Genomic DNA, 55912 nt, shown 5'->3' with positions numbered 1-55912 from the left:
TCGTCCAGGCGGCCGTCGACGCGCTCGCCGAGGACGCCGAGCTCGACGCGGCCGACGACTGACCGCGTTCGCCACCGACCACTCCCGAACCCGACACAGCCCCCGGAGGCAGCCATGATGCGTCGTCCCGTCGTCCGCCGCGGACGGCCCGGACTGGTGGGGACGGTGGCCCGTACCGCCGTCATCGCCGGTACCGCGACCGCGACCAGCAACGCCATGAACAAGCGCGCGGCCTCGAAGGCCGAGCAGCAGGCGCAGGCCGAGGCCTACCAGGCCCAGCAGCAGCAGGCCGCCATGCAGGCCGCCGCCCAGCAGGCGGTCGCTGACGCCCAGGCGCAGCAGGCCGCTGCGGCCCCCGCCCCTGCGCCCGCACCCGAGGCACCGGCGGCACCGGCGGGTGGCGACGACGTGATCGCCAAGCTCCAGCAGCTCGCCGACCTGAAGGCCCAGGGCATCCTCAGCGACGAGGAGTTCGCGGCCGCCAAGGCCAAGCTGCTCGCCGGCTGACGGGCGCGCGCCGTGGCGCGCCTCCTGGTCGTCCAGCACACGCCCTCACCCGCCGTCCAGGCCATGCTGGAGGCGGTGCTGCGCGGCGCCAGGAACCCGGAGGTCGGCAACGTCACCGTGGAGGTCCGCGCAGCCCTGTCGTCGGGGGCGGCCGACGTCCTCGCGGCAGACGCCGTCATCCTGGGGACCCCGGCCAACATCGGCTACATGAGCGGCGCCCTGAAGCACTGGCTGGACGGTGTCTACTACCCCTGCCTCGAGGTCACCGTGGGGCTGCCCTATGGCCTTTTCGTGCACGGCAACGACGACACGACCGGTGCGGTGCGCTCGGTGGAGAAGATCACGTCAGCCCTGCGCTGGCGCCCGGTCGCTGCTCCCGTGACCGTGGTCGGGGCACCGGGCAGAGCCGATCTCGACGCCTGCGAGGACCTCGGTGCCGTGGTCGCCGCCTCGATCGGGCTCTGACGCTGGTCAGTCACGCACCGCCGCTGTACGTTCCCCGACGTGGAGTGGGCCGAGCATCCCAACGCCGTCACCTACCGCCGCACGGCGGACGCGTTCCGGTCCGGGGACACCGAGCTGCTCGCGTCGCTCATCGACCCTGACGTCGTGTGGCATGTTCCCGGCACGCACGCGATGGCGGGCGAGATCCAGGGCCGGGACCGGGTCCTCGCCTGGCTCTCCCGGTTGCGGCCGCTGGGCTTCCGGCTCACCGAGCACGACGTCTTCGGCAACGACGAGCACGTCTGCGCCCTCAGCATCATGGGTGCTCGCCGCGACGGCGTGGACGTGCAGACGCGGGTCGTCAGCGTCTTCCACTACCGGTCCGGCAAGCAGGCCGAGCGATGGATGTACCCGGAGGACCCCGCCGCCTGGAACTTGATCTTCGGCGACTGACGAGACGGCGTCGGGTGCCGCCTGCCACAGGCTGGCAGGATGCCGGGCGTGGCTGACACCGACGAGGTCCTGTACGAGGTCGCCGACGGCGTCGCGACCATCACCCTGAACCGGCCGGACAAGCTCAACGCGCTGACCCCGGGGATGGGTCGGCGCTACGCCGACCTGCTGCACCGGGCGGATGCGGACCCGCAGGTGCGGGCTGTCGTCGTCACCGGCGCCGGCCGCGGCTTCTGCTCCGGCGCCGACCTCGGCGTCCTCGCCCAGGGGCCGGACGCGCTCGAGGGCTTCCTCGCCGACCAGCGCCTCGACGACCTGCCCACGACCGCGCTGACGCTCGGCGTGCCGGTCATCGGGGCCGTCAACGGACCCTGCGCCGGCATCGGCTTCGTGCTGGCCCTGTGCACCGACGTGCGCTTCGCCGGCCCGGGCGCGCGGATGTCGTCGTCGTTCGCGCGGCTCGGCCTGACCGCCGAGTACGGGATCGCCTGGCTGCTGCCCCGGATCGTGGGGCTCCCCCGCGCGACCGAGATCCTGCTCAGCGGGCGCACCGTCGACGCCGAGGAGGCGCTGCGGATCGGGATGGTGCACGACCTGGTCGACGATCCCCTGGCCGCCGCGCAGGCGTACGCCGCCACGCTCGCCCGCGAGTGCTCGCCCGCGTCGATGGCCACGATCAAGGGCCAGCTGCTGGCCGCCGGTGACGAGGGGCTGGAGACGACGGTCACGACGTCCCTGGACCTGATGCGGGCGTCGTTCCGGTGGCCGGACCTCGCCGAGGCGCTGGTGTCCCGCCTGGAGAAGCGGCCGGTGCGGTTCCCCGACCGCTGACGTCGCGGCCGGCAGCGTCCGGGCGCTACGCCACGCCGGAGTGCGCGAGCGCCGCCCGCAGCAGCCGGTCCTGGCCGCCGGTCATCTCCCCCGCCACCAGCGGCGACAGCGCCTCCTGCGGCGACATCCAGGTCAGGTCGAGCGCGTCCTGGGAGGGCACGCAGTCCCCGTCGCAGGGGACAACGTAGGCCAGGCTGACCGCGTGCTGGCGCGGGTCGTGGAAGCCGGTCACCGACGGGTCGGGGAAGTACTCCACGACGGTGAACGGCTGCGGGCTGGTCGGCACCCGGGGCAGCGCCATCGGCCCGAGGTCCTTCTCCAGGTGCCGCAGCAGGGCGTCGCGCACGCGCTCCCCGTACAGGACGCGACCGGACACGACGGCCCTGCTGATGCTGCCGTCCGGCATGGCGCGCAGGAGCAGTCCCACCCGGGTCACGGCGCCGGTGGGGTCGACGCGCACGGGGACGGCGTCCACGTAGACGATCGGCAGCCGCTCCCGCGACTGCTCCAGCTCCTCGCGCGACAGCCAGCCCACCCTGCTGTCGGTCATCTCGCTCACGGTGACTCCTCGGCTCGGCCCGAGGTGATGCTGCCACGCCGAGGCCGCATCGCCGATGCCACCACCCGGACCCAGCGGCTCGGACTCGACGGCTCCGGCCCTGACCCGGGCGTCAGCGCCGGGCCCGGTGGCGTCGCAGCACGGCGGCGGGGAGGGCCTGCAGCTGGCAGCCCCCGCAGAACACCGGCTCGGGGACCGGTGTCACCACGGCGACGTCGCCGAGGGTGACGACCACGACGACGCTGCCCGCGGGGTCCACGCGCCAGTCGACGGCGGCTCCCCGCGGTACGTCGATCCGGTGCGCGCTGTAGAAGTCGCGGGCACCGCAGCCGGCGCAGCTCAGCGGCACGAGCTCCTCGGCCACGCCACCCCTCTCGCGCCTGCCTTCCCCGCAGCGGCAGGCTAGGGCGGGCGCGTGAGCGCCGGATCACCCGATCGGCCCGATCCGGGGGTCGTCCGGCCTACGGTTGCGGGCCCGATCTGCCGATAACGTGACCACCAGCCCGCCGTCTCGGGGGTGATCTCACCGTGGCAGCGCACGACGCGTACGCGATCGGGGCCCCGGACGCCCTGGTGGCCCTGGCCGAGGACCTCACGGTCTCGTGGGTGAACCGAGCGGCCGAGCGACTCTTCGGCTGGCGCGGATCGGACTGGTACGGCGCCCACGGCCTGCAGCTGGTGCACCCCGACGACCTGGAGTTCGTGGCGGTGTCCCTGGTGAGCGTCGCGGAGAAGGAGGTCGGCAGCCCGATCGAGGTCCGGATCGCCAGCGCCACGGGCTGGCGGCTGGTGGAGCTCATCGGGTCCTGGGTCGACGCCCCCGAGGAGGCTGAGCGCCAGGACGGGACGGACCAGCCCCCCGGGCGGGTCCTGCTGCTGAGCATGCGCGACCTGACCGAGCGGCGGCGCTGGGAGGTCGCCGCCTCCGACGTCGACACGTTCCGCGCCCTGGTGCACAACTCGTCCGCGGTGCTGCTGCTGGTGCACCCGGACGGAACCGTCGACTCCGCCTCCGGGGCCCTGACCCGCGTACTCGGTCACGACCCGGAGGTCGTGCAGGGCATGACGTTCGCCGACCTGGTGCATCCGGACGACCGGCACGTTGTCTCCGACGCGATGGGGCGGCTGCGAGCCGGTCGCGCGGCCGCGGGAACCCGCGAGTCGGTCGAGGTACGGCTGCTGCGCCGTGCCGGCGGGGACGTCCCCTTCGAGCTCACCCTCGCCGACCTCGTCGACGACCCGACGGTCGGCGGTGTCGTGGTCAGCGGGCACGACATCACCCGGTTGCGCGCCGCCCAGGACGCACTGCAGCACCTGGCGCTGCACGACCAGTTGACCGGACTGCCCAACCGCTGGGCGCTCACGCGCCGCCTGGCGGACGCCCTGCGCCAGCCCCGGCCGCCGGGGCGGGAGCTCGCCGTCGTCTTCGTCGACCTGGAGCGGTTCAAGCCCGTCAACGACCTGTTCGGCCACGACGCCGGGGACCAGGTGCTGGTCGAGGTGGCCCGGCGACTGGCCCTGCTCGCCCACGCCAACGCGTTCGTCGCTCGGCACGGCGGAGACGAGTTCGTCCTCGTCACCGAGGTCGAGGCTGACGAGGTGGCCCTGCTGCGCGGCCGGGTCGAAGACGCGGTGGACCAGCCGCTGCACCTGACCGCGGGGCCCGCCCAGGTGCACGCCAGCGTCGGTGTCGTGCTCGCCGGACCCGCCAGCACGCCGGACCGGCTGCTGGCCGAGGCGGACGCGGACATGTTCGTGCAGAAGCGGTCCCGCCGTGGTGGGCCGGTGTCGTCGGTACCCGTCGCGCGCCGACGTGCGCTGGCGGAGGACCTCGGCTCGGCCCTGGAGAGCGACGAGCTGGTGGTCCACTACCAGCCGATCGCCGCCTTGGACGACGGTCAGGTCGTCGCGGTGGAGGCGCTGGTGCGCTGGCAGCACCCGGAGCTCGGTCTGCTGCCGCCGGCCTCCTTCTTGCCGATCGTGGAGGACCTCGGCCGATCCCGGGAGGTGGACGCGCTGGTCCTGCGGACGGCCTGCGCCGCCGTCCAGGCCCACCACGACCGGGACCTGACGCTGACCGTCAACGCGTCACCGAGCCACCTCACCCGGCCGGGCTTCCCCGACCTGGTCGACGAGGTCCTGGACGAGACCGGACTGGCACCGGAACGGCTATGGATCGAGGTGACCGAGCACGCGGTGATGGAGCGGGCGGCGGCCGGTCCGGCGTCGTCGCTGGTCGCCGTCTTCGACCGACTTGCCGCTCTCGGCGTCGGCGTCGCGATCGACGACTTCGGCACCGGCTACTCGTCGCTGAGCCACCTGATGGCGCTGCCGGTGCGGGGCCTGAAGATCGACCGCTCCTTCGTGGAGGGGATCGACCACGACCGTCGCAGCCGGGCGATGGTCGAGGCGCTGGTGACGCTCAGCACCGCGATGGACCTCGAGGTGGTCGCCGAGGGCGTCGAGCGCGCGCCTCAGGTCGCGGCGTTGCGAGACATCGGCTGCCGACTCGGCCAGGGATACCTGCTCGGCCGACCGGCTCCCCGCCTGCCGCGTCCGGGCCTGCGAGTGGTGCCGCGTCCGGACCAGGCGCGGGACGCGCGCCCCGCCGGGTAGCTCCCTGGGCGCTCAGACTGCGCGGGCGACCGCCGCGTCCGTCGTGCTGAGGTCCGCGTGCACGGGGGCGGCCTCGGTCAGGTCGATCACCCGACGCGCCACCGCGGGCCCGGCGACGTACGCGTGGCACAGCGAGCAGAACAGGTCGCCGGTGACCCGGCGCAGTTCGAGCACCTCGCCGTCAAGGTCCTCGCGGCGCTGCATCACGTAGTCGTGCTCGTCGCGGTACCAGGTCACCCGGGCGTCACCGGCGTCCGGCTCGGAGTCCACGGTGTAGAAGCTGGACGCCCCGCAGGAGGGGCACGTCACGGGAGTCGCACTTCCGGACATGTCTGCCTCCTACGAACGGATGACCCGGCACCGTCATGGTAGCGCCGCGTAATGGGAGTGTCACGCTCTCTCTCCGGAGCCAGCAGCCAGCGTGTCGGGGGTCGCCCCTGGTCACGGCCGGGGGCGCACCCCCGACTGCGGCACCCACGCGACCACCAGCGCCGACCACCCGTCCGGGGCCCCGTCGTCGGCGCGACGCCAGGCCAGCACGTGTCCGGGACCGTCCCCGTCGGCCAGTCGGACCCAGCACGCCCGAAGCTCGTCCGATCCGTCCGCCGGCCGCTCCGCCGGTCCTGGGGCGGACGCCGCGTCGGCCGGCCCGGTGGCGGGGGTCCCCGCCACGGCGGCTCGCTGGGCCAGCGTCGACCCCCGCCTGCCCCGCGTCATCCCGCCCGCCACCGCGCCAGTATGTCGTACAGGTGTACGAGCGTCTAGCGCTCGCGGCCGGTGCCGCCGTCCGGAGGGTCAGGCCAGGGCGACCTCCTTGGCGGCCCGCTCCCCGGACTCCACGGCGCCGTTGAGGAAGCCGTAGTAGTCGCTCGACGTGTGCTCCCCGGCGAAGTGGAAGGGGCCCTCCGGCCGCTCGGGGATCCCGAACAGGCCGGTGTACTGCCCCGGTCGGGGGCAGGTGTAGGCCCCGCGGGACCACGGGTGGAGGTGCCAGGCCGACCGGTGGGCGCGCCCGTTGAACGCGGCCTCGGTCCCGGGGAACACCGGGTCGACCCAGCGCAGCACCTGGCGGACCTCCCGCGCCGACGCGTCGCCGAACGGCGCGCCGGTCCAGCCGCCCAGGGTGGCCGAGCCGCCGGGGAACTGGCACAGGATCCCCGGCGAGTCGGCGGTGACGACGGTGGACCCGGTGCCGGGCTGGCCGACCGAGTCGTCCCACAGGCACTGGAACTGGTCGACCGGCGAGTACGAGACTCCGCCGTAGCCCTGCGCCAGCCACGGGCGCCGGTCGGTCTGGAGCTGGATCTTTCCGTTGGCGCCCAGCCCGAGCTCCCCGATGGCGCGCAGCTTGTCCGGCGCGAAGCCCGAGGCCGACAGATCGACGTCGCGCAGCAGGGTGAACGGCAGCGCGAGGATCACGCGGTCGGCGACGACCTCGACGGTCCGCGCACCGTCCTTCAGGGTGAGGCCGGCGGTCCCGTCCGCGCGCCGGCGCAGCGCCACCAGTTCGTGGCCGGTCCGGATCGTGCCCTTCGGGAGGCCGTCGACCATCCGGCTGATGATCTGGTCGTTGCCTCCGTCGACCGTGAACCGCTCGTCGGACCCATTGATCGGGTCCAGCGAGTTCTGCGAGTTCCACCCGAGCAGGTAGACCAGGTTCAGCGCGGACTGGTCCCCCGGGTCCAGGCCGTATTCGGCGATCGCGTTGCTCTGCATGATGCGGCCGAAGCGGCTGGCCAGGCCGCCGGGGACGTTCTGCTCGATCCACTCGTCCACCGTCATCCGGTCCAGGGCGATGCTGGCCGGCGTCGCCGTCGTGACCGTCTGCGGGTACGGGGCCACCGCCAGGGCGTCCTTCGCGGCGCGCCACACCTCGCCCCAGTCGGCGTTGGCCTCGTCGTAGGAGTACCGCGCCCCGTCCACCCAGTACACGTCACCGTACGGGGGCTGGTTGCCGCCGCCCACCTCCCGCAGCGTCAGCCCGAGACTGTTCACCAGGTTGCGGATGGTGTTGTGGTCGGTGTTGATGAAAGCACCGCCGCGCTCGACGGTCTGGCCGTGGTCGAAGTAGCCGCGCAGGGTCCAGCAACGGCCCCCGACCCGGTCCGAGGCCTCGTACACGGTCGCCCTGATGCCCTTGACCTTCCACAGCCAGTGCGCGGCGCGGATGCCGGCGAGACCGGCGCCGACGATCGCCACACTGGGGCCGCCCTTGCTCGGCGCGGCACCCGCGGGTGCGGCGGAAGCCACCACCCCGGCCGCCGCCAGGCCCGCGGTCCCCGCAAGGAGTCGACGGCGGCTCAGCGCCGGCCGCGCCGCGCCCGCCAGGACCTCGTCGACGGGAATGCCCGTCCGCTGTGACTCCGCATGCGCCGCCAAGACCCGGCGGACCCGTCCCGTCCCGTGCGTGAACCCCCGCATGTCCCCCTCCTCCGGTCGTGCGTGGACCCGACCCTAGGAGGCGCAGCGCCGTCGACGCGGTGTTTCGCGCGATCCGCTCAGGCCGCGATGGTCCGTTCCGCCCGATCCCGCAGGCCCAGCAGCATCCTGCGCTCCATGACGAAGGCCACCGGTTCGACCATGTGCCACAACAGGTTCTGGCCGTCCGGGTAGGTCAGTCGTTGGCGCACGACCAGCCGGGTGGCCGTGCCGCCCGCGATCGGTCGGAGCACCCACTGCCAGGTTGCCGTCCCGGCCGGGTCGTCGGGTCCGGGCACGTCGTGCGGGGGCTTCGGGTCGGCCCCGACGAGCACGAGAGCCGTCGGCGGCTCGACCCGCTGCACCCGGAAGCACGGGTATCCCTCGGGTCCCAACCGGATGAGGTCGCCGTCGGCGACCTCCTGGTGCTGCGGCAGCAGCACGTCGGCGCTGTGGATGTCGCAGCGGACCAGGTTCTCCAGGCCGTCGTAGCTGTAGAGGCCTCCCCTGCCCTGCCCGATCTGCGCGAGCCAGGGCCAGACCGCCGCGACCGGCGCCCGGACCGTGACGGCCCGGGTGTACGTCAGTCGTGGCCGCTCCACCAGCTCGTCCCCGGGCATGGACGCCAGCGACTCCGCCGCGGTCGCGCCCCAGCGGTTGTACCGGCGCCGCACCAGGGGGGCTGCCAGCAGCGTGGCCACCACCTGGGGCCCGCCGACGGCGATGTCGCACACCGCCGACCCGGTGCGACCCTGCCGGCCCATCGCCGCCTCCTTGCGCTCGGCGCTACTAGTCCGTCCCGGTGGGATGCTGCCCCACGGCAGGTCCGCTGGTCAGGGACCGAGGGCCCGTGACCGCAGGGCGAAGGCGAGGACGCGATGGACCCCACCGGGGGCGTGCTGCGGCTGGGACGACCCGGTTCGCGCCGGCTGCTGTTCGTCCCCGGGTTCCTCGGTTCCCCCGCCGGGTACCGGTCGCTGCTGGCTCCGCTGGCGGTGGCGGGCCTGGAGGTCGTAGTCGTGGGGCTGTACCGAAGGGGGCCGCGGGCGCTGCTCGGCCACCCGTCGCCGGCGGAGGAGGCGATGCTGCTCGAGTCGCTGTGCCGTCGGACCCGCGACGAGGGCCGTGAGCTGTGGCTGGCCGGTCACTCCCGTGGCGGCCAGGTCGCGTGGCGCGCGGCAGGAGCGGTGCCACCGGACGGCCTGGCGCTGGTCGATCCTGTGGACGGCGCCGGCCCACGGACCCGGCCGGACGCCAGTCGGACGGCGCCGCACGGCCTGCGCCGGACCCTGGTGGTGGGCGCGGCACGAGGCGGTCGCTGCGCACCTGAACGCCTGGGCCACCGGGCATTTGCCGCCGCCGACCCGCGCGCATGGCACGCCGCCGTCGACGACTGCGGCCACGCCGACGTCCTCGACGGCTGGGAGCGCGCGCTCGGGCGGCGGCTGTGCGGCGGCGGGCGCGAACCCGACGCGGCACGCACCACCGTCACCGCGCTGCTGCGCGCCTACCTCGACGACGCGCTCCCGGCCGACCCCGCCGCCACGGGCTTCCAGCCGGCCGGGGCCACGGTGCCGGTGGCCTGGGACTGAGCCGCGGGGTCTTCCAGGCCGAGCCACCCGAGCACGAGCGGGGCGGCGACCGCCTGCTCGTACAGGCTCTGGTGGGTCGCCTCGGGCACGATCCGCACGGTGACGTCGACGCCGCGACGGTCGAGGGCGTCGCCGAGCATCGACGTCTGGGTCACGGGCACCAGGGTGTCCGCGTCGCCGTGCAGGAGTAGCACCCGCAATCCCGGCCAGGGGCCACCGTGGTCCGCCCACCAGGTCGGGTCGCCACGCTGCCACCGCTCGGGATCCTCCCCCGGCGCGACGCCGAACAGTGAGACGGCGACCTCCGCCGCCGCGCCGACGCGGTAGACGCCGGCCAGGCCGACCAGGGCGTCGATGTCGACCGCTGGGTCGGGGCAGTCCGCACCGAACTCGTTGCCCGCCAGGGTCACCAGCGCGGCCAGGTGGCCCCCGGCGGAGTGGCCGAGCAGCACGACCTGCTCGGGCGCGACGCCACGCCGGGTCGCGGTGGCCGCGGCCCAGCGGACGGCGCAGGCCACGTCATCGGCCGGCTCGGGGAAGACCGCACCGGTCGACGCGGTGCCATACGTGATCGTGGCGGTCGCCGCGCCCGCCGAGGTCAGGGTCTGCGCCAGCGGGACCAGGCCGGCGGGGTCGGCGGTCTGCCATCCGCCGCCGGGGACCAGGACCACCAGCGTCGCGGGGCCGGTGGCCACGGGCAGGCGGAGCGTCGCGGACAGCCCCGGGCGGTAGTCCGCGGTGACGACCCGCGCGGCCGGGTCCTCGGACCCGGCCGAGGATGGGGCTGCGCGGGTGTCGCCTGTCGTCGCACAGCCACCCACGAGGGTCAGCAGGGCGGCGGCGAGGGCCGCCACCGTCGCCCCTCGGCCACTCCACCGGAGCTCGCGGCGCACCTCACCACGGTGACGCGACAGCGGACCGGACGCCAGAGCCGTCCGCCCGAACCTGTTGCCAGGGGCCCCCACACCTGTTGGGGTGTGCGTGTGTCCCAGGACGACGTCGACCTGCTCGTCATCGGCTCCGGCCCGGGCGGGCAGAAGGCGGCCATCGCGGCCGCCAAGCTCGGCCGCCGGGCGGCCGTCATCGAGCGACGGCACATGGTGGGCGGCGTCTGCATCAACACCGGGACCATCCCGTCCAAGACCCTGCGCGAGGCCGTGCTCTACCTGACCGGCCTCAACATGCGCGACCTGTACGGCCAGAACTACCGGGTGAAGGAGGACATCACCGTCCAGGACCTGCTCGCGCGCACCCAGCACGTCATCGGCCGCGAGATCGAGATCGTGCGCAGCCAGCTGTTCCGCAACCGCGTCACGCTCATCAACGGGACCGGCCGCTTCCTGGACCAGCACACCGTCGCGGTGCGGCCGCACGACTCCGAGCACGACCGGGTCGTCTCCGCGGAGAAGATCGTGATCGCCGTGGGCACGCGCCCGGCCCGGCCGGAGCAGGTCCAGTTCGACGGCCGCCGCATCGTCGACTCCGACGGGATCCTCGAGCTCGACACGGTGCCGCAGACCATGGTCGTGGTCGGCGCAGGCGTCATCGGGATCGAGTACGCGTCCATGTTCGCCGCGCTCGGGACGCGGGTGACCGTCGTCGAGCAGCGCGACCGGATGCTCGACTTCTGTGACGCGGAGATCGTGGAGGCGCTGAAGTTCCACCTGCGCGACCTGTCGGTGACGTTCCGCTTCGGGGAGACGGTCGCCTCCGTGGAGAGCGACGACAACGGGACGGTCACCACGCTGGCCAGCGGCAAGCGCATCCCGGCGGACACGGTGATGTACTCCGCCGGCCGCCAGGGAGCCACCGACGACCTCGACCTGGAGGCGGCGGGCCTGACCGCGGATCGTCGCGGGCGGATCGCGGTCGACGAGTGGTTCCGCACCGACGTGCCGAGCATCTATGCGGTCGGCGACGTCATCGGGTTCCCGGCGTTGGCCGCGACGTCCATGGAGCAGGGCCGGCTCGCCGCGTACCACGCCTGCGGCGAGCCCGTGCACTCGCTGCTGTCGCTGCAGCCGATCGGGATCTACACGGTGCCCGAGATCAGCTACTGCGGGCGCACCGAGGACGAGCTGACCGAGTCGTCCGTGCCGTACGAGGTCGGGATCTCGCGCTACCGGGAGCTCGCTCGGGGCCAGATCATCGGGGACTCGTACGGGATGCTCAAGCTGCTGGTCTCGACCCAGACCCGGCACCTGCTCGGAGTGCACGTGTTCGGGACCAACGCCACGGAACTGGTCCACATCGGGCAGGCGATCATGACCTGTGGCGGCACGATCGACCACCTCGTCGACACGGTGTTCAACTACCCCACGCTGTCCGAGGCCTACAAGGTGGCCGCGCTCGACGCGATGAACAAGATGCGCGCGGTGGAGCGATTCTCCGCCTCCTGATTCTCCAGTCAGGAGTGCCGGGTCAGCGGGTGCCGACCAGGTGGGCGGGCAGGACGCCGGCGTCGTCCAGGGCCGCATCCAGGAGCGGGCCGTACCGCCCCGTGACCAGGTCGCCGAACGGGTCGGTGGTGTAGCGAGCCAGCTCCCGGTAGGGCAGCGTGAGAGCCGCGCGCATCGCCAGCAGCCGCACGTGCTCCTCGTCGCGGACACCGGCGAGCAGCAGACTCGCGGCACCGAGCTCCCGCATCCGTCTCAGCCGGATGGGTACGTAGACCACGAGGATCGCCAGGGGCGGGACCAGGCCGATCAGCCAGCCGAGGACCACGGCGAGCCGGTGCACGGTCTCCTGCCCGGTGACGCCGAAGGACACCAGCTCGCCTCCGGTGGCGTTCCCGGCGGACGCGAGCCCGTCGCGCAGCGACTCCCCCACGATCGGGAGGCCGCCCACGGCGTCGGCGGCGCGGTCGAAGCCGCCCTCGATGCTCGTGCCGGTCTCGATCAGGCCGTCCGCCAGCACCTGCAGCCCGTCGACCAGCCGGTAGACCGCCACCCCGGCGACGACGAAGAAGACCAGGCTCACGACGACGATCGCGTCCCGCAGGAACGTCCAGCGACGGGAGCGAGGGACGTCGGGGTAGGGCTTGTAGCGCGTGGCCATGGCGTCTCCCGGGACTCCGGACGCTCGTCGGCGTCGGTGCCCCGTCAAGCCGACGAATCCCAGGTCGTTGGTCCACGTGAGCGTGGGAGCGGCCGTCCCGGTCGCCGTGGCCGACCAGGCCTGGCCCCGCGGGACGACCCGGACCGTCGAGTCGAGCTCCACGGCGAAGTCCAGCGTGCGGGCGCTGACCTGGCCGCCGGTCCAGCGCACGAGTCTGAGGTCGGTGCACACGGATGCCTCCCGGCGTCGACGGGAACCCGTCCGCAACGGCGGGCCGGGCCCTCTCGGACGCTAGCCGGGACGCGCCGGGGAGGCGCGGCGCACGCGTGGGCCCTCGCACCAGGTGTGTGACGCTCGCCACGGGCCGTCGCCACCCGATCCGTGGTCGATCCTGCTGCTCACGACCGAATCCGTTGCGACGCTGCGGTCCTCCCGAGGGATGCTCCCTCGAGGTGAATGGAAGGTGAACGACACACGAACGCAGGGCCACGGCCAGACGTCCTGCTCGTTGCATACTGAGGACCCGACACCCGCGTGACCAAAGCCCTGGCACGCGTCCCGGAGGCGGTGATACCCGCCGTCCCCGGACCGCCCCCGGTGGCCGGCACCGCCCGCCGCCCCGACCGCATGGAGGCGTCCATGACCGCGACCACCCTGGTCACCGGCGTCGGCGACGCGCTCGGCCGCCTGCTGCGGCCCGACCTCAACGAGCTGCTCCTCACCCTCGACGGGCTCGACCTCACGGTGGACGACCTGCTCGCCATCGCGCGGGCGGCCGACGTCCCGGACGAGCCCACCGAGTGGCCGCTGGCCGGCTGACCGCCCGACCGACCGTTCGGGTCCGGCAGCCCGTCGGCATCCGGCACGATGGCGCGATGACGACGCTCGCCGACTTCCCGCGCCACCCCCTGCTGTTCGGGCCGTCCCCGGTCCACCCGCTCCCCCGCCTGACCGAGCATCTCGGCGGTGCGTCGGTGTGGGCCAAGCGGGAGGACTGCAACAGCGGGATCGCGTTCGGCGGCAACAAGACCCGCAAACTGGAGTACCTCGTCGCCGACGCCCTGGCGCAGGGCTGCGACACCCTCGTCTCGATCGGCGGCGTCCAGTCCAACCACACCCGGCAGGTCGCGGCCGTGGCGGCCCACGTCGGGCTGAGGTGCGTCCTGCTGCAGGAGTCATGGGTCGACTGGCCGGACGCGGTCTACGACAAGGTCGGCAACATCCTGCTCAGCCGGCTGGCGGGCGCCGACGTCCGGCTCGTCAACGCCGACTTCGGGATCGGCTTCAAGCAGTCCTGGGAGAACGCCCTGCAGGAGGTCCGTGACAACGGCGGATCTCCGTACGCCATCCCCGCAGGCGCCTCCGCCCACCCGCTCGGCGGCCTGGGCTTCGCCGGCTGGGCGTACGAGGTCGCCCAGCAGGAGCAGGAGCTCGGCGTCTTCTTCGACACCGTCATCGTCAACTCCGTCACCGGCAGCACGCAGGCCGGGATGGTCGCCGGGTTCCGCGCGCTGGAGCAGGCGGGCGGGCGACCCCGACGTGTGCTCGGCATCGACGGGTCCGCGAAGCCGGCGGAGACGCACGCGCAGATCACCCGGATCGCCGCCGACACCGCAGCGAAGATCGGCGTCGAGGCACCGGTCACCGCGGCGGACGTGGAGCTGGACGAGCGCTACCACGCCGGCATCTACGGGATCCCGGACGGGCAGACGCTGGACGCCATGCGCACCGCCGCCCGGCTCGAGGGCATGATCACCGACCCGGTGTACGAGGGGAAGTCGATGGCGGGGTTGATCGACCTGGTGTCCCGCAAGGAGATCGACCCGGGATCGACCGTCCTGTTCGCCCACCTGGGCGGGCAGCCCGCGATCAACGGCTACAGCGCGCTCTTCGGCTGACCGCCGAGGACGACCGGTGACCGACGACCTCGGCCGCGCGGCGGTCGACCTGACCCGGGACCTGGTGGCCGTGGACTCGGTCAACCCCGGGCTGGTGCCCGGCGCACCCGGTGAGCGGGCCGCGGCGCTGCTGGTCGCCGACCGGCTGGACGCCGCCGGCTACGAGGTGGCGCTGGTGGTGCCGCCAGAATCGCCGGATCGGGTGAGCCTGCTCGCCGTGCGGACCGCCGGACCAGGACCCGCGGTGGTGCTCAACGGGCACCTGGACACCGTCGGCGTCGACGGCATGGACGACCCGTTCACGGCGCGCATCGAGGGCCAGCGCATGTACGGGCGCGGCACGTGCGACATGAAGGCAGGTGTTGCCGGGCAGGTGGTGGCCGCGGAAGCGCTTGCGGCCCAGGGTGTTGCCGGCACCGTCGTCTGCGCGTTCGTGGCGGACGAGGAGGACGCCTCGCTCGGCACGGAGACGGTCATCGAGACGATGGCCGGACGCGGGCTGCGCGCCGACGTGTGCCTCGTCGGGGAGCCGACCTGGCTGGACCTGGCCGTGGCGCACCGCGGCTACGCCCTCGTGCGCGCGACGATCCGGGGCCGAGGCGCCCACACCTCCCGCCCCGAGGAGGGCGTGGACGCGATCGCCCACCTCGGCCGGCTGCTCGCCGCCGTACGGGAGCACGACGATGCGCTGCACAAGGTGCCGCCCTACCCGCTGCTCGGTCACGGGTCGCTGCTCGTCTCGGTGGCCCGCGGCGGATCTGCGCCCTTCACGATCGCGGCCGAGGCCGAGGCCCTCGTCGAGCGGCGGACCCTGCCCGGCGAGCCTGTCGACGTCGCCGTGCGCGAGGTCCGCCAGCTGCTCCGGGACATCAACGACGCCGAACCGCTCGCCCGGGCAGAGGCGCAGGAGGTTCTCGCCCGCGACGCCTGGGAGGCGGACTCCACCGGCGCGGCGGAGGAGCTCATGGGACTGCTGCGGAGCGCGCTGCCGCGCGCGGGCGCCGGCGCCCCGTCGCACGTCGGCGCCCCCTACTGGATGGAGTCGGCGCTGTGGCAGCGCGCCGGCATCCCGGCCGTCGTCTGCGGACCGGCGGGCGGGGGCCTGCATGCCGTGGACGAGTGGGTGGACCTGCGCCAGGTCGCCGCGTACCCGGTGGCGCTGGTGGACGCGGTGGGTGCCTACCTGACCGGGACGTAGCCCGGACGACGCACTGCGGCAGGCCCTGCCACCGGTGGCCGCGGTCGGCGATGACCGCTGGTTGAGTAGCCGGTCGGGGCCCGGTAGCCCTGCCGGACCTGCCTGACCCCCACCGCGACCCCCCAGAGAAGCAGGACGGTGTAGGCCGCGGTGCCTCCGGCAGCCGGCGCGGGCAACCAATCCCGCCGCGATCTTCCGCGGAAGATCGACTGCGGCTAGCGTCGTGCCCCATGTCGGCCGCACGGCGCACGGTCCTGACCCTGCTGGCGTTGGCGGTCGTGGCCGTCCCCACCGTGTCGGGTCCGCTCGGGGCTCAGGCGGACACCACCTCCCGGACCGCGACGTCCCGGACGACGACCACGCCCGCCGCCATGGCCCCCGGGACGTCCGCCGGGACCCCGCAGCAAGTCGCCGCCTCGGCGCGGACGCGAGTGACCACGCAGCTGACCGCGGCGGACCACCGACGGGTGGAGCGGACCCTGGCCCGCATGACGCTGGCGGAGCGGATCGGCCAGCTGTTCGTCGTGAGCTTCGCCGGGACGGCGTCGAAGTCGACCAACGCCACCAACGCCAAAGCCAATCGGCAGGCCCTCGGGGTCGACACCGCGGCGCAGGCGGTGCGCCGGTACCACGTCGGCGGGGTCATCTACTTCAGCGCGAACATCACCTCACCCCAGCAGCTCGCGGCCCTGTCTGGCAGCCTGCAGCGCACGGCGGTCGACAGCGGCGCGAACGTCCCGCTGTCGATCTCGATCGACCAGGAGGGCGGCACGGTCTGGCGGCTGGGTACGCCCGCCAGCATGTCGCCGGGGAACATGGCCGTGGGCGCGACCGGTGACCCGCGCAACGCGTACCTCGTCGGCTCGGTCATGGCCCAGGAGATGCGCGCGCTGGGCGTCACCTGGAACCTCGCGCCGGTCGCCGACGTGAACACCCAGCAGTACAACCAGGTCGACGGCGCGCGCAGCTTCGGCGACGACCCGCAGCGGGTGCCCGCGTACGTGCGTGCGGCCGTTCAGGGCCAGCGGGCCGGCGGCGTCGCGTCCGCGGTCAAGCACTTCCCCGGCCTGGGCAGCTCCAAGCAGAACAGCGACGTGGCGATCGCGCTGTCCAGCCAGACAGCGGCTCAGTTCCGATCGCGGGACCTGCCCGCGTTCGCCGCCGCCATCGACGCCGACGTCGAGTCGGTGCTGACCGCGCACCTGGTCGCGCCCAAGCTCGTGGGCTCGACCACGCCGACCAGCCTGTCCCGCCGGGTGATCACCGGGATCCTGCGCGACGAGCTGGGCTTCGACGGCGCCGTCATCACCGACACGCTGCAAGCCGCTGCGCTGCAGGCCATCCCGCCCAAGCGTGTTGTGGTCCAGGCGATCCTCGCGGGCAACGACATGCTGCTCATGCCAGTCAACCTCCCGGCCGCGGTGCAGGCCATCCGCTCGGCGGTGCGCGACGGGACGATCACCCGGCAGCGGCTGGACGACTCCGTGCGCCGCATCCTGGAGATGAAGCTGAAGGCCGGCATGCTCGACCCGCCGTGGCGCGGTTCGCTGGCCGAGATCGGTGCCACCGTCGGGACGCCCGACCACCTGGCCACGATGGGGCGGGTCGCGCTCGACTCGGTGACGCTCATCGGCCCGAAGGGCGCACGCGTGCCCCTCGGTCCGTGGGTCGACGATGTCCTGGTCGCCGGCACGGGGACCACCGCGGTGCCGCAGATGGCGTCGACGCTGTCCGCCATGGGGTTCCGTACGACGTCGATGGTCACCGGCTTCGGCGCCACCGCCCAGACCATCGCCGGCGCGGTGGCCGCCGCGCGCAAGGCCGATGCGGTGGTGCTGCTGACCTACGACGTCTTCGGTGACGGCGGGCAGAAGCGGCTGATACCCGCGCTCATCGGCACCGGGGTTCCCGTGGTGGTCGTGCCCGTCGATGGCCCGTACGACGCGGCCTGGGCCTCCGGCGCCGCCGCCGTCGTCACGTCGTACGGCTACACGCCGACCAACCTGCAGGCCGTCGCCAGCGTGCTGGTCGGCCGCACGCCCACAGGAAGGCTCCCGGTGGCGATCCGCACCAAGGGGCTGCCCCCGCACCGGATCCAGTTCCCCCGCGGCTGGGGTCTGGCCTGGAGCAGCTGACCCCGTAAGCCCGGATGCGCGCACGGCGGGCCTCTGCCTGCCGGCCGTCGTTCGGCAGTTCCGAACGGGACGCCCCCGCCGGTCGGGCCTTCGCCACCCTGGTGCCGGGTCAGGAGATCGTCCAGCGCCACCGGGAGGAGCGCCCGTGTTCGACGTCGCGATCGTCGGCTCCGGCAACATCGGGACCGACCTGCTCTACAAGCTGCTGCGGTCGCGGACCGTCCGGCCCCGCTGGATGGTCGGCGTGGACCCGCAGTCCGAGGGCCTGGCCCGGGCGCGCAGCCTCGGGCTGGAGACGTCCGCGGAGGGCGTGGACTGGCTGCTGGCCCAGGACGAGTTGCCCACGTTCCTGTTCGAGGCGACCTCGGCCAAGGTGCACACCGCCGCAGCACCCCGCTACCTGGAGGCCGGGATCACGGCCATCGACCTCACGCCCGCGTCGGTAGGGCCGTACGTGGTCCCCGCCGTGAACCTCACCGACCACGTCGGCGCGGTCAACGTGAACATGGTCTCGTGCGCCGGCCAGGCGACGATCCCGATCATGCACGCCATCGACCGAGTCGCGGACGTCGAGTACGGGGAGATCGTGGCGGCGCTGTCGTCGAAGTCCGCCGGGCCCGGCACGCGCCTGAACCTGTCGGAGTTCAACGAGAAGACGGCCCGGGCGCTGCAGCAGGTCGGCGGTGCCGACCGGGCCAAGGCGATCGCGATCATCAACCCGGCCGAGCCACCGATGATCATGCGGGACACGGTCTACGCGGAGGTTCGCCGGCCGGACGCACCTGCGATCGAGGCGTCCGTGCGCCAGATGATCGCCGATGTCCAGCAGTACGTCCCCGGCTACCGGCTGCGCCTCTTCGACGTCGAGGGCAGCCGGGTGACCGTGATGCTCGAGGTCGAGGGCGCCGGGGACTTCCTCCCCACGTACGCAGGCAACCTGGACATCATCACCGCCGCGGCCGCCCGAGTGGTCGACGTGATGGCGTCGGCCAGACAGCGGTCGGCACGCAGCGTGGAGGTCCCGGCATGAGCGACCTGATCCACCTCGTCGACACCAGCCTGCGGGACGGGTCCAACACGGTCGGGCACCAGTTCACCACCGAGCAGGTGGCGGCCGTCGCCGGCGGCCTGGACCGGGCCGGCGTCGGGACCATCGAAGTCGCGCACGGCGACGGGATCGGTGGCTCGTCGATCCAGTTCGGCCGGGCGGCCGCCACGGACCCCGAGTACGTCGCCGCCGCGGTGGGCGCCTCGACGCGGGCCAGCATCGCGGTGCTGTACGTCCCGGGGATCGCGACCCTCACCGACCTGCAGGGCTGCATCGACGCCGGTGCCACGACGGTGCGCGTCGCCGTCCACTGCACGGAGGCCGATTGCGCGCAGCAGCCGATCACCTGGGCCAAGGACAAGGGCCTCACGGTGATGTCGTTCCTGATGATGAGCCACATGCTGCCGCCGGACCGGCTGGCCGACCAGGCCGCGCTGCTGGACTCGTACGGCGCCGACGTCGTCTACGTGGTCGACTCCGCGGGGGCCCTGGTCCCCAACACCGCCGCCGAGCGGGTTGACGCGCTGCGCCAGCGGATCAGGGCTGACGTCGGTTTCCACGCGCACAACAACCTGGGGGTCGGGGTCGGCAACGCGCTGGCCGCCGCGGAGCGCGGCGCGACGTACATCGACGGGTCGCTGCGCGGGCTGGGGGCCGGCGCCGGCAACGCCGCCACCGAGGTCCTCGCCGCGGCGTTCACCCGGGCCGGCTACCCCATCGACGCCGACGTGTTCACCCTGCTGGAGACCGCCGAGCAGGTGGTGGCTCCGATCATGCAGCGACCGCAGGTCATCGACGAGACCGCGGTGATGATCGGCTATGCGGGCGTCTACTCGACGTTCTTCCACTTCGCCAAGCGCGCGTCGCAGAAGTACGGCGTGCCGACCAAGGACATCATCTTGGAACTCGGGCGACGGGGGGTCATCGGCGGGCAGGAGGACATGATCGTCGACGTCGCCGCCGAGATGGCCGGCCTGCTGGAGCCGTCCGGCAGTTGAGCGCCTGCGGATCAGGAGTCTGCCGGGAGGAGCCCCGCGGCGTACGCCCCGGCGTACGCTGAGCCGGTCCCCCGGCGGTGAGAGGCGCATGCTCCAGACGATCCAGAAGATCGGTCCGTTGCTGGACCTCTTCACCATCGAGCACCCCGAGTGGGGCGTGAGCGAGGCGGCGGAGGCACTGGGCGTACCCCGCTCCAGCGCGCACGCGCTCATGACCAGCCTGGTGGACACCGGCCTGCTCACCACGTCGGGACGCGGGCGCTACCGGCTCGGCTGGAGGATCGTCGAGCTGTACGAGACCATGCGCGCCGGCACCAACCTGCGCTCGCTCGCGGCGCCCGTGCTGCGCGCCCTGAACGAGGAGACCGGGGAGACGACGAACCTCGCCGTGCTCGTCCGCGGCGAGGTGCTGTACCTGGACAAGTTCGCCGCCCGCCACCAGGTGTCGGTCGCCGGGCTGCGGGTCGGTTCGCGGCTCGCTCCGCACTGCTGTGCCCTGGGCAAGGCCCTGCTCGCCCACGCCAGCGACCGGCAGCTCGCCCAGGCGCTGGACTCCGCGCCCCTGCGGCGCTTCACCGAGCACACCATCACCGACCGGGACGTCCTCCTCGCGGAGCTCGCCGAGGTGCGCGCCACCGGCGTGGCCCACGAGACCGGCGAGGTCGTGCCGGCCGTGGCCTGCGTGGCGGCGCCGGTCCGGGACGCATACGGCGTCGTCGTCGGCGCCATCAGCCTGTCCGGGCCGGAGTTCCGCGTCCTGCCCAAGCGCGAGGAGCTCGACCGGGCGGTGAAGGGCGCCGCCGCGCAGATCGGCCGCCGGATCTCCGAGGCCGAGGGGCTGCCCGTCGTGACGCCGTTCGACGACCCGACCCGGTTGGGGACGGACTGAGCCAGGACGCGGTCGCGGCTCGTTCCTAGAGGATCCCGCGGCGGATGCCGCCGTCGGCCGACAGCGTCGCACCGTGCAGTGCAGCTGCCCCCGGCTCCAGCAGCATGGTGATGACCCCGGCCACCTCCTCCGCGCGCGGCAGGCGACCGCTGGGGTATTGCGCGAGCAGGACCCGACGGGCCTCCTCCTCGGTGACGCCGTCCCCGACGGCGCGCGCGGCGACCAGCCCGTCCACGCGGGGGCTGTCGAACGGCCCCGGTGCCACCAGGTGGACGGTGGCACCTCGGCGTCCCAGCGGACCGGCGAGCTGACGCACCAGGTTGGCCAGCGCCGCGTTCGCGACCCCGGCCAGCGGTGAGTGCTCGGACGGTTCCGCGCCCAGGTGACCGCCGACGGCCACGATGCGGCTCCCCGCGACCAGCCGGTCCCCCACCGCGTCGAGAAGCCGGAGCAGGCCGCCGGCCTTGAGGTCCACGGCCCGGCCGAGCTCGGCGGGGTCGACGTCCAGCACCCCCGGGGAGCCCGGCAGCCCGACGGCATGGACGGCCATGGCGAGGTCACCGGGCGGCAGCGCCGCGCGGATCGTCATGACCGCTCCCGCGGACGCGAGGTCGGCCGCGACGGACCACGACTCGCCGACCCCGATTCCGGCGCCCGACCGGCTCACCGCGAGCACCCGCATGCCACGCCCGGCGAGGTCCGCCACCAGCAGGCGGCCGAGAGTGCCGGTAGCCCCGGTGACCACGGCGACGGGGGGTGCGGCCACGTCGGCGACCCTAGTGCGCCGGGCCGCTGCGGGACCTAGGTCCCGGGTGCTCCGGACGGGCGCGGGGAACGGGCGCCCGGCGTTCGGGAATCCCGAACGGTCCTGTGTGACCCAGGTCGCACTGCGCTTCCCTGAGGGTGCAGCAGCACCCGATCCGACCCCGGTCTGACCAGCCCCGGGACAGGCCGCCGAACAAGGGAGCACGCGAATGGGCGTCATGCGCCTCGGGTACGTCCACGTCCGTGTCACGGACCTGGACGAGGCCCGGAAGCACTACGGCGAGACGGTCGGCCTCAACGAGGTCGCGGCCGACGGGAACACCGTCTGGTACAAGGGCTGGGACGAGTGGGACCACCACTCCGTCGTGCTGGAGGAGGGTGGCGTCGGTCTGGTCAAACTGGGCTTCAAGGTCCGCTTCTCCGAGGACCTCGACCGCTTCGAGTCCGCCGCCCAGCGGTTCGGCCTGCCCACGACCCGCTTCGCCAAGGGCGACAACCGCGAGGTCGGTGACGGGTTCAGCGTCTCGCTGCTGGGCCACCAGGTCGACTTCTACCACGACATGACGTACGTGGGCACCGACGTCGGCACCTTCAACCCGATGTCCGCCCCGCGACACCTGCGCGGCATCGGCGCCCCGTTCCTGGACCACATGCTCATCAAGGGTGACGACGTCGAGACGGCGGAGCGCTTCTTCGTCGACGTGCTCGACTTCGCCCCGGTGGAGCGCATGGTCGCCTCCCTCGACGACGGCGCTCCCCTGATCGCGACCTGGCTGTCCTGCAGCAGCAAGACCCACGACATCGCCCTCATCAAGGGCGAGGACGGGGGACTGCACCACTTCACGTTCCAGCTGCGGGACTGGAACAAGGTCCAGGACGCCGGCGACATCCTGGTCATGGACGACGTGCCGATCGACATCGGACCCACCCGGCACGGCATCACCCGCGGCGAGACGATCTACTTCTTCGACCCTGCCGGCAACCGCAACGAGGTCTTCGCCGGGGGCTACAACTTCAACTACGACCGTCCCTGCGTCACCTGGACGATGGACCAGCTGCCGCGCGGCCTGGACTACTACGCGCGCGAGGCCAAGGACACGTTCCTGACCGTCTACACGTGATCCGGCCCGCCTGAGCCTCGGTCGGCGGACCACGGGCTGTCGGTGCGCGTCCGGCGCTCGCGCCGGTGCACCGACAGCCGGTCCGCCGACAGGGAGGATGGCCACCATGCCGATCGTCACCTACCACCTCGTCGAGGGCCGTCACACCGACGGGGCCGTGGCCGAGCTGCTGCGCCGCTCGTGCGCCCTGTTCGCAGAAGAGCTGGCGTGCCCGGTGGACCGGGTCCGCGCGTTCGCGCACGAGCACCGGGCACCGCTGGTGTGCGTCGGGGGCGACCTCGTCGCGGACGGCGCCGAGGAGGCGCCGTACTTCCACTTCATGCTGCTGGAGGGACGCCCGCTCGACAGCGCCCAGCGTCTGCTGGCCGGCTTCACCGACCTGCTGGTCGAGACCCTCGGCGTCGAGCGCTCCCGCGTGCGGGGCGGGATGTGGCCGGTCGAGCCGGAGCGCTGGGCGGTCGGGGGCGTCCCGGCCGCGACCGTGCGCCGGGACGAGGTGGCCGCCCGACGATCGGCCGCCGACCCGCGGCGGTAGGCCGGCCCACCGACGACTGTGGTGCCGGTTGCGTGAGCTGTAGCTCACGCAACCGGCACCACAAGTCAGTTGTCGGAGCGGGATCTACCCCAGCAGGGCGTTCGGGTCGACGTCCGGCGGCAGCAGGACGGCGTCGATCGCGTGGATGACGCCGTTGGACGTGACGACGTCGGCCTGGATGACCGTGGCGTCGTTCACCTTTACGCCGTCGGCCGTCGAGAGGGTCACGGTCTGACCCTCGACGGTGGCCACCTCGCCGTCGGTGACATCAGCGGCCATCACGTTCCCCGCCACCACGTGGTACGTGAGGATCTTGGTGAGCAGCTCCTTGTTCTCGGGCAGGAGCAGCGCGTCGAGCAGACCGTCGGGCAGGGCGGCGAACGCGTCGTCGGTCGGGGCGAAGACCGTGAACGGTCCCTCACCCTTCAGCGTGTCGACGAGTCCGGCCTCGGTGACGGCGGTCGTCAGGGTGGTGAACCCCTCGGTGGTGCTGGCGACATCGACGATGTCCCCGGTGGCCGACTCCTCCTGGGTCTCGTCCGGCATCGACTCCTCGGCGGTCGCCGAGGCCGTCGCGGCGGGCTCCGTCGTCGATGCCGCCTCGTCGGACGAACTGCTACAGGCGGCCAGGGTCAGCGTGGCGGCGACGGCGGCCGCGGCGATCGCGATCTTCCTCATGGCGGTGCTCCTTCTCGGTGGGGCGGTCGTCATGCGTCGAACGCGCTGGACGGCGCTCTGATGAGTACTTCCGCCGCTGACCCGCCTACGGATGCACCGTCGTCGGGGGTCCCCGGGCTCCGGACGCACGCAGCGGCCCCCGGTGTCCCTCACGACCACCGGGGGCCGCTGCGTGCTTCTGGCTCCTGTACTCAAGGACGAACGACGCCGGTCCCGGTCGCGGTGACCGCCAGCCGCGACCCTCGACGTCGTGCCCACCGGGCGGGTCGGGGTCCTGCTTCGCCGGCGAGGACGTTGCCGGAGACTCGGGGTGTGGACGCGCACCTCGACGCCGCGCTGACGGGAGCGCGCGCGGGCGACCCCGACGCGTTCGCCGTGCTGTATCGCGGGATGCAGCCGCTGCTGCTGCGCTACCTCTGGTTGCTGGCCGGGCCCGACGCGGAGGACGTGGCCGCCGAGACGTGGGCGTCCGTGGTACGCGACCTGAGCGCCTTCGAGGGTGACGCCGGAGCCTTCCGCGCCTGGTTGTGGGCCGTGGCCCGCCACCGGTGGGCGGACGAGCAGCGGCGCCGCATGCGCCGCCCGGTCACGCCCGTCGAGGACCTGCCGGAGGACCCCGGTGCCGCCCCGGACCCCGCGGACCTGGCCGTCGTGGCGGAGTCGACGCGCAGGGCACTGGTCATGATCGCCGCGCTCCCGCCGGCCCAGGCCGAGGCGGTCTTCCTGCGCGCCGTCGCGGGCCTTCCCGTGGCCGACGTGGCTTCGATCATGAACCGCTCGCCCGGGGCGATCCGCGTGCTGGCCCACCGCGGGCTGCGCACCCTTGCCGAGCGTCTCGGACCGGGCGGGGACGGACCGTAACGCCACGACCATCGGGGACGCTCTTGGGTACGTGAGCACCACCCGTGGCCCGGCACCGGAACCGTCCCCCGAGGACGTCCTCCGGATGGAGGCCGTCCTCGAGGGCCGGGCGGAGGCCGTGACCGCCGCCGAGGCCCGGCTGCTCGATCTGGTGGCCGCGGCGGCCGGACCAGGGGCCCCCGAGGAACTGACCGGTGAGGCCGAGGCCGTCGCCGCCTTCCGTGCATCGACGTCGTCGGCGGCCGACGCGGTGACGTCCCTGGCACCGCGGCGCGGACGCCGTCGCCTGGGCCGGGCTGCCGCGATCGGCCTGGTCGCCGGCGCCGTCGCGCTGTCGAGCGGGGTCGCGGCCGCCGCTATCACCGGATCGCTGCCGGCCCCCCTCCAGCAGTTCGTCCACGACGTGCTCGGCGCCCCGCCGCCTCCACCGCCGGCACCCGCGGAACCCACCACGGCCCTTCCGAGCGATTCGGCATCCGCCACGGCCACGGGAGCGACCGGCTCTCCTGGTGGCAGTGCGTCGTCGGGGACGACGGGGCTGCCGTCATCGACCGGTCGCCCGAGTGGGCCCGCGGCGCCCGTGACCGTGCGCGGTCAGTGCCTGGTGTGGATCTCGGGTTCGGCGAGCGAGCGGGCGGAGCTGCGTCCACGGCTGGCCGAGCGTGCGGGTGGCCCGCAGGCCATTGACGCGTACTGCGCCCGCGTGACGGGGACCGAGCAGAACGCGACACCGGGGTCGAACGGCCACGGGAACACCGGGGGCGACAACTCCGGTGGCAGCAACTCCGAGACCAACCCCGGTAGCGGATCCGGCTCCGGCACCAGCAGCGGCTCCGGCACCAGCAGCGGCTCCGGCACCGGCACCGGCTCCGGCACTGACAACTCCGGTGGCGGCTCCGGCACCGGCTCCGGCTCCGGCTCCGGCTCCGGCTCCGGCTCCGGCAGCGGCTCCGGCACCACCAACTCCGACAGCGGCAGCGGTGGCGGAACCACCGGCGGTGGCGCCAGCACCGGGACCGGCTCCGAGTCCGGCACCGGTGGCAGCGGCGCCAACTCGGGGGGCTCTGCCGGGAGTGCAGGCCCCGAGCCTGCGGCGCCCCGCCCCGGCAGGGCGGCGCCGCAGGCGCCACCGACCGCCCCGTCGACCGGACCGGTCGCGGAGGACTCGGGACCCACCCGGTCCACCTCCGCGGCGGACACCCACACAGGACACGACGACACACGAGAGGGATGACTCGCATGCGCACCAGCCGCCTTCTGCCCCTGAGCGTGGCGTTGGCGATCGCTGCGGCCCCCATGGCGGCCGGAACCGCCGCCCTGGCCGACTGCGGCCAGTGCCAGCACCCCGAGTGCTCGGGGCAGACAACCCAGACCCAGTTGCAGACCCAGCTGCAGACCCAGGAGCAGCTCCAGACCCAGCTCCAGACCCAGGAGCAGCTGCACACCCAGCAGCACGCGCAGACCCAGCAGCACGTGCAGACCCAGCAGCACGTGCAGACCCAGGGCCACCACGGTCAGAAGCTCGGCATCACCATGCTCGCGTTCGCCGGCCCGCGGGCCGACGAGATCACGAAGGTCCGTGAGCTCGACGTGACCGGTGGCGATGTGACCGTCAAGGTCCTCGTCCAGTTCAAGGCGAAGGTCGCGGTGAAGCCGGCCGCGCACGCGGTGGCCCAGTGGAAGACGACCGTCCCCGGTGGCTCCGCGGTGACCGGCACTCCGGACATCGCGCTGACCCGCACGGGCGCCGCGAAGCGCGTCAGCAACTGGCGGGGCAGCCTGGTCGTGCCGAGCACGGCCGTCAACGGCACCGTCTACTGCCTGACGGGGGCCAAGATCGACGACAATTCCGGGACGCTGAACCTGAGCACCGGTCAGGCCAAGCGCTCCTGCTTCACCGTCGTGAGCGCGGTCCTGCCGACCTCCTAACCGCACCGCACCGCACCGCACCAACGAGAAGTGGATCTTCCGCGGAAGATCCACTTCTCTGTGTGCCAGCCTCGGTGCGGACGCTCGGGGTCGTGTCATCGACACGGTCCGCCACACGGGTGCGACTGCCCGAAACGATCTTCGGCGGAAGATCGTTCTCCCGTCCGCCGGACCGCGCCCACCCCTCGCAGCAGGCGTGAGGCCGTCCCTGCGAGGGGACCAACCCACCAGCCTGACCGCGTCGCACACCGCCGTGAACGGGACCGGAGCGAGAAGTGGATCTTCCGCGGAAGATCCACTTCTCCGTTTCCGCGCGCGGCACGCGGACGGTGCACCACCGGGAGCGAACGGAGATTTGATCGGAACAGACTTGTATTCATTAGTCTCTTGTTCTAGCCTTCGGTCGTCACGTCGAGGAGGTGGCCACATGACCACGGCGACCGGTCCGGCCGACACCCGGATGATGGGGATCGTGCACGCGGCCCTGAAGCGCGACCTCCGCCGCGCCCGGGACGTCCTGGCGGCCGAGGCGCCGCCGGCGGGACGTCAGCGGACGGCACTGGGGCACCACGTCGTCTGGATGATGGAGTTCCTGCACGCGCACCACCGCAGCGAGGACGAGGGCCTGTGGCCCGTGGTCCGTCGGCACAACCCGGACGCGGCGAAGTTGCTGGACTCCTTGGAGGCGGACCACGCGCGGGTGTCCCCCGCCGCCGACCGCGTCACCGCTGCCGCGCGCGAGTACGCGCAGACGGCCGGCGACCCACCGCGGGCCGTCCTGGTCGCCGCCCTCGACGACCTGACCGAGGTGCTCGTCCCGCACCTGAACCGCGAGGTGGCCGAGGCGATGCCGGTCGTGGCCGCGAGCATCAGCGCGGCGGACTGGGACGCCGTGGAGCAGGAGTACAACCTCACACCCAAGTCCACGCGGCAGTTGGCGATGGAGGGCCACTGGCTCATCGAGGACATCGACCCCGAGGGGTACGAGGTCGTCGTACACAAGGTGCCGGCCCTGCAGCGGTGGGTGCTGCTGTACGGCTTCGGTCCCGCCTATCGGCGCCAGGCCAGGGCGCGGTGGACCCCGACTCCTTCACCGAGCAGGCACCCCGCAGTATGACCGCGGACACCGCTGCGGGGCGGGCCCGACGGCCGTACCGATCCGCGCGTCGGCAGAAGCAGGCCGAGGAGACTGCCGCCCTCGTGGTGGCGGCAGCCACCACGCTCTTCGCAGAGCAGGGTTGGGCCGGGACCGGGATGCGCGACATCGCTAGGCAGGCCGGCGTGTCGGTCGAGACGGTCTACGCGAACTTCCGCTCCAAGGGTGAGCTGCTCCTGCGGGCCATTGACGTGAGCGTCGTCGGTGACACCGCGCCGGTGACGCTCTCCGAACGACCCGAGTTCGCGGCGCTCGGCACCGGGAGTCGCGGGGACCGGATCGCGGCCGCTGCCCGGTTGCTCGCCGGGATCAACCAGCGCACGTACGGGTTGCGCCGCGCTCTGTCCGAGGCGGGCGCCAGCGACGCGCAGCTCGCAGCCAAGATCCACGAGCTGGAGAACCGAAGGCGAGACAACATTCGCGAGGGCATCGCCCTGGTGACGGACCGCCCGGACGACGCCGACGTGCTCGACGCCCTGTGGGTCGTGATGGGCGCCGATGCGTTCGTCCTGCTCACGCAGGTCGGCCGCCGGTCGCTGGAGGAGTACGAACGGTGGCTCGCGGAGACGATCGACCGCCTGCTGGGCGATGGCGTCACCTGATCGGCGAGGGCACGGACCACGAGGAGGAGCCATGTCCGAGGTGCAGAAGGCCTCACGCGTCGAGGTGCTCGTCGACGCCACCGTGCAGCAGGTGTGGGACGTCGTGTCCGACGTCACCCGAGTCGGCGAATGGAGCCACGAGTGCCGGGGTGCCCGGTGGCTGGGCGCGACGCACGCGGCGCTGCCGGGAGCGCAGTTCCGCGGTCGCAACAGGGCTGGCTGGGCGATCTGGAGCCGTCAGTGCGAGATTGTCGCCGTCGACCCGCCGCGTGAACTGGCCTGGCGGACGGTCCCGTCTCGCCTGCTCCCCGACAGCACACTGTGGCGGATCGAGCTGGAGGCGCATGGGACGCAGACCCGCATCACCCAGTCGTTCCAAGTGCTGCTCGCGCCGTGGCTGCTGGACCGCTTCTTCGCCGCGGTCATTCCCCCGCACCGCGACAGGGACCTGCGGCTGGCCGAGGACCTCCTGCGGATCGGCGACGTCGCCCGCGGAGCCACCCCTGCTCGCACCGGGAGTTAGTTGCACCACCCGCGCGATCCCAGGCCGGGCAGCCCGACGCGACCTCAGCAGCGGTCCTGGAGCCCATCGGATCGACGACGAAGTGGATCTTCCGCGGAAGATCCTTCTCGAGTCCGCCGCACTGCGCCCCACCCCCACGCAGAACGCGAGAGGCCGTCCCCTTCTCAGGGACGGCCTCTGACGGCGAACACGGTGTGTCGGGCTGACAGGATTTGAACCTGCGACCCCTTGACCCCCAGTCAAGTGCGCTACCAAGCTGCGCCACAGCCCGTCGCCCCCGGGCCTGCCAGGAGCGGGGAAACCTTACCCGACCTTGGCAGCCCCTCCGAATCCGCGGGGCATGCTGGTATGCATGGCCGACGACGACGTCACCGACGCCCCGGACGCTCTCAGCATCCAGGAGCGCCTGTACCCCTTCCTGACCTGCTTCGGCTGCGGTCACGCCAACCCGAAGGGCCTGCGGCTGCGCAGCTTCCCCGACGCCGACACCGGCGCCGACGCCGACGGGGAGCTCGGCGCCGTGATCGCGTCGTTCGAGCCCTGGCCGGAGCATGACAACGGCGGCGGGTTCCTCAACGGCGGCATCATCGCGACCGTCCTGGACTGCCACACCGCAGCCGCGATGATGCTGCACGGCGAGCGCACCGGCCTGGTGCCACCGGGCAGCGGGCTGGCGTACGTCACGGCCGGCCTGGACCTGCGCTACCTGCGCCCGACTCCGCTGGCCGGACCGCTGACGCTGCGCGCCTGGGTCACCGACGCGGACGAGGACCGGATGCTCGTCACCGCCGAGCTGCACGCCGACGGCAAGGTCCGGGCCACCGGTGCGGCGCTGTGGAAGCGCTGGCGCGCCCGCTGAGGACGTGGGCACGCGCCCGGCTCAGCGCCGGCGGCGCTTCTCCCGCACCCGGAGGTTGACCCGGATCGGCGAGCCGACGAACCCGAACTCCTCGCGCAGCCGCCGCTCCACGAACCGCCGGTAGCCGGCCTCCAGGAACCCGGTCGTGAACAGCACGAACGTGGGCGGAGCCACCGACACCTGGGTGCCGAACAGGATGCGGGGCTGCTTGCCGCCCCGGATCGGGTGCGGGTGCGCGGCCACCATCTCGGCGAAGAACGCATTGAGGCGACCGGTGGAGACGCGGGTCTCCCACCCGGCCAGCGCGGAGTCCAGCGCGGGCACCAGCCGGTCCACGTGCCGGCCGGTGCGGGCCGACACGTTGACGCGCGGGGCCCACGTCACCTGCACCAGGTCGCGGTCGATCTCCCGGTCCAGGTAGCGACGGCGCTCCTCGTCCACCAGGTCCCACTTGTTGAAGGCGATCACCAGCGCCCGACCGGACTCCACCACCATCGACACGATCCGGGTGTCCTGCTCGGTCAGCGGCTGGCTGGCGTCGACCAGCACGACCGCGACCTCGGCCCGCTCCAGCGCCGCCTGGGTCCGCAGGGAGGCGTAGAACTCGTGGCCGCCCGCCTCCTTGACCCGCCTCCGGATGCCGGCGGTGTCGACGAAGCGCCAGGTCCGCCCGCCGAGCTCCACCAGCTCGTCGACGGGGTCGACGGTGGTCCCCGCCTTGTCGTCGACGACGACGCGGTCCTCGCCCGCCAGCCGGTTCAGCAGCGAGGACTTGCCCACGTTCGGCTTGCCCAGCAGCGCCACCCGTCGAGGCCCGCGCTGACGCAGCGCTCCGCTGCCCTCCTCCGGCATCGCCTCGAGCACGGCGTCCAGCAGGTCGCCGCTGCCCCGGCCGTGCAGGGCGGACACGGGGTACGGCTGCCCCAGGCCGAGCGACCACAGCAGGGCCGCGTCGGCCTCGGTCCGGGCGTCGTCCACCTTGTTGGCCACCAGCAGCACCGGTTTGCCGGCCTGCCGCAGGACGCGTACCACGGCCTCGTCGGTGTCGGTGGCGCCGACCGTCGCGTCCACGATGAACATCACGACGTCGGAGTCGGCCACGGCGCGCTCGGCCTGGGCTGCGATCTGCGCGGCCATCCCCTTGACCTTGCGCTCCCAGCCACCGGTGTCGAGCAGCTGGAACCTGCGGCCGGCCCACTCGGCGTCATACAGCACCCGGTCGCGGGTCACGCCCGGCACGTCCTCGACGACCGCCTCGCGGCGCCCCAGGATCCGGTTGACCAGGGTGGACTTCCCGACGTTCGGGCGGCCGACGACGGCGACCACCGGGACCGGCCCGCCGTGCGCCTCGTCCGGCACCAGGTCGGCGTCGAGGTCCCCGAACTCGGCCACCGCCGCGGCGTACGCCGCCAGCGCCGCCTCCTCGGGGTCCTCCTCGTCCAGGTCGCCGAGATCGGCCGCGAGTTCCTCGTCGTCGACCTCGACCCAGCCGGCGTCGGCCTGCCAGTCGGCGGCCTCGCCCTCACCCGGACCCACGTCGGGGCCAGCGCCTGGACCCGCGGCCTGACCCGGGTCGCCGTCGCCGGGACCCTGCGCGCGCTCGTCGCTCATGAAGCCTCCCGCGCGGCCAGTCCGCGCACGTCGGGTCGGGCGGGCTCGTCGCCCGGGATGTCCTGGCCGGTCCGGGCGGATGCCAGCCGTACGTGGTCCGCGAGCCCCTGCCGCACCCGCTCCCCCAGCCGCGCGAGGTCCGCGCGCCGGCACGGGTCGGGCACCGGGACCAGGTCCAGCGGCGTGCCGAACACGACGTCGATCAGGGTCCGAGCGGGCGGCCACGCCACTGCCGACTGCCCCGCCGCCCGCGTCCCCAGGATCGCGACCGGGACCACCGCAGCGCCGGTACGCGCCTGGAGGTAGGCCACCCCGTGCCGGATCCGGGCGACGTCCCCGGGCCCCGGCGACCCCTCCGGGAACAGCCCGACGGCGCGGCCGTCGGCCAGCACGGCCGCGGCGGAGCGCAGCGCCTCGCGGTCCGGCTCGCCGCAGCGGACCGCGATCTGCCCGGTCGAGCGCAGAAGGCGGTCCAGCGGCGGGACGAAGCCGTCGGCGCGGGTCATCAGGTGCACCGGGCGGGGGCCGGCCGCGAAGAGCACCGCGGCGTCGAGGTCGCTGGTGTGGTTGGCGACCAGCAGCAGCGGACCGCGCCGCGGGACCAGGTGGGCTCCGGTGACGCGCAGCCGGTACGCCGAGCGCAGCAGCAGCGAGCCCAGGTTGCGCCCGTGCGCCGCGCCCGACGCCCTCGGCGCCGCGGTCACGCCCGGCTCCCGGTGGCGCGCGCACCCGCCGCGGCGACCACCAGGCCGACGACGGCGTCGATGACCTGGGGCAGGTCGAGGTGGGTGGCGTCCACCTCGACCGCCCCGTCCGCGCGGCGCAGCGGAGAGGCGGCCCGGCTGGAGTCGTGGGCATCACGCCGGCGCAGGTCCGCCTCGGTGCCGCGGACCCGGTCGTGGTCGGCCTCGGCGCCGCCGCGGGCGGCGTCCTCGGCAGCGCGACGCGCGGCCCGGACCGACGGGTCGGCGGTGAGGAACACCTTGACGTCAGCGTCGGGCAGGACGACCCCTCCGATGTCGCGACCTTCGACGACCGCCCCGGTGCCCGCACGGCCGGCCTCTGCGACGACGTCGCGCTGCAGGAGCACCAGCCGGGCCCGCACCTCGGGCACGGCCGCCACCGCACTGACCGCGGCGGTCACCGGCTCCTCCCGGATCGCCTGGGACACGTCCACCCCGTCGACGCTGATGCCCGGCGCCGCCGGGTCGGTCCCCACCAGCAGCTCGGGTTCCGCGCACCGGGCCGCGACGGCCGAGGCGTCGTCCACATCCACGCCCTCGTGCAGCATCCACCAGGTCATCGCGCGGTACATCGCACCGGTGTCCAGGTACCGCAGCCCCAGCCGCGCAGCCACCCCGCGGGACACGCTGGACTTGCCCGACCCCGACGGCCCGTCGACGGCGACCACGGCGGTCCGCGCGGCGGCGGGCAGGGTGTCGTTCATCGCGCCGGGGAGCCTACCCGCCGGCGGCCGTCGCCGACCCGCCCGCAGGCTCGACGGATCGAGTCCGCCGGCACGTCAGGCCCGTACGTCGAACCCGCGACGGCGCAGCCCCTCGACCAGGTCGGCCGCAACGGCGGGTCGCACCGCGAGCTCGACCAGGCCGCTGGGCCGCCCGAGCACGTGCTCGATCCGGACGTCCTCCAGGTTGATCCCCAGGTCACCGGCGGCCACGAACAGCCGGGCGAGCTCGCCCGGCCGGTCGGCCACCTTGACCGGCACGGCGACGTACGGGCGTGCTTCGGCGCCGTGCTTGCCCGGGACGCGGGCGTGGCCTGCGTTGCCACGCGCCAGCACGTCGACCAGCACCTCCCGCGGCTCGGGATCGGCCCCGGATCCCCCGAGCGCCCGCAGCGCGTCGACGACTCGGGCCAGGTCCTGCGCGACCACGTCGAGGACGTCGGCCACGGGGGTCGCGTTGGCGCCGAGGATCTCCGCCCACAGCGCGGGGTCGGACGCGGCGATCCGGGTGACGTCGCGCAGGCCCTGCCCGGAGACCTCGACGTACGCCTGCTGGGCGTCAGCCAGCCGCGAGGCGAGAAGGGAGGACAGCACCTGCGGGCTGTGCGACGTCAGCGCCACCGCCCGGTCGTGGTCCTCGGGGGCCAGCTGGACCGGCAGGCCCCCGCAGGTCTGCACCAGGGCGCGGACCTGCTCCAGTCGCTCCGGCTCCGTGCCCGGGAGGGGGGTGAGGACCCAGACCCGGTCGTCGAACAGGTCGGCACGGGCGGCACCCGGACCGGACACCTCGCGCCCGGCCATCGGGTGGCCGCCGACCAACCGTTCGGCGCCGCCACCGGCGGCAACGGCCTGGGCCAGCGGGCGCGTCTTGACCGAGGTGACGTCGGTGACGGTGGCCTGCGGCCACCGGGCCAGCTCCCGGGCCAGCACCGCCCCGGCGGCCGCCGGGGGGACCGCGACGACGACCAGCACCGGGACGTCGCCGTCCCGCCTCGCACGCCCGGCCCCGCGAGCGACCGCCTCGTCCCTGGCCGCGTCATCGGTGTCCTCGAGCAGGACGTCGACGTCGGCGCGACGCAAGGCCAGCCCGACGGAGGCGCCGAGCAGCCCGGTACCGACGACCAGCACCGGCCCGGCGACCGGCTCCGGACCGAGAATCGGTTCCGGACCCGAGACCGACTCCCGACTACCAGCCGGCGCGACCGGGCCGTCGGCCTCGGTCACTGCGCCAGGTCCACGCGCAGCGCCTCCGCCCCGCGCAGGTAGACGTGCGACACCTCGGTCAGCGCGCGGTCCAGCTCGGCGTGCATGAGGACGCGGACGACCAGCGGCATCGCACCGGTGACGTCGATCTCCTGCGCGCACAGCAGCGGTACGTCGACCAGGCCGATCGCCCGCCCCGCCGCCGCCGGGAAGCCGCAGTGGATGTCCGGCGTCGCCGTGAAGATGACGCTGACCAGGTCGTCGTGCGTCAGCCCGTTGCGCTCGATCATGACCGAGAGGAGCTCGACCACCGCCTCCGACATCTCGTCGGCGTCGTCGGCCGTGAGGCATGTCGCGCCGCGGATCCCCCGCAGTGGCACCGCCCACCTCCTGCTCGCGCGAATCCCGTCGGGTCGCGCGTCACCCTAGCGCGGGGCGGTCACAGCCCCGCGGCCGTGTAGAGGGCTCCCAGCTCCCCCCCGGTGAGGGTGCGGTGCCGGCCCGGCCGCAGCTGTCCCAGGGCGATCGGGCCGATCCGGGTGCGCACCAGCTCCTGCACCGGGCTGCCGGCCTCCGCCAGCATCCGGCGCACCACGTGCTTGCGGCCCTCGTGCAGCACGACCTCGACCATGGCCCGACCCGGCGCGTTCTGCACCACCCGGAACGAGTCGGCCCGCACTGGGCCGTCCTCGAGCTCGACGCCGTCGCGCAGCCGACGTCCCAGCCCCCGCGGCACCGGCGCCGCGATGGTGGCGACGTAGGTCTTCTGCACGCCGTGCGAGGGATGCATGAGGCGGTGGGCGAGGTCCCCGTCGTTGGTGAGCAGCAGCAGCCCCTCGGTGTCCGCGTCGAGGCGTCCGACGTGGAACAGCCGGTCCTCGCGGTCCGCGACGTAGTCGCCCACGCACGGGCGCCCCCGGTCGTCGCTCATCGTGGACAGCACCCCGCGCGGCTTGTTGAACGCCAGCACGGTGACGTCCGGGGCGGTCGGGACGCGGACGCCGTCGACGTGGATGACCGCGGTGCGGGGGTCGACCCGCATCCCCTGCTCCAGGACCGGCCGGCCGTCGACCTCGACCCGCCCCTCCTCGATCAGCTGCTCGCAGGCCCGCCGGCTGCCGACGCCGGCCGCGGCCAGCACCTTCTGCAGCCGTACCAGCCGGCCCTCGTCGGTGGCGGACACCTCGTCACTCCCCGCCCGCGACGGAGTCCAGCACCTCGTCGAGGTCGCCGAGGTCGGGCAGGTGCTCCGCCAGCGGGGGCAGCTCCTCCAGCGACGCCAGCCCGAGCCGTTCCAGGAAGTGCGACGTGGTGCGGTACAGGATCGCCCCGGACTCCGGGTCGTGCCCGGACTCCTCGACCAGCCCCCGGGACACCAGCGTGCGCATGACGCCGTCGACGTTGACTCCGCGTACGGCGCCGACGCGGGCCCGGCTGACCGGCTGGCGGTAGGCCACCACCGCGAGCGTCTCCATCGCCGCGTGGGTGAGCCGGGCCTGCTGGCCGTCGCGGACCCACCGCTCGACGACCGGCGCGCAGGACTCCCGGGTGTAGTAGCGCCACCCTCCGGCCACGTCCCTCAGCTCGAACCCACGGCCGTCCTCGTCGTACTGCTCGGCCAGCCCGAGCACCGTCGCCTCGACCTCCGCCACCGGCCGGCGCACCGCCTCCGCCAGCGCGACGACCGGCATCGGCTCGTCGGCCAGCAGCAGCAGCGCCTCCAGCGCTGCGGCCAGCGACGGGGCGCCGAGGTCGTCGTCGGCCTCGGCGGGAACCGGCACGGACTCGGCCGGCTGGTCCGGGGTGTCGCTCACGGGTGGTCCCCTTCGTCGTCGCGTGCCTCGGGGTCGGCAGCTGCGTCGGGATCGGTGCCCGACTCGGTGTCGGCAGTCTCGGCCTGCGGTCCGTCGGCGCGCTGGTCCGGCTGCTCGTCATCGAACTCGTCCTGCACGTCCACCTCACCGGACTGCTCGCCGGTCCAGCGGACGGTGAGCTCGCCGAGCGGGGTGATCTGGTCGAAGTGCACGACGCCCTCGCGGTACAGCTCCAGCAGCGCGAGGAACCGGCCGACCACGATCAGGGTGGTGTCCGCGTCGGACACCAGCGCCCGGAACGTGGCGGTACCGGCGCGCCGCAGCCGGTCCACCAGGACCGCCGCCTGCTCGCGGACGCTGACGCGGACCACGTGGACGTGCGCCGTCGACAGCGTGGGTTCCGGGCGTGGTTCCAGCGCCCTGGCCGCCAGCGCCGCGAACTCGTCCGGCCCCAGCCCGAGCAGCACCTCCGGCAGCAGCTCGGCGAACCGCGGCTCCAGCCCGACCGTGCGCGGCCACCGACGGCCCTCGTGCGCCATCCGCTCGGCGAACAGCGCCGCGACCTGCTTGTAGGCGCGGTACTGCAGCAGCCGCGCGAACAGCAGGTCGCGGGCCTCGAGCAGCGCGAGGTCCTCCTCGTCCTCGACCTCCCCGCTGGGCAGCAGCCGGGCGGCCTTGAGGTCGAGCAGGGTCGCGGCGACGACGAGGAACTCCGTCGTCTCGTCGAGGTCCCACTCCGAGCCCTGCGCCCGGATGTGCGCGATGAAGTCGTCGGTGACCTGGTGCAGGGCGAGTTCGGTGACCTCGAGCTTGTGCTTGGAGATCAGGGACAGCAGCAGGTCGAACGGGCCCTCGAAGCCCTCGACCCGGACGCTGAAGCCCGCCTCGCCCGCGGGAGCCTGCGCCGGGGACTCGCCGCCCGACTCGCCGCCCGACTCGACCCCCGACTCATCAACGACGGTCGCGTCGACCTCGAGGCGGTCGGCGTCGACGGAGTCGGCGTCGACGGCGTCGACGTCGAGGGAGTCGGGCACGCGGGAACGGTAGCCGACCGGTCAGTCGGCCAGGACCTCGCGGGCCAGCATCCGGTAGGCCTCGGCGCCGGGCGAGGTGGCCGCGTACGACGTGATCGGCTCGCCCGCCACGGTGGTCTCCGGGAACTTGACGGTGCGGCTGATCACGGTGTGGAACACCTTGTCGCCGAACGCGTCCACCACCCGGGCCAGCACCTCGCGGGAGTGCAGGGTCCGGGAGTCGTACATGGTCGCCAGCACCCCCTCGAGCTCCAGCCGCGGGTTGATGCGGTCCTGCACCTTCTCGATGGTGTCCATGAGCAGGGCGACGCCGCGCAGGGCGAAGTACTCGCACTCCAGCGGGATGATCACGCTGTCGGCCGCGGCCAGCGCGTTGACCGTCAGCAGGCCGAGGGACGGCTGGCAGTCGATGAGGATCACGTCATACTCCGCCAGCACCGGCTGCAGCGCGCGGGTCAGGGTCTGCTCGCGCGCGACCTCGTTGACCAGCTGCACCTCGGCGGCCGACAGGTCGATGTTGCTGGGCAGCAGGTCCAGGCCCTCGACGGCCGTCGGGAGCAGGACGTCGCCGACGTGGCAGTCCCGCTGGGTGAGCAGGTTGTAGACGGTGAGGTCCAGCTCGTGCGGGCTGAAGCCCAGGCCCACGGACAGCGCGCCCTGGGGGTCGAAGTCGACGAGGAGCACCCGGCGGCCGTACTCCGCCAGCGCGGCACCGAGGTTGATGGTGGACGTCGTCTTGCCGACGCCGCCCTTCTGGTTGCACATGGCGATGACCCGCGCCGGACCGTGGGTGGTCAGCGGGAGCGGGGTGGGCAGGTCCGGCAGCGGGCGCCCGGTGGGGCCGAGCCCCGGCTGCTCCGGCTGCGGCTCCGGCAGCACGGCGGCCTCGACCGGTTCCGGAGCGACCGGTTCCGCCTCGGCCGGTGCCACCGGGGGCTCCGGCTGTCCGCCGAACGCCGCCGGGTCCACCGCCTGCTGGTCGACCGCCGACGGCTCGTACGGAAGGGGCGGCGGGAAGGCCTCACCGGGCTGGTCGGTCAGGCCGGGGACGGGGGGCTGTCCGGGCACGGCCGGGGGGTACCCGTCGGTCGCGGGCGTGACGGCCGGGACTCCGTACGGGCTCAACACGCCAGGCTCCCCTTCCAGGGTCTGCTTCGCAGCGGGACCGGACTTCGCAGCGGGACCGGACCGGGAGCGCGCAGGCGCGGCACGGCCCTGACGCGCGAGCGTAGGCCGCGGGCGAGGCCAACGGCAAGGGACTCCCCTCCCGTCTCCTGCGTCCCGCCCGTCACTTCAACCCCAGGCTGCGGTCGGGCACCCGGGTCGCCAGTCGCAGCGAGGCGTCGGCGGCCCGGCGGACCAGCGCGGACGGCACCCGCCCCGGCAGCTCCACCGTGATGGCCACGCCGGGCTCGCGGGCGTTCAGCCAGCCCGTGAGGGTGCCGGCGCACGGCCCCCGGCAGGGCACCCGCACCCCGCGCAGCCCGGTCCAGCGGGCCAGGACCGCCGCCCAGCGACCGGCCTTGGGGTGCGAGACGTCGATGGCGTCGTACGCCTGGTGGAAGGACACCAGCAGGTCCGGCCGCACCTGGCGCAGGAACGCCAGCATCCCCCGGGTCTCCGGCTCGCTGGCCGGCCGCCGCCCGGGGGCGTACAGCGGCGAGGTCGCGGTCGCGCGCCAGCCCTGCGGGAAGTTGCGGTTGAGATCCACCCCGCGGGCGTTGCGCCGGGTACCGGCCGCGCGCCCGTCGGGGTTCATGGTCCGGACCACCCAGACCTGCACGCCGGCCGGGATCCTCTGGCGCAGCACCGCGCGGGCGACCCGGATGCCGGCCGGCTCGTCGCCGTGCATCTGACCCAGGACGACCAGGACCCGGGTGGCGGCCGGGTCGCCACGCCGGACGGCCACGATCTGCCGGCCCTGCACGCTGGTCGCGACGACCAGCCGGCTGGGGACGGGTGTGGGAGTCGGCGGCGACTCCGTGGGCGTCGGCGCAGGCTCCGTGGGCGTCGGCGCAGGCTCCGTGGGCGTCGGCGCAGGGCCGGTGGGGGTCGGCGGCGTGGGCCCGGGCGACGGCTCCCCGCCGGCCGGCGGGAGGGGCGGCTCGTCCGCCGCAGCCGGGGCGACCCCGACGGCCGCGACCAGACCGGCCAGCAGCACCGGCGCGAGCACGGCGGCGACCACCCGGCCGGCGCTCACCCGGCCTGCGCTGACGCGACCGGGGCTCATCCGCGTGCCCTCGGGTGCGCGGTCACGTACACCTCGCGCAGCGCGTCGACGGTGACGTGGGTGTAGATCTGGGTGGTCGTCACCGAGGCGTGGCCGAGCAGCTCCTGCACCACGCGCACGTCCGCACCGCCCTGGAGCAGGTGGGTGGCGAAGGAGTGCCGCAGCGTGTGCGGCGACACGTCCGCGCCGATCCCGGCGCGCTCGGCGGCGGCCTTGAGGATCGCCCACGCCGACTGCCGTGACAGCGGGCCGCCCCGGGCGTTGAGGAACACGGCGGCCGTCCCGTGGCCCCGGGTGGCCAGCGCGGGCCGGCCGCGGACGAGGTAGGCGTCGACGGCCTCGGCGGCGTAGCGGCCCAGCGGCACCAGCCGCTGCTTGCCGCCCTTGCCGGACAGTCGGACCACCCGCACCTCCAGGTCGAGGTCGTCGCGGGCCAGGCCGACGGCCTCGCTGATGCGGGCACCGGTGCCGTACAGCAGCTCCAGCAGGGCCGCGTCGCGCAGGGCCAGCGGCGTGTCACCGAGCGCCGCCGCCGCGATGAGGGCGCCGACGTCCTCGACGGACAGGGCGTGCGGCAGTCGCTGCGGCGGCGTGGGCGGCGTGACGTCCCGACCCGGATCGGTGGGCGCCAGGCCCTCGCGTACCGCGAAGCGGTGGAAACCGCGCACGGCCACCAGGGTCCGCCCGGCCGACGACGTGGACAGCGGCGGGTGCTCGTCGTCCCCGCGGCGCAGGTCGCCGAGGAACTCCGCGAGGTCGGTGGCCGTGACCGCGTCCGCCGAGCGCCGGCCGTGGGCGCGCGCCCAGGCAGCGTAGCGGGATAGGTCCCGGCCGTACGCGGACAGCGTGTTGCGGCTCAGCCCGCGCTCGACCGCCAGGTGGTCGAGGTAGCCGCGCAGCTGACGGTCCAGCGGGGTGGGACGTTCCGCCGCGGCCGGCGCAGCGGCGGACAGGGCCGTCGACCCTGCTCCGGCGGCGTCCGTCGCGGTCCCCACCCGGCGACCCTACCTGACATAACGCACGACGGCCGCGGGTGGAGCGTCGAGGCGCTCCCCCGCGGCCGGCCGCGTGCAGGGTCGGGCCGTCCTACGCCAGGACGGCGTCCAAGGAGACGTGCTCCAGGCCGAACGCCTCGGCCACGGCGCCGTAGGTGATCTGGCCGTCGTGGGTGTTCAGTCCCAGCGCCAGCGCGTGGTCGTCGCGTAGCGCCTGCTGCCACCCCTTGTTGGCCAGCGCCACCGCATACGGCAGGGTCACGTTGGTCAGCGCGTAGGTCGAGGTGTGCGGCACGGCGCCGGGCATGTTCGCGACGCAGTACATGACCGAGTTGTGCACCCGGTAGGTCGGGTCGGAGTGCGTCGTCGGGCGGGAGTCCTCGAAGCAGCCGCCCTGGTCGATCGCGATGTCGACCAGCACCGAGCCCGGCTTCATCCGCGACACCAGCTCGTTGGTGACCAGCTTGGGCGCCTTGGCGCCGGGCACGAGCACGGCGCCGATGACCATGTCGGCGTCGAGCACGGCCTTCTCGACCTCGTAGGTGTTCGAGGTGATGGTCTGCACGTGGCCCTGGTAGATCGCGTCCATCTGGCGCAGCCGGGCGACGTTGATGTCCATCAGCAGGACCTCGGCCTGCATGCCCAGCGCGATCGCGGCCGCGTTCTGGCCCGACACGCCCGCACCGAGCACGACGACCTTGGCCGCGTAGACGCCGGACACCCCGCCCATCAGGACGCCGCGGCCGCCATTGGCCCGCATCAGCGCCTGGGCACCGACCTGGGGGGCGAGCCGGCCGGCCACCTCGCTCATCGGGGCCAGCAGCGGCAGGGACCGGTCGGGCAGCTCGACGGTCTCGTACGCGATCGCCGTGGTGCCGGCCGCCATCAGCGCGTCGGTGCACTCGCGCGACGCGGCCAGGTGCAGGTAGGTGAAGAGCACCTGGTCCCGGCGCATCCGGTGGTACTCCTCCGCGATCGGCTCCTTCACCTTGAGGATCAGATCGCCGGTCGCCCACACGTCGTCCGCGGTCGGCAGGATGGTGGCCCCCGCCGCGACGTACTCGTCGTTGGTGATCGAGGAGCCGACGCCCGCGTCGTGCTCGACGAAGACCTCGTGCCCGTTGCGCACCAGCTCCAGGACGCCGGCGGGCGTGATGGCGACGCGGTACTCGTGGTTCTTGACCTCGCGGGGGATCCCGACCTTCACTGCTGCGCTCCAGACGTGGGCTCGGGCGCCGCCTGGGGGGTCAGCACGGCGCGGGGGCTGCGTTCGGGACGCCGCCCGCGTCGATGCTAGGGGTGCCCCGGAACCGGCACAGGTGACGACGTGTCAGGAGGGGCCACCGCATTCCGACAGTGTGGTGCACCGGCCCCGCACGGTGTCCCGTGGCCGCCGGCGACGGTCAGACCGCGCCGTCGGGCAGGAACACCCGGCCCGCCGCCAGCACCGCGGCCCGCACCGGCCAGGGTGCGTCGACCGGCCGCAGCCCCCGCCAGCCGCCGGCCCGCGCCGCCCAGGCGGCCAGGACGCCCATCCCCGTGGTGGGGTTCTGCAGCCGCCCCGCGAGCACCAGGTCCTTGGCCTCGTCCAGCGGCACCCAGGCCTGGGGCAGGTGCAGCTCCTCGGCCTCGCCGGTGTGCGGGCGACCGCCCGGCAGCGGGGACAGCCCGCGGGCCAGGAAGCAGCGGAACGTCTCCGTGCTGCCGCCGGGACTGTTGAGGAAGTCGACCAGGACGTGCCACCGCGCGGCCACCAGGCCGGCCTCCTCGGCCAGCTCCCGCTGCGCGGTGATCCACGGGTCCTCGCCGGCCACGTCGAGCAGGCCCGCGGGGGCCTCGAACAGGTACATCCCCACCGGATGCCGGTACTGCCGGACCAGGAGGACCCGGTCGTCGTCGTCCAGCGCGAGGACCCCGACCGCGCCCGGGTGGACCACCAGGTCCCGGACGACCGGGTGCTCGTGGTCGGGCCCGAGGTCGACGGTGTCGCTGCGCACCGACCAGACCCGCCCGCGGAACCGCTCGATCATCGACACCACGGCGTGCGGCTCCACCTGGTCTGCCACCGGACCGGTCCAGTCCGCCGCGCTCGCCGCCCCCGACACTGCCGCCCCCGGCACCCGCTCCTCCGTCGACGGCTCCCCCGAGGATGGGTCCCCCGGGTCCATCGCGGTCACGCGTCGGCCAGGGTCGCGGCCGCGGCGGCGGCCGCGCTGCGACGGGCCAGCGCCGCGCCGACGAGGCCGGCGAACAGCGGGTGCGCCCGGGTCGGCCGGGACCGGAACTCCGGGTGCGCCTGGGTGCCGACGTAGTAGGGGTGCACGTCGCGCGGCAGCTCGACGAACTCGACCAGCCGGCCGTCCGGGGACGTCCCGGAGAAGACCAGGCCCGCCTCCTCCAGCCGGCCGCGGAACTCGTTGTTGACCTCGTAGCGGTGCCGGTGCCGCTCGTCGACGTACGGCACGCCGTAGGCGCCGGCCACGACGGAGCCCTCCAGCAGCTTGGCCGGGTACAGCCCCAGCCGCATCGTGCCGCCCATGTCCCGGTCACCCGCGACCACGTCGCGCTGGTCGGCCATCGTGGCCACCACGGGGAACGCGGTGGACTCGTCGAACTCCAGCGAGTTGGCGCCGGGCATGTCGGCGTGGCTTCGTGCGTACTCGATCACCATGCACTGCAGGCCCAGGCACAGGCCCAGGGTGGGGATGCCCTCCTCGCGGGCGTGGCGCAGCGCCCCGAGCTTGCCCTCGATGCCGCGCACCCCGAAACCGCCGGGAACGCAGATCGCGTCGACGCCGTCGAGTTCGCGGGCCGCGCCCTCGGGGGTGGCGCAGTCATCGCTGGTCACCCAGCGCAGGTGCACCTTGCAGTCGTGGTGGAAGCCGCCGGCCCGCAGGGCCTCGGTCACCGACAGGTAGGCGTCGGGCAGGTCGACGTACTTGCCCACCAGCGCGACGGTGACCTCGTGCGCAGGACGGTGCACCCGTCGCAGCAGGTCGTCCCAGTCGGTCCAGCCGACGTCGCGGAACGGCAGGCCGAGCCGGCGCACCACGTAGGCGTCGAGGCCCTCGGAGTGCAGCACCTTGGGGATGTCGTAGATGCTCGGCGCGTCGACGGCGGCGACCACGGCCTCCTCGTCGACATCGCACATGAGCGACACCTTGCGCTTGATGCCCTGCGGCACAGGCCGATCCGCCCGCAGCACGATCGCGTCGGGCTGGATGCCGATGTTGCGCAGCGAGGCGACGGAGTGCTGGGTCGGCTTGGTCTTCAGCTCACCGGACGGTCCGATGTACGGCAGCAGCGAGACGTGCAGGAAGAACACGTTGTCGCGGCCGACCTCGTGCCGGATCTGCCGGACGGCCTCGAGGAACGGCAGCGACTCGATGTCGCCGACGGTGCCGCCGACCTCGGTGATCACCACGTCGACGTCGGGGCCGGCCATCCGCCGGATCCGCGACTTGATCTCGTTGGTGATGTGCGGGATCACCTGGACGGTGTCGCCGAGGTACTCCCCGCGCCGCTCCTTGGCGATGACGGTGGAGTAGACCTGGCCGGTCGTGACGTTGGCCGACCCGTGCAGGTCGGTGTCGAGGAACCGCTCGTAGTGCCCGACGTCGAGGTCGGTCTCGGCACCGTCGTCGGTGACGAAGACCTCGCCGTGCTGGAACGGGTTCATCGTCCCGGGGTCGACGTTGAGGTAGGGGTCCAACTTCTGCATCGTCACCCTCAGGCCGCGGGCCTTGAGGAGGTTGCCGAGGCTGGAGGCGGTCAGCCCCTTGCCCAGCGAGGAGGCGACGCCCCCGGTGACGAACAGGTGCTTGGTCGGCTGCCGATCCACGGAGCGCCAGGGTATCAGCGCCCGTCCCCGCTTCCGACGTACGACGCCATCTCGGTCGCGAACGGGTCCAGCCCCATCGGTCCGAGCCGCAGCGCGTGCATGTGCCAGTCCTTGAGGTCGAAGGCGTCCCCGAGCCTCGCGCGGGCCTCGTCCCGGGCCGCCAGCCAGACCCGCTCCCCCACCTTGTAGGAGATCGCCTGGCCGGGAATGCCGAGGTAGCGGTCGATCTCGCTGGCCGCGAAGTCGGCGTCGAGCAGGGCCCGCTCGGACAGGAACGCAGCGGCCGACGCCGCATCGAACCGGGTGCCGCTGAGGTCGCCCTGCCCGGGCGGGAAGGTCAGCCCGAGGTGCAGCCCGATGTCGAGCACCACGCGGGCGGCCCGCATGGCCTGCGCGGACAGGTAGCCCAGCTGCACCGACGGGTCGGCCAGGAAGCCCAGCTCGTCCATCAGCCGCTCGGCGTACAGCGCCCAGCCCTCGCCGTAGCCGGAGGTGAAGCCGAAGGTGCGCTGGAAGCGCGACAGCCGCTCGCGCTCCACCGCCGCGGTGCCGAACTGGAGGTGGTGGCCCGGGACGCTCTCGTGGTACCAGACCGACACCAGCCACCAGCGGGGGAACCGGGTGCGGCCGCGCGTGGGGTACCACGTGGAGCCGGGGCGGGACAGGTCCTCGCTGACGGGGACGTAGTAGGGCGCCGCCGCACTCCCCTCAGGAGCCAGCCGGACCTCGCAGTCGCGGATCCGGGGGTCGATGTCGAACCAGGTGCCGTCCATCGACGCCGTCGCCTCGGCGGTGAGGCCGGTGAGGAACTCCAGCAGCGGCCCCGTGCCCTCGATCTGGTAGCGGTCCTCGCGGTCCAGCAGCGCCTTGGCGTCCGCGGGAGCGGCCCCGGGCTCGATCGCCTCCGCGGTCACCCGCATCAGCTCGGTGATCCGCTCCAGCTCGGCCCAGCCCCAGTCCCAGGTGCCGTCGAGATCGAGGTCCGCGCCGTTCCACGCCCGGGCGAACCGCGCGTAGCGCTCCCGGCGCACCCCGTCGCGGGTGTCGGCCTGGGGCGCGTACACGTCGCGCAGCCAGGCGCCCGCCTCGGCGTAGGCCCGGTCCGCGGCCAGACCGGCGGCCCCCAGCTCCCGGCCGGCCGCGTCGGAGTCGGCCTCCAGGCCGGCGGCGTACGTGGAGAACCAGCCGCGGCCGGGCTTGCGCCCCGCGAACGTCTCGGCCTGGGTGGCGACGGCGACCGCCTGCCGGCGGGCGGCCGGCAGGCCCTCGGCCAGCCCCTCCTGCAGCGCCACCAGCCAGGACTCCAGCGCCGCGGGCACGGCCCGCAGCCGCTGCAGGACGTTGTCCCGGGCCTGCGCGTCGTGCGTCGGTGCGAGGTCGAAGACCTGGCGGATGCCCTGGAGCGGGCAGGCCAGCACGTTGAGGTCCCGCAGGTCGTCGCCGGCGTCGGCGGCCAGCAGCAGCGCGCCGAGCCGCTCCCGGATCACCTCGGCCGCCACCCGGTCGGCGTCGTCGTAGACCGGCAGGCCGGCCAGCCCGGCCAGGGTCTCCCGGGCCAGGTCCGCGCGTTCCCGCAGCGCGGTCGGCGAGTAGTCGGTGAGCCGGTCGTCGTGGGCGCTGATCCCGATCCCGGTGGCGGCGCACGGGTCGAGCTCGGCGAGCCGCTCCACGTAGCGGTCGGCCAGCTCGAACACCGGGGAGCGGTGCCGCGGGGCGGGTGCGGTCAGATCGGCCTCGGTCATCGTCGTCCCTTCCGACGGCGTGCACCGGCGGTCACCGGCGCGTCGGGCCGCTCCACGGCGGCCAGGTCCAGCAGCTCCGCGGCGTGCGCCGCGGCGGTCTCGGAGTCCTCCTGCCCGGCGAGCATCCGGGACAGCTCGCGCACCCGGTCCTCGCCGTCGACGGCGACCACGCTGGCCGCCGTCACGGCGCCGGCGTCGTCCTTGCGCACGACCAGGTGGCGGTCGGCGAAGGCCGCGACCTGCGGCAGGTGGGTGACGACGAGGACCTGCGCCGACCGCGACAGCCGGGCCAGCCGGCGGCCGACCTCGACCGCCGCCCGGCCCCCGACGCCGGCGTCGACCTCGTCGAACACGAACGTGGGGACCGGGTCGGTGGCGCCGAGCACCACCTCCACGGCGAGCATCACCCGGGACAGCTCGCCGCCGGAGGCACCGCGAGCGAGCGGTCGGGCGGGGGCGCCGGGGTGGGGCACCAGCAGCAGCTCCACCTCGTCGACGCCGTGGGGACCGAAGGCCACCGGGTCCGCCTCCCCCGGCAGCACCAGCCCGTCCGGCCCGCCCGCCGCGTGGCGCAGTGCCACCTCCAGCCGGGCCTGCGGCATCGCCAGCGCGGCGAGCTCGGCAGAGACCTCGGCGGCGAACCGCTCCCCGGCCGCGGCGCGCGCCGCGGACAGCTCGGTCGCCCGCGCCGCGAGGGTCGCCCGCAGGGCCACGGACTCCGCCTGCAGGGCGGAGAGCCGCTCGTCGTCACCGCCGACGGCGCCCAGCCGGTCGCGGGCCCGCTCGGCCCAGGCCAGCACCTCCGCGACGGTGTCGCCGTACTTGCGACGCAGCCCGCCGAGGTCGGCCAGCCGCTGCTGCACCTCGGCCAGCCGGGCCGGGTCGGCGTCGACGGACGCGGCGTACGTGGCCAGCTCGGCGGCGACGTCCTCGGCCAGCGCCGACGCGTCCCGCAGCCGGGCCAGCGGGCCGGCCAGGTCCGGGTCGTGGTCCCGCACGCGCTCGAGCAGGTCCACGGCGCGGGCGAGCGAGGTGAGCGCGTCGCTGTCGCTGCCGAGCGCGTCGGCGTCGGACCGCAGCAACGCGTGGGCGCCGGTGGCCGCCTCGCGCAGGGACTCGGCGTGCCCGAGCCGGGCCGCCTCGACGGCCAGGGCCTCGTCCTCGCCCGGCTGCGGCGACACGGTCTCGATCTCGCCGAGGCCGAAGCGCAGCAGGTCCGCCTCCTGGGCACGCTCGCGCAGGTGCGCGGCGATCTCGGCCTCCTCCGCCTCGACGACGCGCAGCCGTTCGTACGCGGTGCGGTAGGCCTCGAGCAGGTCGGCGACCGGCGCGCCGGCGTAGCGGTCGAGCGCGTGGCGCTGCTGGGCGGGGCGCAGCAGCCGCTGCTGGTCGTTCTGCCCGTGCACGGTCACCAGGGACGCGCCGACCTCGGCGAGGACGGCCGCGGGGACGGTCCGCCCGCCCAGCACGGCCCGGCTGCGCCCGGCGGAGCCGACGGTGCGGGCGAGCACGAGCGCGCCGTCGTCGGTCGCGCCGCCCGCGTCCTCGACCCGGGCCCACACCTCGGGGTCGACGGTGGCGACGCGGCCCTCGACCTCGGCCTGCGCCGACCCGGTGCGCACGGCCCCGGCGTCGGCCCGGCCGCCGAGCAGCAGCGCCAGGCTGGTGACGACCATCGTCTTGCCCGCGCCGGTCTCCCCGGTGACGCAGGTCAGGCCCGGACCGAGGTCGACCGCCGCCTCGTCGATGACCCCGAGCCCGCGGATGCGCAGTTCCTCGATCACCGCTGCTCCCCGATCACCGCTGCGGGCGCTCCGGGGTGGCGCCGGTGCCCCGACGCGGCGGGTCCCCACGCCAGCCCTCGACCGGGAGGGAGAACTTCGCGACCAGCCGGTCGGTGAACGGCGCGGTGTGCAGGCGGGCCAGCCGGACCGACTCCGGGTGCCGCCGCACCTCGACCCGGGCGCCCGCCGGCACCTCGAGGATGCGCCGGCCGTCGGCCCACACGACGGCGTCCGGGGAGCGCGGCATGACCTCCAGCGCGACCACCCCGGACGGCCCCACGACCATCGGCCGGGCGAACAGCGCGTGCGCGCTGAGCGGGACCACCAGCAGCGCCTCGACGTCGGGCCAGACCACGGGGCCGCCGGCCGAGAAGCCGTACGCGGTGGAGCCGGTGGGGGTCGAGCACACCACGCCGTCACAGCCCCAGCGCGACAGCGGCCGGCCGTCGACCTCGACCAGGACCTCGATCATCCGCTCGCGCGAGACCTTCTCCAGGCTGGCGTCGTTGAGCGCCCAGGTCTGCTGCACCGGCCGGCCCGGGACGGTGACCCGCACGTCCAGGGTCATCCGCTCCTCGACCCGCCAGCGCTGCTGGACGACCGCATCGACCAGCTGCGCAAGGTCCTCGCGCTCCAGCTCGGCGAGGAACCCGATGTGGCCGAGGTTGACGCCGAGCAGCGGCACATTGTCGGCCCGGGCGCGCTCGGCCCCGCGCAGGATGGTCCCGTCTCCGCCGAGCACGACGGCGAGCTCGCAGCCGTGGGCGGCGTGCTCGTCGGCGGCGACCCGGACCGCGTCGGCCGGCAGGTCCAGGTCGACGGCCTCGTCCTCGGGGAGGCGGACCTGCAGGCCGGCGTCGACCAGCGCCTTGGCCAGGTGCGCGGCCATGGTGCGGGCCTCGTCGCGACCGGTGTTGGTGACGAGCAGCACCGCGCGCGGGCCCGCGCTCACCACGTGCACCGTCGGCCCGTCATGCCGGCCCCTCGTCCACCGCTCGTGCCACGTCCTCCGGATCGGGTGGCGGCGCGTCCCGGCGCAGCCACAGGAAGTACTCGACGTTCCCGCGAGGTCCGGGAAGCGGGCTGGCCACCACGCCCGCGGTGCCCAGGCCCAGCCGCTCGGCCTCGTCGGCGATCCTACGGACCGCGGCCGCCCTCAGCCCGGGGTCCCGGACGACTCCCCCGGCGCCGACCAGGTCCCGTCCTACCTCGAACTGCGGCTTGACCATGAGCAGCAGGTCGGCGTCCGGGGCGGCGCACGCGACCAGGGCGGGCAGCACCAGGGCCAGCGAGATGAACGACAGGTCGGCCACGACCAGATCCGGCGCGTACGGCAGGTCGGCCGGGGCGAGCTCGCGGACGTTGGTGCGGTCGTACGCCGTGACCCGGGGGTCGCTGCGCACGGCCCAGGCCAGCTGCCCGTAGCCGACGTCGACGGCCAGCACGTGCGCGGCACCGCGCTGGAGCAGGACCTGGGTGAAGCCACCGGTGCTCGCCCCGGCGTCGAGGCAGCGCCGACCGGACACCTGCAAACCGCGGGGCCCGAACGCGTCGAGCGCCCCGATCAGCTTGTGCGCGCCGCGGGAGACGTAGCCGTCGGACTCCTCCGCGGAGACCACGACGGCCGCCGCCGTGTCGACCTGGGTGGCGGCCTTGGTGGCGACCGACCCGTCGACCCGCACCCGGCCGGACTCGATCAGCTCGCGGGCCTGCTCGCGCGAGCGAGCCAGGGAGCGCCGGACCAGTTCGGCGTCCAGGCGGCGCCGGGACCCGGCCACCGGCGCGGGATCAGGCGTCGGGCGCGAGGTCGGACAGCGCGCCCTGCAGTCGGCGGTGCACGTCCTCGTACACCTCGACGTGGTCGGTCACCGGCAGGTCGGGCAGTTCGGCCAGCCGCGCGACCGCGGCATCGACCCGCGGGTCCCCGGTGGGGGGCACCTCGGCGGCCGCGGCCGTCTCGCCGGCGGCAGCCGCGGTGACGGCGTCAGCCTCGGTGTCGGGAAGGCTGGCGGTGTCGGGATGGCTGGCGGTGTCGGGATGGCTGGCGGTGTCGGGATGGCTGGCGGTGTCGGGATGGCTGGCGGTGTCGGCGCCGGCCGAGTCGGCGGCCGGCGGCGACGGGGCCGGGGCCGGCGGGGCCGGGGCCGGCGGGTCCTGGGGCTCCTCGGCTCCCGCGGTCGGGTGATCCGTGCTCATGCGTCCTCCTCGCCTGCCGGCGGCGGGGTGTGCGGCGCGGCCGACGGGGCATCGCTGGCCGGGTGACCGGCGGAGCGCGACCGCGTCCTCGCCGGGGTGGTCGGCGGTGTCGGGGCCGCGGCGCCGGCCTCGTCCGGGGTCGGCTCGGCGGAGGGCGCCGCGGACGCCCGACGCCGACGGGTGGCCCCGGTCCCCGTGGCCCTGGTGGACCTCGTCGCCGCGGCGGACTTCCTCGCCGCGCCGGTCTTGTTCGCGGCGGCGGACTTCTTCGCCGCGGTCGTCTTCTTCGTCGGTGCGGACTTCGGGGCCCTGGTGGACTTCCGGGCCGACGCGCCCGGATCGGCCGTCGGCGCCGGCGTCGCCGAGACGTCCGGCTGCGGGCCCGACGTGCCCGTCTCCAGCACGACACCCCCGGCCGTCACGACGTCACCGGCGCGAGCGGCCACGCCGGCGGCGGTCGCGACCACGCGGGTCGCGGCCGACGTCGCGGCACCGCGGGTCGCCCGGGCGGCGTCGGCGGCGCCCTGCACCGCGTCGGACACGCGGTCGCGGGCGCGGTGCCGCTCGTCGCCGAGCTGCGCCTCGAGACGCTGCACGTGCCGGCGTACGGCGGCCAGCTCGTCCTCGCGGACGAAGCCCATCCGGCCGACCGCCCGCTCGACCTCGGTGCGGATGAGCCCGATGAGCAGCTCTCGGTTGGTGCGGCTGGTGCTCACCAGCTCGTCCGCCAACTCCTGCACCTGGTCGCGGACCGCGCCGGGAGCGGCCGTGGTGGCGTCCAGGCTCTGGGCCAGCATCTCGCGGACGGTCTCCACCGCCTTCTCGCTACTGGCTTCGGCCAGCCCCACGGCTACGGACACGTAGCCGCGCAGGGCGTCGAGCACGGCGGCCTCCCACGTCGTCGAACGGTCCCGGCTACCGGAACGCTACCCGCTCCACCCCGGTGCACGGATCTCCTGGTGCCCCGGCATCCCCCGCCTGGCTCCGGACGGCTGCGGTAGCGTCGCTGCGCCGGCCAGCCCGCCGGCAGCCGCGAGGAGGACGCACACCCGGATGGCCACGGTCGAGGAGTGCCGCGCCGCGATCGAGGAGCTCGCCCGCCGACTCGAGCCGCACGGCCCTCAGGTGCGGGCGCACAACCTCCCCGACCGCACCCTCGGCTGCACGCTGCTGGACCTCGACGTGACGTTCTGGGGGACGCTGACCGACGGGGCCCTGGTGGACATCACCGACGCGCCCGGGCCCAAGCCGCAGATCCGCCTGGTCATGGACAGCGACGACCTGATCGCCCTGACCGACGGATCGCTGAAGTTCTCCCACGCCTGGGCCACCGGCCAGGTACGCCTCGACGCCAGCCTGCGCGACCTGCTGCGGATGCGGTCGCTGCTCGCCGCGTCGGCCCCCTCCTCCCCCGCCTAGCGCCCGGAGCGCGCGGCACCGGCGCACGCGTCACCCGTCGCGGTCGGCCGCCAGCGCCGCCTCGATGGTGGCCGCGGCCGCCGTCACCTCAGGGTCCATCCCGTGGTCGCGTGCGGTCCACACCGCGGCGCAGGCGACGCGCAGCATCCGCACGCCGGCTCCGGCCGTGAGCGGCGAGGGGGCGGACACCTGCAGCGACGCCCCCGCGACGACGGCCGCGGCGTCGCCACACCGCCACCCCCTGCCGTCCGGGACGGCGGGCTCGTGCGGGGCCAGCAGCGCCCGCAGGTCGGCTCCGACCAGACCCGGTCGCAGCGGCGGCGCCGCGTCCAGGAGGTCGGCCACGCCCGAGACGCCGGTGAGGACCGCGAGGGTGGGGAGGCCGGCACGGTTGCCGCCGAGGATGTCGGTGTCGAGCCGGTCACCCACGACCAGGGGTCGCTCGGCCCTAGCCCGCTCCACCGACTCCGCCATCAGCGCAGGCTCCGGCTTGCCCGCACTGGCCGTCGGGTCACGGCCGACCGCGGTCGCGACGGCCGCGACGAGCGCGCCGTTGCCCGGTGCCCGTCCGCCGGGGATCGGGATGGTCAGGTCCCGGTTCGTCGCGATCCAGGGGACTCCCCGGGCCAGCACCAGCGCCGCGTCCGCCAGCTCTCGCCAGCCCACGTCGGGGCCGAACCCCTGCAGCACCGCCGCGACGTCGGCCACGCCGTCACCCGCCACGCCGTCACCCGCCACGCCGTTGCCGGCGGCTGTGCGGCGCACCGGGACCAGGCCACGCGAGCGCAGCGCCTCGTCCACCCCGCTCCCGCCGACGGCCAGCACCCGTGAGCCGGGAGGGACCAGGTCGGCGAGCAGGTGCGCGCCGGCCTGCGCCGACGTCACCACCTCCTGGACGTCCGCGGGCAGGCCGAGCGCGCGCAGGTGGTCCGCCACGGCTTGGGGCGGTCGCGAGGCGTTGTTCGTCACGTAGCACAGCCGCAGGCCGGCCGCCGACGCGGCGGTCAGCGCCTCGATCGCGTGGGGGACGGCGCCACTGCCGACGTAGACGACTCCGTCCAGGTCGAGCAGGGCGACGTCGTGGACCCGCGCCGGGGCCTGTTCGGCCCCCAGCAGACCGCCGGTCACGGGCACGCCGGTCACGGGCACGCCGGTCACGGGCACGCCGGTCACGAGTGCGCGGGCCCCGGCCCGGCCGGCCAGTGCGTGGTCGGCGGGTCGGCGTCACCGTCCGGCGCCAGCCCCGCCTCCTCCCGGGCGCGCAGCGTGGCGCGCACCTGGCCCAGGGCCCGGGCGTACTCGGCGCGGTCCGGCCGCATCACCGCGGCGACGGCCAGGTGGTCGGCGGCCGCGGTGAAGCGCCGCTGCCGCCACCGGGCCATCCCCAGCCCAAAGTGCGCGTAGTCGTCGTCCGGCACCCGCTCCACCAAGGCCTCGAACGCATCCGCCGCGTCGTCGTACCGCTGCGCGTCGAACAGGGCCCTGGCCCAGGCCTCCAGCACCGTCGGGGAGGTCGGCTCGACCTCGACGAGGTGGGCGAGCACCTGGGCGGCGGCCTGCGGATTGCCGGACTCGAGCAGCCGCGTCCCGCGGACGTACCAGTCGTACGGCGTCCCCGCCGGTGTCCCGTCCCCGGACGCTGCCGGGCGGGGGTCGGGGTCGCTCACCCGGCCATCGTCGCACGGACCTCACCCCCGTCTCCGGGCGGACGCGACCTCCACCTCCACCCGCGACGCCGCCCCGGCCGCGGTGCGCCAGAACCGCCGGCGCAGAGCGCCATGGACCTCCACCCGGGCCCCGGGGACCCACCGCAGCGCCGCCCGCCGCACATCGGCGCGCCAGGCGGCACAGTCCACCGTGTCGACCTTGGGAGACCGGGCGGACCGGCCCCCGGAGGAGGACCGGCCCTCCGGTCGGTCGATGATCAGCCGGAACGTCACCAGCGTGTCCCCGCTGGGCAGTTCGCGCTGCTCCGCCGACGCGGCGAGCCGCCCGACCAACGACACCTCGTTGACGGACGTCGCCTCGTTGCCGGGCTCGTCGCCCGTCGCCCCCTGGCCCCCGCCCGCGCGTCGCGCGGACACCGTGCTCGCCATCCCCCACCTCGATCTGTCGGTGCCGGTACGAACCCGACCTACGATGGCCGCGACCCGGACCGTCGACCACGGTCCGCGGGTCCCTGGGGACGCGCGGACCGGAGAGGGGCAGGCTGTGGACGGAGTGCAGGACCTCGGGGCCGACGTGTTCGCCATCGACACCCGGATGGGCGGCCACGACGGGATCACCGCCGGCTACCTGCTGCGGACCGGGCGCCCGTGCCTGGTCGAGACGGGGACGGCGCTGTCGGCCCCCCGGGTGGTCGAGTCGCTCGGCGCGCTCGGCGTGGGAGCCGACGACCTCGCCACGATCGTGGTCACACACATCCACCTCGACCACGCCGGCGGCGTGGGCGACCTGGCCGAGGCGTTCCCCCGCGCGCAGGTGGTCGTGCACGAACGAGGCGCTCGGCACCTGGTCGATCCCAGCCGCCTGGTCGCCAGCGCCCGCCGGGTCTTCGGGCCGGTGATGGACGAGCTGTTCGGGGAGCTGCTGCCGACCCCGGCGCAGCGGGTAGTGGCGCTCGGCGACGTCGGCTCGGTCGACCTCGGCGACAACCGACGCCTGGACGCCTTCCACGCCCCGGGCCACGCGTCCCACCACGTCGGGCTGGTGGACTCCGCGACCGGCGACCTCTACACCGGCGACGCCGCCGGCGTGTACGTCCCCGAGACCGCCGACGTACGCCCGGCCACCCCGCCCCCGGACTTCGACCTGGACCTGGCGCTGGCATCCCTGGCGCGGATGCGGGACGTCGGACCGACCCGGCTGCTGTTCAGCCACTTCGGACCGGTCACCGAGGTGGACACGACGCTGGACCGCTCCGTCGAGGAGCTGCGGCTGTGGGTCGAGGTCGTCCGCGACTCGCGCCGGGCCGGGATGGACCTCGACCACGCGATCGCGCTGGTGCGCGAGCGCACCGCCGAGCGCTACGCGGCGTTCCTGGCCGACGACGATCGGGTGGCCAAGTTCGAGGAGCTGTCGTCCACCGAGGCCAACGTCGCCGGCATCTGGCGCTGGCTGGACCAGCAGGAGGCAGCGGCCTCGCCCGGTACAGACGCCGCGCGGTAGCCCTCGGCTAGGCGCCGTCCTCGTCCAGGTCGACGAGGAACACCACGGCGTCGTCGTCCTCGTCGGCGAGGCCGAGTCGCTCGGCAGCGCCGGTGCTCCCGTCCGGATCCGCCTGGGCAGCCGCCTCGAACCAGGTCCGGGCCTCGTCCGCGCGGCCCACCGCGTCCAGGGCGTCCGCGTACGCGTAGCGCAGCCGGCCCAGCCACGGCTCGCGCGTGGTCGCCTTCAGCTCCGGCACCTCGAGCATGACCACGGCGGCGTCGGCCTGCCCCAGGTCCCGCCGGGCACCGGCCGCCACGATCAGCAGTTCGACCCGGCCCGCACGGTCCAGGGTCCGCGCCTGCGGCGAGGACGCCAGCTCCAGGGCGCGCTCGGGACGGCCGAGGCCACGCTCGCAGTCGGCCATGATCGGCAGGTAGGCGTCGGTTCCCGACATCCGCCGAGCCGCCCGCAGTTCCGACAGGGCGGCGGCGTAGTCGCCGGCGAGGTAGGCGGCGACTCCGGCGGCCTCCCGGACGGCGGCCACCCGACCCGCGCTGCGGCGCGCGGCCTGAGCGTGCTGCCACGCGAGCGCCGGGTCCTCGTCCATCAGCCGGCCGACCATGACCAGATGCCGGGCGACCAGCGTGGCCAGTCCCGTCGGCAGGGTCCGCAGCTCGGCCCGGACCTCCCGGTCCAGCTCGCCGCCGGTCACGTCGTCCGGGACGATCGGGTCGGCCCCCGCACGAGGCCGGTCCGTGCCGTCCCGTCGCGGCGGGCGGGTGCCCGAACCGCGCGGCGGCGCCCCCCGAGAGGCCCCGCGGGAGGACCGGCCGGAATCTGTGCGGTCCGACGTGCCGTCGCGGGACGACCCTCGGTCGCGGTCGGACCCCTGCCGCGAGCGCGCACCCGAGGGGGACCCGGACGCCGGCGGCCGGCCGGAGCCGGACCGCCCACCCGAACCCGACCGCTCACCCGAACCCGACGGACGTCCGGAACCGCCGGAACGACCCGAGCCGCCCGAACGGCCGGAACCACCCGAACGGCCGGAACCACCCGAACGGCCGGAACCACCCGAACGGCCGGAACCACCCGAACCGCTGGACCCGCGTGAACGACCGGACCCGCCGGCCGACCGGCCCGAGCCGGAGCCCTTGCTGGACGGCCGGGGTGCACGACCGGGTCGCGAGGACCCCGGGTCGGAACTGGTGTCGTCGGGCATGTGTGCTCCTCGGTCGGGTCGCCGCAGCAACCGGTCGTACCAACACCAATGGCCACCCCGAGGGGTGGCCATTGGCGAAAGAATGTCCGGCGGCGTCCTACTCTCCCACGCAGTCACCCGCGCAGTACCATCGGCGCTGAGGGGCTTAGCTTCCGGGTTCGGAATGGAGCCGGGCGTTTCCCCCTCGCTATGGCCGCCGAAACTCTATGGAGATATCAATCGTTCCCGACCGTATCTCGGGAACCGCACAGTGGACGCGAAACAAGAAAAGAGTTGTGGCAAGTCCTCGGCCTATTAGTACCGGTCAGCTCCACACGTTGCCGTGCGTCCACTTCCGGCCTATCAACCCAGTGTTCTAGCTGGGGGCCTTACCAGGTCAACCCTGTGGGAGTCCTCATCTTGAAGCGAGCTTCCCGCTTAGATGCTTTCAGCGGTTATCCCTTCCGAACGTAGCTAACCAGCCGTGCCCTTGGCAGGACAACTGGCACACCAGAGGTTCGTCCGTCCCGGTCCTCTCGTACTAGGGACAGCCCTTCT

Annotated in this window: 60 protein-coding genes, 1 tRNA gene and 2 rRNA genes (1 of these 63 cut by a window edge); 26 read left to right on the top strand and 37 right to left on the bottom strand. The window is 74.2% G+C overall.

The window, feature by feature from the left end; genetic code table 11:
- The 5 genes in view from R2737_09860 to R2737_09840 are tightly spaced (at most 55 nt apart) and all read left to right on the top strand, a layout consistent with a single transcriptional unit that may run on beyond the window.
- Positions 1-62 carry the end of a DUF6325 family protein gene (locus R2737_09860; protein MEZ5116559.1) on the top strand. The gene continues 388 nt to the left of window position 1, outside the view, so the window shows 62 of its 450 coding nt (coding positions 389-450); the start codon falls outside the window, past its left edge; it ends in the stop codon at positions 60-62.
- 55 nt (positions 63-117) lie between these two features.
- Positions 118-507, top strand: coding sequence for an SHOCT domain-containing protein (locus tag R2737_09855; GenBank protein MEZ5116558.1), 390 nt, complete (start codon positions 118-120; stop codon positions 505-507).
- A 12-nt stretch (positions 508-519) separates the two neighbouring features.
- Positions 520-972: a flavodoxin family protein gene (locus R2737_09850; protein MEZ5116557.1), complete on the top strand. Its 453-nt coding sequence runs from the start codon at positions 520-522 to the stop codon at positions 970-972.
- A gap of 39 nt (positions 973-1011) precedes the next feature.
- A complete protein-coding gene (locus tag R2737_09845; protein ID MEZ5116556.1) occupies positions 1012-1404 on the top strand; it encodes a nuclear transport factor 2 family protein in 393 nt (130 codons plus the stop codon).
- Positions 1405-1452: 48 nt separating this feature from the next.
- Positions 1453-2235 (top strand): enoyl-CoA hydratase-related protein, encoded by a 783-nt coding sequence (locus R2737_09840; GenBank protein ID MEZ5116555.1) that lies wholly within the window; start codon positions 1453-1455, stop codon positions 2233-2235.
- Positions 2236-2260: 25 nt separating this feature from the next.
- Here R2737_09840 and R2737_09835 read toward each other — a convergent pair whose 3' ends face one another.
- Positions 2261-2785: an NUDIX hydrolase family protein gene (locus tag R2737_09835; GenBank protein ID MEZ5116554.1), complete on the bottom strand. Its 525-nt coding sequence runs from the start codon at positions 2783-2785 to the stop codon at positions 2261-2263.
- 121 nt (positions 2786-2906) lie between these two features.
- Positions 2907-3158 carry a hypothetical protein gene (locus tag R2737_09830; protein MEZ5116553.1) on the bottom strand — a complete coding sequence of 84 codons (252 nt, stop codon included), beginning with the start codon at positions 3156-3158 and terminating at the stop codon, positions 2907-2909.
- A 164-nt stretch (positions 3159-3322) separates the two neighbouring features.
- Between R2737_09830 and R2737_09825 the strand changes: the two genes are divergently transcribed.
- Positions 3323-5410, top strand: a complete 2088-nt coding sequence (locus R2737_09825) for an EAL domain-containing protein (protein MEZ5116552.1) — start codon at positions 3323-3325, stop codon at positions 5408-5410.
- A 12-nt stretch (positions 5411-5422) separates the two neighbouring features.
- On the opposite strand, the gene R2737_09820 is transcribed toward R2737_09825, so the two are convergent.
- The 4 genes from R2737_09820 to R2737_09805 form a co-directional block, all read right to left on the bottom strand.
- The gene (locus tag R2737_09820; GenBank protein MEZ5116551.1) at positions 5423-5740 is read right to left on the bottom strand and encodes a hypothetical protein; all 318 of its coding nucleotides are present in this window, start codon (positions 5738-5740) and stop codon (positions 5423-5425) included.
- Between the two features lie 111 nt (positions 5741-5851).
- Complete coding sequence (locus tag R2737_09815) at positions 5852-6127, bottom strand: hypothetical protein (protein ID MEZ5116550.1); 276 nt, start codon at positions 6125-6127, stop codon at positions 5852-5854.
- Positions 6128-6205: 78 nt separating this feature from the next.
- A complete protein-coding gene (locus R2737_09810) occupies positions 6206-7831 on the bottom strand; it encodes an NAD(P)/FAD-dependent oxidoreductase (GenBank protein MEZ5116549.1) in 1626 nt (541 codons plus the stop codon).
- Between the two features lie 77 nt (positions 7832-7908).
- The gene (locus tag R2737_09805) at positions 7909-8592 is read right to left on the bottom strand and encodes a hypothetical protein (protein MEZ5116548.1); all 684 of its coding nucleotides are present in this window, start codon (positions 8590-8592) and stop codon (positions 7909-7911) included.
- 114 nt (positions 8593-8706) lie between these two features.
- Between R2737_09805 and R2737_09800 the strand changes: the two genes are divergently transcribed.
- Positions 8707-9420, top strand: a complete 714-nt coding sequence (locus R2737_09800) for a hypothetical protein (protein MEZ5116547.1) — start codon at positions 8707-8709, stop codon at positions 9418-9420.
- Here the strand turns inward: R2737_09800 and R2737_09795 are convergent.
- Entirely contained in the window at positions 9336-10274 is a 939-nt protein-coding gene (locus tag R2737_09795; protein MEZ5116546.1) for an alpha/beta hydrolase, read from the bottom strand. The two genes, R2737_09800 and R2737_09795, sit on opposite strands and share 85 nt — an antisense overlap.
- Before the next feature lie 129 nt (positions 10275-10403).
- Between R2737_09795 and sthA the strand changes: the two genes are divergently transcribed.
- Entirely contained in the window at positions 10404-11819 is a 1416-nt protein-coding gene (gene sthA / locus R2737_09790; protein ID MEZ5116545.1) for a Si-specific NAD(P)(+) transhydrogenase, read from the top strand.
- Between the two features lie 22 nt (positions 11820-11841).
- On the opposite strand, the gene R2737_09785 is transcribed toward sthA, so the two are convergent.
- Positions 11842-12708: a hypothetical protein gene (locus R2737_09785; protein ID MEZ5116544.1), complete on the bottom strand. Its 867-nt coding sequence runs from the start codon at positions 12706-12708 to the stop codon at positions 11842-11844.
- 408 nt (positions 12709-13116) lie between these two features.
- On the opposite strand from R2737_09785, the gene R2737_09780 reads away from it, so the two are divergent.
- From R2737_09780 to R2737_09750, 7 genes are all read left to right on the top strand, one after another.
- Entirely contained in the window at positions 13117-13296 is a 180-nt protein-coding gene (locus R2737_09780; protein MEZ5116543.1) for a hypothetical protein, read from the top strand.
- Between the two features lie 56 nt (positions 13297-13352).
- A complete protein-coding gene (locus tag R2737_09775; protein ID MEZ5116542.1) occupies positions 13353-14375 on the top strand; it encodes a 1-aminocyclopropane-1-carboxylate deaminase in 1023 nt (340 codons plus the stop codon).
- Between the two features lie 16 nt (positions 14376-14391).
- Positions 14392-15573 carry a M20/M25/M40 family metallo-hydrolase gene (locus tag R2737_09770; protein ID MEZ5116541.1) on the top strand — a complete coding sequence of 394 codons (1182 nt, stop codon included), beginning with the start codon at positions 14392-14394 and terminating at the stop codon, positions 15571-15573.
- Between the two features lie 230 nt (positions 15574-15803).
- Positions 15804-17708, top strand: a complete 1905-nt coding sequence (locus R2737_09765; GenBank protein MEZ5116540.1) for a glycoside hydrolase family 3 protein — start codon at positions 15804-15806, stop codon at positions 17706-17708.
- A gap of 145 nt (positions 17709-17853) precedes the next feature.
- The gene (locus R2737_09760) at positions 17854-18738 is read left to right on the top strand and encodes an acetaldehyde dehydrogenase (acetylating) (protein ID MEZ5116539.1); all 885 of its coding nucleotides are present in this window, start codon (positions 17854-17856) and stop codon (positions 18736-18738) included.
- Positions 18735-19754, top strand: a complete 1020-nt coding sequence (dmpG, locus tag R2737_09755; GenBank protein MEZ5116538.1) for a 4-hydroxy-2-oxovalerate aldolase — start codon at positions 18735-18737, stop codon at positions 19752-19754. Before R2737_09760 ends, dmpG begins: the two co-directional genes overlap by 4 nt.
- A gap of 88 nt (positions 19755-19842) precedes the next feature.
- Positions 19843-20643, top strand: coding sequence for an IclR family transcriptional regulator (locus R2737_09750; protein ID MEZ5116537.1), 801 nt, complete (start codon positions 19843-19845; stop codon positions 20641-20643).
- A 25-nt stretch (positions 20644-20668) separates the two neighbouring features.
- Here the strand turns inward: R2737_09750 and R2737_09745 are convergent, their stop codons facing one another.
- Positions 20669-21409: an SDR family oxidoreductase gene (locus R2737_09745; protein ID MEZ5116536.1), complete on the bottom strand. Its 741-nt coding sequence runs from the start codon at positions 21407-21409 to the stop codon at positions 20669-20671.
- 208 nt (positions 21410-21617) lie between these two features.
- Between R2737_09745 and R2737_09740 the strand changes: the two genes are divergently transcribed.
- Complete coding sequence (locus R2737_09740; GenBank protein MEZ5116535.1) at positions 21618-22529, top strand: catechol 2,3-dioxygenase; 912 nt, start codon at positions 21618-21620, stop codon at positions 22527-22529.
- Positions 22530-22635: 106 nt separating this feature from the next.
- Positions 22636-23064: a tautomerase family protein gene (locus tag R2737_09735; protein ID MEZ5116534.1), complete on the top strand. Its 429-nt coding sequence runs from the start codon at positions 22636-22638 to the stop codon at positions 23062-23064.
- An 84-nt stretch (positions 23065-23148) separates the two neighbouring features.
- Here the strand turns inward: R2737_09735 and R2737_09730 are convergent, their stop codons facing one another.
- A complete protein-coding gene (locus R2737_09730; GenBank protein MEZ5116533.1) occupies positions 23149-23742 on the bottom strand; it encodes a fasciclin domain-containing protein in 594 nt (197 codons plus the stop codon).
- A gap of 312 nt (positions 23743-24054) precedes the next feature.
- Between R2737_09730 and R2737_09725 the strand changes: the two genes are divergently transcribed.
- The 6 genes from R2737_09725 (at position 24055) to R2737_09700 (ending at position 28813) form a co-directional block, all read left to right on the top strand.
- Complete coding sequence (locus R2737_09725) at positions 24055-24603, top strand: sigma-70 family RNA polymerase sigma factor (GenBank protein ID MEZ5116532.1); 549 nt, start codon at positions 24055-24057, stop codon at positions 24601-24603.
- Between the two features lie 31 nt (positions 24604-24634).
- Positions 24635-25837, top strand: coding sequence for a hypothetical protein (locus R2737_09720; protein MEZ5116531.1), 1203 nt, complete (start codon positions 24635-24637; stop codon positions 25835-25837).
- Positions 25838-25842: 5 nt separating this feature from the next.
- Positions 25843-26532 (top strand): hypothetical protein, encoded by a 690-nt coding sequence (locus tag R2737_09715; protein ID MEZ5116530.1) that lies wholly within the window; start codon positions 25843-25845, stop codon positions 26530-26532.
- Between the two features lie 427 nt (positions 26533-26959).
- Positions 26960-27649 carry a hemerythrin domain-containing protein gene (locus R2737_09710; protein ID MEZ5116529.1) on the top strand — a complete coding sequence of 230 codons (690 nt, stop codon included), beginning with the start codon at positions 26960-26962 and terminating at the stop codon, positions 27647-27649.
- Complete coding sequence (locus R2737_09705) at positions 27646-28290, top strand: helix-turn-helix domain-containing protein (GenBank protein MEZ5116528.1); 645 nt, start codon at positions 27646-27648, stop codon at positions 28288-28290. The genes R2737_09710 and R2737_09705 overlap by 4 nt, the downstream gene beginning before the upstream one ends.
- 31 nt (positions 28291-28321) lie before the next feature.
- A complete protein-coding gene (locus R2737_09700) occupies positions 28322-28813 on the top strand; it encodes an SRPBCC family protein (GenBank protein MEZ5116527.1) in 492 nt (163 codons plus the stop codon).
- Between the two features lie 197 nt (positions 28814-29010).
- Here the strand turns inward: R2737_09700 and R2737_09695 are convergent.
- Positions 29011-29084 (bottom strand) — tRNA-Pro (locus R2737_09695).
- Positions 29085-29165: 81 nt separating this feature from the next.
- Here R2737_09695 and R2737_09690 point away from each other — a divergent pair.
- Positions 29166-29672 carry a PaaI family thioesterase gene (locus tag R2737_09690; protein ID MEZ5116526.1) on the top strand — a complete coding sequence of 169 codons (507 nt, stop codon included), beginning with the start codon at positions 29166-29168 and terminating at the stop codon, positions 29670-29672.
- 21 nt (positions 29673-29693) lie between these two features.
- Here R2737_09690 and der read toward each other — a convergent pair whose 3' ends face one another.
- The 20 genes from der to R2737_09590 form a co-directional block, all read right to left on the bottom strand.
- Positions 29694-31283, bottom strand: a complete 1590-nt coding sequence (der, locus tag R2737_09685; GenBank protein MEZ5116525.1) for a ribosome biogenesis GTPase Der — start codon at positions 31281-31283, stop codon at positions 29694-29696.
- On the bottom strand, positions 31280-31987 hold the full coding sequence (locus R2737_09680; protein MEZ5116524.1) for a lysophospholipid acyltransferase family protein: 708 nt from the start codon (positions 31985-31987) through the stop codon (positions 31280-31282). Before R2737_09680 ends, der begins: the two co-directional genes overlap by 4 nt.
- Positions 31984-32730, bottom strand: coding sequence for a (d)CMP kinase (cmk, locus tag R2737_09675; protein MEZ5116523.1), 747 nt, complete (start codon positions 32728-32730; stop codon positions 31984-31986). Before cmk ends, R2737_09680 begins: the two co-directional genes overlap by 4 nt.
- Before the next feature lie 75 nt (positions 32731-32805).
- On the bottom strand, positions 32806-33876 hold the full coding sequence (locus R2737_09670; GenBank protein MEZ5116522.1) for a prephenate dehydrogenase: 1071 nt from the start codon (positions 33874-33876) through the stop codon (positions 32806-32808).
- 92 nt (positions 33877-33968) lie between these two features.
- Positions 33969-34331: a chorismate mutase gene (aroH, locus tag R2737_09665; protein ID MEZ5116521.1), complete on the bottom strand. Its 363-nt coding sequence runs from the start codon at positions 34329-34331 to the stop codon at positions 33969-33971.
- Between the two features lie 59 nt (positions 34332-34390).
- The gene (locus tag R2737_09660; GenBank protein ID MEZ5116520.1) at positions 34391-35134 is read right to left on the bottom strand and encodes a pseudouridine synthase; all 744 of its coding nucleotides are present in this window, start codon (positions 35132-35134) and stop codon (positions 34391-34393) included.
- A gap of 4 nt (positions 35135-35138) precedes the next feature.
- Entirely contained in the window at positions 35139-35765 is a 627-nt protein-coding gene (gene scpB / locus R2737_09655; protein ID MEZ5116519.1) for an SMC-Scp complex subunit ScpB, read from the bottom strand.
- On the bottom strand, positions 35762-36799 hold the full coding sequence (locus R2737_09650; protein MEZ5116518.1) for a segregation/condensation protein A: 1038 nt from the start codon (positions 36797-36799) through the stop codon (positions 35762-35764). The genes scpB and R2737_09650 overlap by 4 nt, the downstream gene beginning before the upstream one ends.
- 21 nt (positions 36800-36820) lie before the next feature.
- The gene (locus tag R2737_09645; GenBank protein MEZ5116517.1) at positions 36821-37867 is read right to left on the bottom strand and encodes an AAA family ATPase; all 1047 of its coding nucleotides are present in this window, start codon (positions 37865-37867) and stop codon (positions 36821-36823) included.
- A 220-nt stretch (positions 37868-38087) separates the two neighbouring features.
- Complete coding sequence (locus R2737_09640; protein ID MEZ5116516.1) at positions 38088-39029, bottom strand: DUF2817 domain-containing protein; 942 nt, start codon at positions 39027-39029, stop codon at positions 38088-38090.
- Positions 39026-40024: a site-specific tyrosine recombinase XerD gene (xerD, locus tag R2737_09635; protein ID MEZ5116515.1), complete on the bottom strand. Its 999-nt coding sequence runs from the start codon at positions 40022-40024 to the stop codon at positions 39026-39028. Before xerD ends, R2737_09640 begins: the two co-directional genes overlap by 4 nt.
- A gap of 91 nt (positions 40025-40115) precedes the next feature.
- Positions 40116-41231: an alanine dehydrogenase gene (gene ald, locus R2737_09630; GenBank protein MEZ5116514.1), complete on the bottom strand. Its 1116-nt coding sequence runs from the start codon at positions 41229-41231 to the stop codon at positions 40116-40118.
- 196 nt (positions 41232-41427) lie between these two features.
- Positions 41428-42192 carry an NUDIX hydrolase gene (locus tag R2737_09625; GenBank protein ID MEZ5116513.1) on the bottom strand — a complete coding sequence of 255 codons (765 nt, stop codon included), beginning with the start codon at positions 42190-42192 and terminating at the stop codon, positions 41428-41430.
- Between the two features lie 5 nt (positions 42193-42197).
- Positions 42198-43865 carry a CTP synthase gene (locus R2737_09620; GenBank protein ID MEZ5116512.1) on the bottom strand — a complete coding sequence of 556 codons (1668 nt, stop codon included), beginning with the start codon at positions 43863-43865 and terminating at the stop codon, positions 42198-42200.
- A 14-nt stretch (positions 43866-43879) separates the two neighbouring features.
- Positions 43880-45607 (bottom strand): DUF885 domain-containing protein, encoded by a 1728-nt coding sequence (locus tag R2737_09615; GenBank protein ID MEZ5116511.1) that lies wholly within the window; start codon positions 45605-45607, stop codon positions 43880-43882.
- Positions 45604-47391 (bottom strand): DNA repair protein RecN, encoded by a 1788-nt coding sequence (gene recN / locus R2737_09610; GenBank protein ID MEZ5116510.1) that lies wholly within the window; start codon positions 47389-47391, stop codon positions 45604-45606. Before recN ends, R2737_09615 begins: the two co-directional genes overlap by 4 nt.
- A 13-nt stretch (positions 47392-47404) precedes the next feature.
- Positions 47405-48343: an NAD kinase gene (locus tag R2737_09605; GenBank protein MEZ5116509.1), complete on the bottom strand. Its 939-nt coding sequence runs from the start codon at positions 48341-48343 to the stop codon at positions 47405-47407.
- A gap of 19 nt (positions 48344-48362) precedes the next feature.
- Positions 48363-49169, bottom strand: a complete 807-nt coding sequence (locus tag R2737_09600) for a TlyA family RNA methyltransferase (GenBank protein ID MEZ5116508.1) — start codon at positions 49167-49169, stop codon at positions 48363-48365.
- A 10-nt stretch (positions 49170-49179) separates the two neighbouring features.
- Positions 49180-49587, bottom strand: coding sequence for a hypothetical protein (locus R2737_09595; protein MEZ5116507.1), 408 nt, complete (start codon positions 49585-49587; stop codon positions 49180-49182).
- The gene (locus R2737_09590) at positions 49584-50471 is read right to left on the bottom strand and encodes a hypothetical protein (GenBank protein MEZ5116506.1); all 888 of its coding nucleotides are present in this window, start codon (positions 50469-50471) and stop codon (positions 49584-49586) included. The genes R2737_09595 and R2737_09590 overlap by 4 nt, the downstream gene beginning before the upstream one ends.
- A 169-nt stretch (positions 50472-50640) precedes the next feature.
- Here R2737_09590 and R2737_09585 point away from each other — a divergent pair, with 169 nt between their 5' ends.
- Entirely contained in the window at positions 50641-51006 is a 366-nt protein-coding gene (locus R2737_09585; GenBank protein ID MEZ5116505.1) for a hypothetical protein, read from the top strand.
- Positions 51007-51036: 30 nt separating this feature from the next.
- Here R2737_09585 and R2737_09580 read toward each other — a convergent pair whose 3' ends face one another.
- The 3 genes from R2737_09580 to R2737_09570 are packed head-to-tail and all read right to left on the bottom strand — an operon-like array spanning position 51037 to position 53102.
- Entirely contained in the window at positions 51037-52164 is a 1128-nt protein-coding gene (locus tag R2737_09580) for an HAD-IIA family hydrolase (protein MEZ5116504.1), read from the bottom strand.
- Positions 52165-52175: 11 nt separating this feature from the next.
- Positions 52176-52673, bottom strand: a complete 498-nt coding sequence (locus tag R2737_09575) for a tetratricopeptide repeat protein (GenBank protein ID MEZ5116503.1) — start codon at positions 52671-52673, stop codon at positions 52176-52178.
- A gap of 21 nt (positions 52674-52694) precedes the next feature.
- Positions 52695-53102 carry a single-stranded DNA-binding protein gene (locus tag R2737_09570; protein MEZ5116502.1) on the bottom strand — a complete coding sequence of 136 codons (408 nt, stop codon included), beginning with the start codon at positions 53100-53102 and terminating at the stop codon, positions 52695-52697.
- 115 nt (positions 53103-53217) lie between these two features.
- On the opposite strand from R2737_09570, the gene R2737_09565 reads away from it, so the two are divergent.
- On the top strand, positions 53218-54174 hold the full coding sequence (locus R2737_09565; GenBank protein ID MEZ5116501.1) for an MBL fold metallo-hydrolase: 957 nt from the start codon (positions 53218-53220) through the stop codon (positions 54172-54174).
- 7 nt (positions 54175-54181) lie between these two features.
- Here R2737_09565 and R2737_09560 read toward each other — a convergent pair whose 3' ends face one another.
- From R2737_09560 to R2737_09550, 3 genes are all read right to left on the bottom strand, one after another.
- The gene (locus R2737_09560; GenBank protein MEZ5116500.1) at positions 54182-54868 is read right to left on the bottom strand and encodes a hypothetical protein; all 687 of its coding nucleotides are present in this window, start codon (positions 54866-54868) and stop codon (positions 54182-54184) included.
- 591 nt (positions 54869-55459) lie between these two features.
- Positions 55460-55576, bottom strand: a 5S ribosomal RNA gene (gene rrf, locus R2737_09555).
- A gap of 73 nt (positions 55577-55649) precedes the next feature.
- Positions 55650-55912, bottom strand: a 23S ribosomal RNA gene (locus tag R2737_09550); the annotation flags it as partial.

This window comes from Candidatus Nanopelagicales bacterium, from assembly GCA_041393815.1.
GTDB lineage: Bacteria > Actinomycetota > Actinomycetes > S36-B12 > JAWKJK01 > JAWKJK01.
The sequence above is the reverse complement of the archived record's forward strand: the minus strand, read 5'-3'. Positions and strand labels throughout refer to the sequence as shown.

What these genes read in the sequence shown, in the direction of transcription:
- R2737_09855 (MEZ5116558.1), top strand. Translation starts at nt 118, where the DNA reads ATGCGTCGTCCCGTCGTCCGCCGCGGACGGCCCGGACTGGTGGGGACG.
- R2737_09835 (MEZ5116554.1), bottom strand. Translation starts at nt 2,785, where the DNA reads ATGACCGACAGCAGGGTGGGCTGGCTGTCGCGCGAGGAGCTGGAGCAG.
- R2737_09820 (MEZ5116551.1), bottom strand. Translation starts at nt 5,740, where the DNA reads ATGTCCGGAAGTGCGACTCCCGTGACGTGCCCCTCCTGCGGGGCGTCC.
- R2737_09815 (MEZ5116550.1), bottom strand. Translation starts at nt 6,127, where the DNA reads ATGACGCGGGGCAGGCGGGGGTCGACGCTGGCCCAGCGAGCCGCCGTG.
- R2737_09810 (MEZ5116549.1), bottom strand. Translation starts at nt 7,831, where the DNA reads ATGCGGGGGTTCACGCACGGGACGGGACGGGTCCGCCGGGTCTTGGCG.
- R2737_09805 (MEZ5116548.1), bottom strand. Translation starts at nt 8,592, where the DNA reads ATGGGCCGGCAGGGTCGCACCGGGTCGGCGGTGTGCGACATCGCCGTC.
- R2737_09800 (MEZ5116547.1), top strand. Translation starts at nt 8,707, where the DNA reads ATGGACCCCACCGGGGGCGTGCTGCGGCTGGGACGACCCGGTTCGCGC.
- R2737_09780 (MEZ5116543.1), top strand. Translation starts at nt 13,117, where the DNA reads ATGACCGCGACCACCCTGGTCACCGGCGTCGGCGACGCGCTCGGCCGC.
- R2737_09775 (MEZ5116542.1), top strand. Translation starts at nt 13,353, where the DNA reads ATGACGACGCTCGCCGACTTCCCGCGCCACCCCCTGCTGTTCGGGCCG.
- R2737_09765 (MEZ5116540.1), top strand. Translation starts at nt 15,804, where the DNA reads ATGTCGGCCGCACGGCGCACGGTCCTGACCCTGCTGGCGTTGGCGGTC.
- dmpG (MEZ5116538.1), top strand. Translation starts at nt 18,735, where the DNA reads ATGAGCGACCTGATCCACCTCGTCGACACCAGCCTGCGGGACGGGTCC.
- R2737_09750 (MEZ5116537.1), top strand. Translation starts at nt 19,843, where the DNA reads ATGCTCCAGACGATCCAGAAGATCGGTCCGTTGCTGGACCTCTTCACC.
- R2737_09740 (MEZ5116535.1), top strand. Translation starts at nt 21,618, where the DNA reads ATGGGCGTCATGCGCCTCGGGTACGTCCACGTCCGTGTCACGGACCTG.
- R2737_09735 (MEZ5116534.1), top strand. Translation starts at nt 22,636, where the DNA reads ATGCCGATCGTCACCTACCACCTCGTCGAGGGCCGTCACACCGACGGG.
- R2737_09730 (MEZ5116533.1), bottom strand. Translation starts at nt 23,742, where the DNA reads ATGAGGAAGATCGCGATCGCCGCGGCCGCCGTCGCCGCCACGCTGACC.
- R2737_09715 (MEZ5116530.1), top strand. Translation starts at nt 25,843, where the DNA reads ATGCGCACCAGCCGCCTTCTGCCCCTGAGCGTGGCGTTGGCGATCGCT.
- R2737_09710 (MEZ5116529.1), top strand. Translation starts at nt 26,960, where the DNA reads ATGACCACGGCGACCGGTCCGGCCGACACCCGGATGATGGGGATCGTG.
- R2737_09705 (MEZ5116528.1), top strand. Translation starts at nt 27,646, where the DNA reads ATGACCGCGGACACCGCTGCGGGGCGGGCCCGACGGCCGTACCGATCC.
- R2737_09700 (MEZ5116527.1), top strand. Translation starts at nt 28,322, where the DNA reads ATGTCCGAGGTGCAGAAGGCCTCACGCGTCGAGGTGCTCGTCGACGCC.
- R2737_09690 (MEZ5116526.1), top strand. Translation starts at nt 29,166, where the DNA reads ATGGCCGACGACGACGTCACCGACGCCCCGGACGCTCTCAGCATCCAG.
- der (MEZ5116525.1), bottom strand. Translation starts at nt 31,283, where the DNA reads ATGAGCGACGAGCGCGCGCAGGGTCCCGGCGACGGCGACCCGGGTCAG.
- cmk (MEZ5116523.1), bottom strand. Translation starts at nt 32,730, where the DNA reads ATGAACGACACCCTGCCCGCCGCCGCGCGGACCGCCGTGGTCGCCGTC.
- R2737_09640 (MEZ5116516.1), bottom strand. Translation starts at nt 39,029, where the DNA reads ATGAGCCCCGGTCGCGTCAGCGCAGGCCGGGTGAGCGCCGGCCGGGTG.
- R2737_09625 (MEZ5116513.1), bottom strand. Translation starts at nt 42,192, where the DNA reads ATGGACCCGGGGGACCCATCCTCGGGGGAGCCGTCGACGGAGGAGCGG.
- R2737_09615 (MEZ5116511.1), bottom strand. Translation starts at nt 45,607, where the DNA reads ATGACCGAGGCCGATCTGACCGCACCCGCCCCGCGGCACCGCTCCCCG.
- R2737_09595 (MEZ5116507.1), bottom strand. Translation starts at nt 49,587, where the DNA reads ATGAGCACGGATCACCCGACCGCGGGAGCCGAGGAGCCCCAGGACCCG.
- R2737_09585 (MEZ5116505.1), top strand. Translation starts at nt 50,641, where the DNA reads ATGGCCACGGTCGAGGAGTGCCGCGCCGCGATCGAGGAGCTCGCCCGC.
- R2737_09570 (MEZ5116502.1), bottom strand. Translation starts at nt 53,102, where the DNA reads ATGGCGAGCACGGTGTCCGCGCGACGCGCGGGCGGGGGCCAGGGGGCG.